This is a genomic window from Marinobacter sp. S6332 (assembly GCF_023016045.1).
Classification (GTDB): domain Bacteria; phylum Pseudomonadota; class Gammaproteobacteria; order Pseudomonadales; family Oleiphilaceae; genus Marinobacter.
This window is the reverse complement of the sequence record NZ_JALKAP010000008.1, coordinates 1-57,671: the sequence shown is the minus strand read 5'-3', so window position 1 is coordinate 57,671 and position 57,671 is coordinate 1. Positions and strand designations below refer to the sequence as shown.

The window sequence follows — 57,671 nt, the reverse complement described above, 5'->3', positions numbered from 1 at the left end:
GACTGGAGGAGGTAAATTGTTTTTTTTGACTTCATGGGCTTATTGCTCCCGGTAGAGTGTTCTGACCTTCAGTAGTAGTTTTCGTCCGTAAAAAACGAACCTTGAAAGTGTAGAATAACGCTACAGGTTTTTTATTGATGTTACGAATACTCTCTTTTCGTAACAGAGTGTATTCACAACACATTGCAACTGAAGCCATAAGCACCCCCGGCTGTGCGCTGGAGTTATGCAGAGCCCCTAAACCTCCCGGCCTGCCTCAGCCCAAACGGCCTTAACTTCATCCGCAATAATTCGCAAACCTTGCGCCACCCGCTCATCGTCTTGTGAGTAGGTTACGCGCAGGCACTCATCACGATGCTTCCAGCCATCCTCGGGTAGCCCAGGGAAGAAATAATGACCTGACACAACCAGCACGCCACGAGCTTTCAAGCGCTGATATAGTTCAAGGCTGGTAATGGGCAAATCCGGAAACCACAGCCACAGGAACATGGCGCCTTCTGGTTTGTGCACGTACCAGCGGCAACTGTCCTCGCCCATAGCTTCGCGAAACGCCGCTACAGCTCGCTGCATTTTCCGCTTATAAAATGGGCACACTACATCCCGGCTCAGGGACAAAATTTCGCCGGAGCGAACAAGCGGTTCAGCTAGCATGGCACCAAAGCTGCCCGTGGCCAGGTTCATGATAGCGTTTATTCCAGACAAGGCCTTTATTACCGGTGCCGCAGCAATCACGATGCCCGTGCGGGCGGCAGGTAAGCCAAGTTTAGATAAGCTGAGGCACAAAATAATCTGCTCATTCCAAGTGGGCGTTGCGTCTACAAACAACAAGCTAGGGAAAGGCGTTCCGTAGGCGCCGTCAACAATCAGCGGCACGTCATGCTGGCGCGCCATTTCCTCCAAGCGCGTCATCTCTTCGTCGGTAACCACGTTACCGGTCGGGTTGGTAGGCCGAGATACACAGATGGCACCGGTCTCGCCTGTTACCTCTACTGCATCAAAGTCCACCCGATATTTGAATTCGTGGGCATCGGTGAATGAGATATCTGGCTGCACTGCATGGAACAGGTCTGGTTCAATGCCCGCATCCGCATAGCCGATGTACTCCGGCGCCAGAGGCAAGAGTATGTGTTTGCGCTGGCCTTCGCCATAGTCGCCGCCAAACATATTAAACAGCATGAAGAAGGCCGCCTGACTGCCATTGGTAAGCGCAATATTCTCGGGTTTCAGGTCCCAACCGTATTCACGGCTTAGCAGGTCGGCAAGCGAGGCAATAAACTGTTTCTCACCCTGAGGCGGATCATAAACACCCACGAGCCGGCGAACATCACTTTCGCTGCGACTCATATCAGCCAAGATTTCTTGAACCCTAGCCTGAATCTCGGGGATATGTCCTGGGTTGCCGCCACCCATCATGATCATGTCGTCACCGGACGCCATAGCATTACCCAGATCATCCATCAGAGAGGTTATGCCAGCATCTGCGGTGAACTTTCGGCCAAACGTGGAGAGTTTCATGGGCTTACATCCATAAGGTCAAAGCTGAATAATAAATGGGGCTGCGAGGCTATAATACATGGCCGTGGGCGCGTTAATCCCCCAGCGAGATACCGAGGTTACTAACGCCTTCGTTTGCCGCGTTTACTCGGAGTTCTTCAATAAATTGCTCTACTGGTGTGCGCTGGCGCTTCAGTGCTAAGACAAGATCACGCTGGAAGGCTTTGTCTTCTTTCATCAAGGGGTGTGAGTCCAGCACGCGAACAAGCTCGTCTTCTTCAAACCCCTCGCCTTCTGACAGCTCAATAAAGCTCATAACGGTGCTTGTCGCCAACTGCGATGCTTCTGTGGCTCGATGCTTCGAGGGGTTCAAGCGGTTTAGGAGCGCCTGTTCCAAAAGCTGGCAAAAATCGAACGCTGGGTATACGCCGTAGGCATCATAGGCCTCTACATCGGGCGACAAGGCTTCGAGCTTTACCAACAGTTGTGGAATAGCAGTTTCTGCTACATCCTCTTGCAGCAAGCCCCAGGCAAGTTCCAGAATTTGGTGCATTTTGCCGCCGGTTTTCAGGCCTACGGCGTCTGCAAACAGTGCGTAATTCGGGAATGAGCGCTCGGCAAGTGCCAGCAGGAAAGCGCATTCGCGCCATCCCTGCAGTTGGGAAACCGCTTTGAGAAACTGGTTGGCGTTCATGTTTTTGGCAAGGTCACGCCGGTTTGGCCGAAGTATTTGCCACCCCGATCCTTGTAGCTGGTTTCGCAGATTTCGTCAGACTCAAAGAAGAGCATCTGAGCGATGCCTTCGTTTGCGTAAATTTTTGCTGGTAGGTTTGTGGTGTTAGAAAATTCGAGCGTTACGTGGCCTTCCCACTCGGGCTCCAGCGGGGTAACGTTTACGATAATGCCGCAGCGTGCGTAGGTGGATTTACCCAGGCAGACGGTAAGTACGCTACGGGGGATGCGAAAGTACTCGACTGTGCGCGCTAGGGCAAAGGAGTTCGGCGGTATTATGCAGACGTCGCCGGTGAAGTCTACGAAGCTTTTTTCGTCGAAGTTTTTGGGGTCGACGGTTACGGAGTGCACGTTGGTGAAGATTTTGAACTCGTTGCTGCAACGTACGTCGTAGCCGTAACTTGATGTGCCGTAGGAGATGATTCGGCCTTTTTCAGTTTCACGGACCTGACCGCTTTCGAAGGGTTCGATCATGCGGTGTTGTTCGGACATCCGGCGAATCCATTTATCGGCTTTGATGCTCATGGCGAAGTCTCGTATCCACTGGGAAAATTGGGGCGTAGTTTACCTGTTCGGTTTGGTTCTGTCGAAGCTTGGCGCCGTGACCTGGAGCCTTTTTGATTTGGTGGCTGCAGTCACGGGAAAGGCGGTTCAAAAACCGCTTCGAGCACATCCATGTGGGCTTGTCTCCGGCCATCCCTGGCCTACGACATTTTTGAACCGCCTTTCCCGCGCCTGCGATCAAATCAATGAGTTGCCTGCCGCGTCCATGAATTAGCCTATGTGCAGCACGCCGTCCAACCCACGTCTTAAGTTACCGCGTCTTTACAGACACACTTGAAATCGCGCCGCTAAGATTCCGCTCCCTTGTCGATAATTCAGCACCAACCCGGCGAGCAATATCCCGGTAGCGCAGTGCCACTTCGGAATCCGGCACGGCAACCACTGTAGGTTTACCTCCATCAGTCTGTTCGCGGATGGTCATGTGCAGGGGTAATTGGCCCAGCAGGGTTGTTTCGTATTCATCGGCAATCCGCTCACCACCGCCGTCGCCGAACAGGTGTTCTTCGTGGCCGCAGTTGCTGCAGATGTGTACGCTCATGTTTTCCACAACGCCCAGCACCGGAATTTCAACTTTGCGGAACATTTCTATGCCGCGTTTACCGTCAAGCAAGGCTATGTCCTGAGGGGTGGTGACGATGACTGCGCCGGTGACCGGCACTTTCTGGGCTAGGGTGAGTTGGATGTCGCCGGTGCCGGGGGGCATGTCGACGATTAAGTAGTCGAGTTCATCCCAGAGGGTTTGCTGCAAGAGTTGCATAACCGCGCCGCTAACCATGGGGCCGCGCCATACCATGGGGGTTTTGTCGGTGGTTACGAAGGCCATGGACATGGTTTGGAGGCCGTGGGCTTCCATGGGCAGGAAGTATTTTTCTTCACGCACGCCGGGGCGTTTGCCTTCGGGTACACCGAGCATCATGCCGATGCTCGGGCCGTAGATGTCGGCGTCGAGTACGCCTACGCGGGCGCCTTCTGCTTGAAGGGCGAGAGCAAGGTTGACGGCAGTGGTGGATTTTCCGACACCGCCTTTGCCAGAGGCAACGGCGATGATGTTTTTGACGCCGGGAACAGATGGCAGGTCTTTCTGGACTTTGTAGGAGTGTATTTTCTGGCCTACGTGAACTTCGGCGGATTCAACGCCGCCGACGTTTTCCAAAGCATTGGCGACCAGTTGTTTCAGGCCGCCTGCGATGCCTTTTGATGGGTATGGTAGTTCGACCATCAACGTTACTTTACCTGCCTCATCCGCAACCAGTGACTTTACGGCACCCAAGTCGTAAAGGTCTTTTTCTAGGTACGGGTCTCGGTATTCACGAACCGCCGCCTGCAGGGCCTGCTCTGAAATCTGTGTCATTTGGCTCTCCGGAATAAGCTCATGCTGCTTTTTTCAGCATGAAAACAGGTGTTTCGGGTGAAAAATATCTGCTTGAAAGGTATCATCTGAGCCCGTTTCTGACCATACAACCCTTATTCTGATGAAAGGTTCGGACACACCATGACGCAAGCGAGTTCACAGCAACAGCGCGATATTTTGGTTACCAGCGCCCTGCCCTACGCCAATGGCCCCATTCACCTAGGCCATCTGCTGGAATACATTCAGACGGATATCTGGGTGCGCTATCAGAATATGCGAGGCCATACTTGCTACTACGTTTGCGCGGATGACGCCCACGGCACAGCGATTATGCTCCGTGCCGAGCGCGAGGGTATTACGCCCGAGCGGCTGATCGACCGAATCCGTGAGGAGCACCAGCAGGACTTCAGCGGGTTCCATATCCGTTTTGACAACTACTACACCACCCATTCGGAGGAGAATCGCTATTTCTCCGAATACATATACCGCCAGTTGCAGAAGAACGGCAACATTGCGACGCGTAAAATTACTCAGTCTTTTGATCCCGAGAAGAACATGTTTCTCGCAGATCGGTTTATCAAAGGCACCTGCCCTAAGTGCAAAGCAGACGACCAGTATGGTGATAACTGTGAGGCCTGCGGTGCAACTTACACGCCTGCTGAGCTGATTAATCCCCGCTCTGCGGTATCCGGCGCTACGCCCATCGAAAAGGAGTCGGAGCACTATTTCTTCAAGTTGCCGGAGTTCACCGACTTCCTGACCCAATGGACCCGCAGCGGGGCCTTGCAACCACAAGTGGCCAATAAGCTTGCTGAATGGCTGGATGCAGGTTTGCAAGAGTGGGACATCAGCCGTGATGCGCCCTATTTTGGCTTTGAAATCCCGGATGCTCCCGGTAAGTTTTTCTATGTTTGGTTGGATGCACCTATTGGCTATCTCGCCAGCTTCAAAAACTTTTGTAATCGAGAAGATGTGGATTTCGAGCACTTTTGGAAGGTGGACTCCAAGGCTGAGGTTTATCACTTCATTGGTAAAGACATCATCAACTTCCACGCTTTGTTCTGGCCAGCGATGCTGCATGACGCTGGCTTCCGCACGCCAACGGCAGTTTGGGCACATGGATTTGTGACGGTTAATGGCAAAAAGATGTCCAAATCCCGTGGCACTTTCATTATGGCCCGCACCTATCTGGACCACCTAAACCCTGAGTATCTGCGCTATTACTTCGCTGCCAAGCTAACTGGCGGTGTGGACGATATGGACCTTAATCTGGAGGACTTTGCCGCCAGAGTGAATTCGGATCTCGTGGGTAAAGTAGTCAACATTGCCAGCCGCAGTGCAGGCTTCATCACCAAGCGTTTCGATGGAAAGCTTGGAACAGTGACCGAGCACGAAAAGCTGAAGGAGTTCATCGAAGCAGGTGAGGATCTAGAAGCCTTCTACGAGGCCCGGGAATTTGGCCGCGCCATGCGTCGCATTATGGAATTGGCCGATATTGCCAACCAATACGTAAATGATGAGCAGCCTTGGGTGGTAGCCAAGCAGGAGGGTCAAGATGAAAAGTTGCAGGCTATCTGTACCAATGCCCTCAACATGTTCCACTTATTAATGACCTATCTTGCGCCGGTACTGCCAGAGACAGCCAAAGCATCCGAGGAGTTCCTGAATGCAAAGCTGGACTGGAACAGTCGCAGCGAGCGGCTTGAAGACCACAACATCAGCAAGTTCAAGCCGCTGATGAGCCGGGTGGATATGGCGCAGATCGAAAAAATGCTGGATGCGTCGAAAGAAGAAATGCCTGCGGCGACCGGCAAACCGGCACAACCCGCTAAATCCGACAATAACGAAGCGATTTCAGACGAGATCGAATTCGATGATTTCGCAAAAGTGGATCTCAGGGTCGTCAAAATTGTCAAAGCCGAGCATGTTGAAGGTGCGGATAAGCTTCTTCGTCTGACGCTTGATCTAGGGCATGGCGAACGCAATGTGTTTGCTGGTATCAAGTCTGCTTATAAGCCAGAAGATCTTGAGGGTCGTCTGACTGTGATGGTCGCCAACCTGAAGCCCCGGAAAATGAAGTTCGGTATGTCTGAGGGCATGGTTCTGGCGGCTGGCCCCGGTGGCAAGGATATTTTCATCCTGTCTCCGGATTCGGGTGCGACACCCGGCATGCGGGTAATGTAAACAGAGGTCGCGGCAGTAGGCTCCGATAACGCAATGATGATGCAACAATGACAGAGTATTTACTGATATTGGTCAGCACCATTCTGGTGAACAACTTTGTGTTGGTTCAGTTTCTTGGTTTGTGCCCCTTTATGGGGGTTTCAGGCAAGCTGGAAACGGCCATGGGCATGTCTTTGGCCACCACGTTTGTGCTAACCCTGTCATCCGTTTGCAGTTATCTTGCTTACACCTACTTGCTAGCGCCTCTGGATTTGGTGTTTCTTAAAACCATCACCTTCATTCTGGTTATTGCGGTGGTGGTTCAGTTCACTGAAATGGTTGTTCGTAAGACCAGTCCTCTACTCTATCGCGTGCTGGGTATTTTCCTGCCGTTGATTACCACCAATTGCGCAGTACTCGGCGTAGCACTTCTTAACCTGAATAAAAACAACAACTTCGTTGAATCAGTACTCTACGGTTTTGGCGCCGCTGCCGGTTTTTCGCTGGTGCTGGTGCTGTTCGCCGCTATGCGCGAGCGCATTGCCGTGGCCGATGTCCCCATCGCTTTCCGGGGGGCGGCTATCGGCATGGTTACCGCAGGGTTGATGTCACTGGCGTTTCTGGGCTTCACCGGCCTAGTCAGCGTTTAACGGAGACTCGTTTTTATGTGGACAGGCATTGTTATCGCTGTTCTGGCCCTGCTTGGCCTCGCCTTGGTGTTTGGCGCCTTGCTGGGCTTTGCATCAGAGCGTTTCAAAGTCGAAGGCAACCCGCTGGTAGACCAGATTGATGCGTTGCTACCCCAAACCCAATGCGGCCAGTGCGGGTATCCCGGTTGTCGCCCCTATGCCGAGTCCATTGCCGACGGTGGCGCTATCAACAAATGCCCACCTGGCGGTGAGTCCACCATTAACGCTCTTGCCGATCTTTTAGATGTAGAGCCCCAGCCTCTGGATGCCGAACACGGGGTGGAACAAGCCCGAACAGTTGCCGTCATCCGGGAAGACGAATGCATAGGCTGCACGAAATGCATTCAGGCTTGTCCGGTGGATGCCATTCTCGGTGCCGCTAAACACATGCACACGGTTATCGAAAGCGAATGCACAGGCTGTGATTTGTGTGTGGAGCCGTGCCCCGTTGACTGTATTGATATGATCACCATTGAGCCGGATATTCGCGGCTGGACTTGGTCCCAGCCTCGAATTATCACCACAGACAAACAGGAGGCGAACTCCTGATGTCCTCCACCATCAAGCTTTGGGACTTTAGCGGCGGCATTCACCCCGCAGAAAACAAAGAGCGTTCGACCAGTCGGCCCATTCAATCCGCAGGCATTCCCGGACAACTCGTGCTGCCATTGCAGCAGCATATCGGTGCGCCTGCGGAACCAACAGTGGCAGTTGGCGATTTTGTACTGAAAGGCCAAAAAGTTGCCGACGTTAGCTACGGCATAGGCGTTCCGGTACATGCGCCAACGTCTGGCACAATTGAAAGCATAGGCGATTATCCGGTACCCCATCCCTCCGGCATGGCCGACAGGTGCATTGTTTTAAAGCCCGATGGCAAAGATGAATGGTGCGAACGTTATCCTATTAGTGACTATCGCAGCCTCGAGCGGGATGAAGCCCTTGCCATCATTCATTCAGCGGGTGTTTCAGGCATGGGCGGCGCTGGCTTCCCAACGGATATAAAGCTGAGACCACCCAGAGATCGCAAAGTAGACACGCTGATCCTCAATGGCGCCGAGTGCGAGCCCTATATTACCGCTGATGATATGACCATGCGTGAGCGCGCCAATGATGTTGTTGCCGGTTTAAAGGTGATGGCTTGGATCCTGCGCCCCGAGCGTTGTGTAATCGGCATTGAAGATAACAAACCAGAAGCTGCAGCGGCACTGCGTCAAGCAACCCAAGGTACACAAATTGAACTAGCCGTTATCCCGACAAAATACCCTTCCGGTGGCGAAAAACAGCTCATCCAGATTCTCACCGGTATGGAAGTACCCAGCGGGGGTATTCCGGCAGACATAGGTGTTATGTGCCAGAACGTGGGAACCGCCGTTGCTGTAGCCAAAGCTATTTTTGAAGGCTCACCGCTTATCAGTCGAGTTGTAACGGTAACGGGGGAAGCCGTCAAGAATCCGGGCAATTTTGAGGTTTTACTGGGTACGCCTTTGAATTACCTACTGGATCAGGCAGGCCTACAACAGGATCGCGTCAGCCGCCTGATTCTTGGCGGACCTATGATGGGCTATACCCTAACCACAACAGCAGTTCCGGTTATCAAAACCACGAACTGCATCATCGCAGCGGTTGCCGACGAGTTGCCCGCACCTCCGCCGGAGCAAGCCTGCATCCGTTGTGGTCAGTGTGCAGAAGTTTGCCCCATGGAACTGCTACCCCAGCAACTGTTCTGGCACGCCAAGGCAACCGAGTTTGAGAAAGCCGAACATTTAAACCTCTTCGACTGCATCGAATGTGGCGCCTGCTCTTATGTTTGCCCCAGTTCCATTCCGCTCGTGCAGTATTACCGTTACGCCAAAGGCGAGATTCGTGTGCAGCGGGCGGAGCAGCTCAAGGCAGACCGTGCACGCGAGCGTTTTGAGGCACGACAGCAAAGGCTTGAGCGCGAGCAGCAAGAGAAGGAGCTGCGTCGCAAGGAGCGCGCCAAGGCCGCTGCCGAAGCTCAGGCCAACAAAAAAGCGGAGGCTGAAAGGGCCGCCGCCAACGGAGAAGCAGTGGACGAACGAGCCGCAAAATCCGCTTTGGTGGAGCAGGCACTAGCACGGAAAAAAGCCAAAACTGAAGCCAGTGACTCGAAAGCAGCCGCACCCTCTGAGCCAGCTCAGGAAAAACCCGATATAGAGGCACTGGAAAAGCAGTTTGCTCAGGCACAGTCCAAACTGGAAACTATGCAGGCCATGCTTGAGGATGCGAAAGCACAACAAGCCGACAACGTGGACAAACTGGAACGTGCTGTCACCAAGAATCATGACCGGGTAAAGCGGGCAGAAGAGGCCTTAGCGGACGCGCGCAAAATACTGGCGAACCAGCCCGAATCCCAACCCACCGAATAACCCGAACCAGGCTCGATCTTCATGGCGTTTGTTCAACAGTCTTCACCCCATGCCCGCAGTGCGCGCCCAACTTCGAAGGTGATGCTTTGGGTCATACTTGCAGCCCTACCCGGCTTACTTGCGCAGACTCTATTTTTTGGTTGGGGCAATATCATAAACGTTGTATGGTGTATCGCCATTGCCTTGGCTTCAGAAGCCGCCATCCTCAAGCTACGCAACAAGCCAGTTGCGTTTATTCTCAAGGACAATACTGCCGCTGTTACCGGTCTTTTGTTGGGGCTTTCCCTACCCCAGTTTGCGCCATGGTGGGTATCTGGGGTGGCGGTTATTTCAGCCATTGTGATCGCTAAACAACTTTATGGCGGGCTCGGCTCAAATCCATTCAATCCTGCGATGGTCGGCTATGCACTGGTGCTTATTTCGTTCCCGGTTGCCATGACCACCAACTGGGCGGAGCCTGCACTACTTTGGGATAAGGCACCCAGTTTTGCAGACACGCTTTCGGTAATCGCCTCGGCAAAACAAACAGCAGTTGATGGCTGGACCATGGCCACACCGCTGGACGAATACAAACATAAGATTGCAACCCATACTGCAGATGAAGTTCTTGCCCACCCAACATTTGGGGAAGGCTTTGCCAAAGGCTGGGAGTGGGTCAACGCAGCTTTTCTAGTCGGCGGGCTTGTACTGATAGGCCTAAAAATCATCACTTGGCATATTCCAGTGGCTTTTCTGGGCGCACTGGTTGTTATGAGCCTGGCGTTTGGTAGTAATGAGGACCTATATGCGCCACTGTCACTGCACCTGCTGGCTGGTGGCACTATGCTTGGTGCATTTTTCATCGCAACCGACCCAGTCTCCGCGGCGACCAGCCATCAGGGAAAATTGATTTATGGAGCGGGTATCGGCGTGCTTATCTACCTGATCCGAAGCTGGGGCAACTATCCCGATGCTGTGGCGTTTAGTGTTTTGTTGATGAACTTTGCTGTGCCCTTTATCGATCACTACACGCCACCAAGAACCTATGGCCACCACAAAGCCCGTCGCGGGCTGCCCGGCGGAGGAAGGAACTGACCATGGCAACCATGACTCAATCCATTCGTCGCAGCGCTATCGGTCTTGGCATATTTGCAGTTGTTACCGGCGGCACCATTGCGTTTACTCAGGCGCTCACAAACGAACGCATCAAGGAGCAGGCTGCTAGAGCAGAAGCCAAAGCGTTATTTGAAATTATTCCTGAGAGCGATCACAACAACGATCTATTAAAAGACACCTTGTCTCTCCCAGCTAGTGACCGGCTAGCAACTGATGGGCCAGTAACCGTATGGGTTGCACGCCAGGACGGCGAGCCGGTTGGGATGATCATGCCTGCAACTGCACCGGACGGTTATTCAGGCACCATCAAACTACTTGTCGGCATTGATCTCGAAGGCACTGTTCTGGGCGTGCGAGTGATTCAGCACAAAGAAACCCCGGGGTTGGGCGATCGGATTGAAACCCGAAAATCCGATTGGGTTAAAGGATTCGAAGGGCGCTCTTTGGGAAATCCAGCACCCCGGGAATGGAATGTTAAAAAGAACGGTGGCGTTTTCGACCAGTTCACCGGTGCTACCATTACTCCCAGAGCTGTAGTGAAAGCGGTACAAAAATCACTGGTGTATTTCCGGCAGAACCAACAGGTTATTCGGGCACAACTGAATAGCACTCCGTCAGGGAAAGGCCCTGTGGTTACCCCCGGAGACCTTACCGATGAATCACTGAATGTGGAGCAACCCTAACAATGGCAACCAAGACCTCCAGTGAAATCGTTCGCGACGGGCTCTGGGACAACAACCCTGCTCTGGTGCAGGTATTGGGACTTTGCCCTCTTCTTGCGGTCACCAGCACTGTGGTTAACGCGATTGGCCTTGGGCTGGCAACCCTGATGGTGCTCATGGGTTCAAATCTCGCTGTTTCGCTGATTCGAAATTTTGTTAGCGAGTCCGTGCGCCTGCCTGCATTCGTGATGATCATCGCCTCCTTTGTAACCTGTGCAGAATTACTGATGCAGGCTTATACCTACGAGCTGTACCAGATTCTCGGCATATTTATCCCACTCATCGTCACCAACTGTGCCATTCTTGGCCGTGCCGATGCTTTTGCATCCCGCAATGCCCCAGGTCCTGCACTGCTTGACGGCGCCATGATGGGCGCAGGTTTTCTTGTGGTACTTATCATCCTGGGTGGCATGCGCGAGCTGATCGGCCAAGGCACACTGTTTGTTGATATGCACCTTCTGCTCGGCCCCATGGCTGCAGATTGGGTCATAACGCCATTTGCCAACTATCCAGATATGCTGTTCATGGTATTGCCACCCGGCGCTTTTGTGGGCCTGGGCTTACTAATAGCGTTAAAGAACGGCATTGACACCCATCTCAAAGAACGCAAAAAGACAGCCCAACCAGCAACAACACCCGGCAGCAAGCGTGTGCGCGTGACTGGAAACGTCTCATGATCTGTCGGCAGAGCGATAACGGAACACCATGAACAAAGCCAAACGTATTGAAATCTTCTCTCGATTACGGGAAGCCAATCCGCATCCGACAACAGAGCTGAACTACAGCAACCCGTTTGAACTGTTAATTGCCGTTATACTCTCTGCTCAAGCAACTGATGTTGGTGTTAACAAAGCAACAGACAAGCTTTACCCGGTAGCCAATACCCCGGAAGCCATACTGGCGCTAGGCGTAGATGGACTGAAGAGCTACATAAAGACCATCGGGCTGTTTAACAGCAAAGCCGAAAACGTTATCAAAACCTGCCGCATACTGATCGAAAAGCACGACAGCGTTGTGCCTGATAACCGTGAAGATCTAGAAGCTTTGCCAGGTGTTGGCCGAAAAACCGCAAATGTAGTGCTGAACACGGCTTTTGGGCAAGCCGCCATGGCAGTAGACACTCACATTTTCCGGGTATCCAATCGCACGGGTATCGCACCGGGTAAAAACGTATTGGAGGTAGAAAAACGCTTAATGCGGCTGGTACCAAAAGAATTTCTAATGGACGCTCATCATTGGCTGATACTGCATGGACGCTACACCTGCGTGGCACGAAAGCCGAGATGCGGCGCCTGCATTATTGAAGACCTATGCGAGTTCAAGGACAAAAACGACTACTTGTAAACGACCGCATTACCCATTAAAAAGCCGGCTTCTGCCGGCTTTTTAATGAAGTACTGACGCCGCTCTACTACTGACCCAGCATCTCTTCTTTCAGGCTCTTCTGCGCAGGATCGTCAGAAAGCCAAATGCCAAACAAGGCTTTTTTGAAGGCTAGGTCACCCACAGTGTCCTTTTGTTCACCGTTTTTCAGGACTTTTACGCCTTCGTTTGGCACGTATACTAGATCAAATACGTCGCCCTCTTTGATTTCTTCTTTAAACACTGACATAAACTGGTCGATTTCTGCTTTAACCGAAGACATATCACCATCAGTTGAAGCTTCAAACCCTTCCATAGTTGCTTCAGTCATACGATCACTGGTGATCATCCCTGATGTAATATGCAGTGTGATCGCCTGAGGCTCATCAGCTTCAACTACGGCGTTGCCATCTTTCTGCATCTGAGACACATAAAGGCTACCGACATACAGATCCATGAAAAACTTGGAGCGTGTGCCAGCGCCATTCAATTGAAGCTCGGTGCTGCCAGCAGTATAGGTATCCGGGACGTCGACACCGCCAACCGTTAGCGCCGAAGCAGGAGCTGAGAGTGTGGCTGCAAGCATCAGGGATGCAAAGCTCGTCAAAAACGCCTTCTTCATAGTCCTTTCCTTTTCAGTCATTATTATGAGAGTTCATTCGTCGCCGGGTACAGATCCTTAGCTCCCGACTTACCTATTGTAACAATGTCTTATTGGGACAAAGCGCCGTCTGGTTCTCATTTGCTGGGATACTTTTTTAGAGTTGTTTTTCCTAACGCCCAAAACAAAAAGCGCCAGCCATGAAACATGGCCAGCGCTTTGAGTGAAGGGAAGGAAAAACTATTTAAACAATAGATTACCAGTCAGGCCTTCTTTCTCCAGAATTTCGCGTAAGCGCCGCAGCGCTTCTACCTGAATTTGGCGAACGCGCTCACGGGTTAGGCCGATTTCCTGCCCAACTTCTTCCAAGGTGCTGACCGGGTATCCCCGAAGCCCGAACCGTCGGGATAAAACTTCCTGCTGCTTTTCACTCAGTTGGTCTATCCACTTCCCGATACAGGCGCTCATGTTGTTGTCCTGCAACACATCTGCAGGATCAGACGCACCTTCATCCGCGACAGTGTCTAGCAGAGATTTCTCACCACCAGCACCGATAGGCGTATCCATGGAAGCAACACGTTCATTTAAACCCAGCATTCGCTTTACGTCATTAACCGGCTTGTCCACCATCTTGGCGATTTCTTCCGCCGAAGGTTCATGGTCAAGCTTCTGCGTCAGCTCACGAGCCGCCCGCAGATAAAGATTAAGTTCCTTAACAACATGAATAGGCAACCGAATAGTGCGGGTCTGATTCATAATGGCCCGCTCTATTGTCTGGCGAATCCACCACGTTGCATAGGTTGAGAAACGGAAGCCTCGCTCCGGATCAAACTTTTCAACCGCACGAATCAGGCCCAGATTACCCTCTTCAATCAAATCCAACAGGGTAAGGCCACGGTTCACATAGCGACGAGCAATTTTTACCACTAACCGAAGGTTGCTCTCAATCATTCGCTTACGACCAGACTCCTCTCCTTTGCGCGCAAGGCGTGCAAAATAAACCTCTTCTTCCGGGGTTAGGAGTGGTGAAAAACCGATTTCATTAAGGTAAAGCTGAGTGGCGTCCAGCTGTTTTGAGTTTGAGCTGCTGTAATAACGCGTTCTGGCGGAAAGCTCTCCGTCGACTTCGGCAGCCTCTGGGGCAGCTTTGTCGGTTTTTTCTTCTGCGAGCAACTGATCCTCGGGCTCATCAACATCTGCTACACGATCGATAATGATATCTTCTTGTTCTGCTGACATATCTTTGCACCGCCTTTCAATAATCCTGGATTTTGCCCGATACTTTTTATTGTTGCGGACATTGGTTATTTCATTTCTTTCAGGACGTCTTCAATGGCTAGCTTAAACACCCTTGCCACCATTTTTTCTTATTTGTAGTGCCGTAGTTATAACTAGCGTGGCGGCAAATAATGGGTTGGATCGACCGGATTTCCATTTTTTCGAATTTCAAAATGTAGCATCGGCCTTTCTGCACCACTGCTGCCAAGCTCTGCTATAACCTGACCGGCTTTAACCCCCTCTCCTTCGCTTACCAAAATCTTCCGGTTGTGCGCGTAAGCGCTCAGGTATCGTTCGTTATGATTCACAATAATCAAATTACCATAACCAAGCAAACCGTTGCCCGCGTAGACCACACTCCCGTCTGCGGCAGCTCTTACAGCATCCCCGGCTTTCCCGGCAATATCAACGCCTTTGTTGACTTTTCCGGATGCTGAATAACTAGCAATTACGGTGCCAGAGTGCGGCCAACGCCATGGAATGTTGGCTACCGTTTGGGTTCTGGAGGCCAAGGGTGCAGAGGTGTCAGGCTTGCGGGTAACAGCAGGTTTTCGAGAGTTTTGCGGTGTTGGCACAGGTGGTTTTGCCCGTGGCGACCTTGCAGTAGTCGTCGCAGTCGGCCGAGAAGCCCGCGCCGTTGTACTTGATTTATTGCTTGGCTGTGCCTTTCCGCGCAGATCTAAACGCAGCACCTGACCAGGCCGAATAGTCCACGGCGGGCTGATCCCATTGGCGCTTCCCAGCTCTTTGTAATCGCGGCCGTAGGTCCAGGCAATACCGTACAGCGTCTCGCCCTGGCGCACCACGTGGCGTCCCCAGTAAACCGGCGGGTTGTATATATCATCCTGATGAATTGCTTGAGTGTTGCAGCCACTCATCGCACTGGATAGAAGCAAAAATGGGAGCAGAAAAACCCAGAACTTACCGTTTTTAGAAACCCACAAGGGACGCAGGGCACCAAAAAGGAACCGCGGAAAAGCCGACAACGCGGCTTGAGCTGGACCACGTAACAGTCTCACAGCAATACCACCGGCCCGTTTATAATTAATCTGTGCAGGCTCTGAATCTGATCAAAGAAGATCCTGAAGTTTCAAAAGTAACCCGCTAATTTATTGCACATTTTGGGAACAAAACCAAGTTACTCACTGGCCATCTCTGTTACCCGGCATAGCCTTTGTTACGGGTGGAAACAAAGGTATGCCTGAAAAGGTAACACCGTTTTAGCGAGGGTTATCGCTTACCGGCAGCTTTGCTTGCGAGTAGCGCTCACCTAGCCATTCAACAAGCAAAACAAGCCCAATACCCACGCCAGCCATAACAAGCGCCATGAAAATTTCCGGATCCTGGTGGGTGAGATCCGCAAATGCCCAAGGGCTGACGCTAATCTCACTTAAGGGTACCTGTTCGCCCGAACTGCTGGTTCGCCAACTTAAGGTTTCCTTCCATGGCCAGACTTTGTTCAAGGCACCAATCATAAAGCCCGTAAGCAGCGCCAGCACGTGGTCATGAAACTTATGAAAAGCCCAAGTTATGAGCCTTGCAACCGACAACAGTCCCACTAAACAGCCTGCCATAAACAGTAACAAATAAGCGATATCAAGGGATTTTATCGCTGCAAGAACCGGTGCATACATTCCAATAATAACCAGAATGAAGCTCCCTGAGATACCGGGCAAAATCATCGCGCATATTGCCACAGCGCCAGCTGCAAAAAACGTCATTGCTGACGGGTTAAGCTGCCCAACAGTCAAGGTCGTGATCCACCAGGCAACCACAACACCTAAAATGAGGGGAGCGAGCAGCGATGCTCGATAATGCCGAGCCTGGCGTCCGACATGCCAAACAGAGGCAAGAATCAACCCAAAGAAAAAACTCCAGATCAAAATGGGATACTCAGCCAGCATGTAGGTGATTCCAGAGGCCAGCGTGGCAATGCTCAAAAGAATACCCAGCAGGAGAGTGGCGAGAAAACCACCATCGCACGACTGCCAAAATGCTCTTAAATTGCCTTTAAATAAATCCCTGAACACTGCACCGGGAACCGCGTTAACAGCCTCCAGAAGCCGGAAGTAAATACCTGTAATGAACGCTATGGTGCCGCCGGATACGCCGGGGACAATATCCGCTGCTCCCATTGCCATCCCTCTCAAGAACACCGAGGCGGGATGCTGTTTGCGGCCGGCACCTTCAACTACCCCCCCCTGTTGCGGACTAATCAACGGACAACCCCGCCAAGCAAAGGAACGAAACGGACGGGCTCCAGCTCTCGTCGATCAAACTTATCGCCGTTTCGTATCACTTCAACAAGCACCTGATGCTCTTCCCCAACAGGCGCAACCAACACGCCGCCATCAGCAAGCTGGTCCAAAAGCTCCGCAGGAACCTCCATAGGTGCGGCAGTAACAATAATGCCGTCAAACGGGCCTCGTTCAGGCCACCCCATGCCACCATCAGCATGCTTGAGCATGACATTTCGGATGCTGAGCTGCCGCAAGCGATCCCGAGCACGATCCTGAAGTGGTTTGATCCGCTCTACACTATAAATTTGATCAAAAAGCTGGGATAGCACAGCTGTTTGATAGCCAGATCCGGTGCCCAACTCCAATACTTTATCTGGCTGGTGCCGAAGCAGTAGCTCAGTCATGCGTGCCACAATATATGGCTGCGATAGCGTCTGCCCATAGCCGATTGGCAGTGCCGTGTCTTCATAAGCCCGGTGCGACAATGCCTCATCAAGGAAAATATGACGTGGTACCTCCCCCATGACTTCCAGTACCCGATCTGATTCGATACCTGACTCTTTGAGACGCTGCACCAAACGCATACGCGTGCGCCGAGAGGTCATCCCTATGCCTTGAAGCTCACCACTCACGCACCATCCCCCATGGAGGCCTGAAGGGAGTCCACCCAGGAACGGAGAGACACCAAGGCTTCGTGGCGGGTCATATCGATGTGTACCGGGGTAAGCGACACATAGCCTTGTGCAACCGCATGAAAGTCAGTTCCGGGACCTGCATCGCCGCCTTTGCCTGCTGCCCCAATCCAATAGCGTTCTTTGCCTCTCGGACAGGTCATAGGAACCGCACCTTCAGCACGCTCACGATCCCCCAATCGGGTAACCCGAAAGCCCGCCAGTTCTTCCCAAGGCACATCCGGTACATTCACATTGAGGATGGAGCGCGGCCCCAACACAAGCGGACGCTCGCCTTCGAGAAGCATGCGCACAACTCTGGCAGCCGTATCATAATGGTTGCGGCCCTCACTCACTAAGGAAACGGCAATAGCTGGCAACCCGAGATGGCGGCCCTCTGTGGCTGCCGCAACGGTGCCGGAATAAATAATATCGTCACCCAAATTAGCGTGGGTATTGATACCAGAAACCACACGATCAAAAGGCTTTGAAAACAAACCATTAACTGCAAGATGCACACAATCTGTTGGCGTGCCGTCGATGGAACGGAAACCATTGGGATGTTGTTCAACCGTTAAGGGCCGATTAAGCGTTAAAGCGTTGCTCGCTCCGCTGTGATCCCTATCCGGTGCGACTACTTCAAGATCACCCAGACCTTTGAGGCCTTCATATAGGGCGATCAGCCCTGGTGAATGAACACCATCATCGTTTGACAACAGAATACGCACAGCGCTCTCCAATAAATCGCTAACCAAACCTTGCGGACCATTGTTTTCTCGGGGAACGCAGTCTAGCCGTGTTGTTTGTTATGTTGGCCGAGGCTCATGTCCTCAAGCTCAAAAATATCACTCAAAACCGTGGTCGCGTACTGCCCCGGTTCCAGAAAAAACTCCAGTTCCAAACCACCGTCGTCCAGCCAGAGCCAGCTAAAATTCTGTGGCATAGACACCAGAGAACGGCGCTCTGGCTTCATTCGGGTCGTTAGAAACAACGAAGCTAAATCGGGTGTCTGGGCTACAACTTGCCGCTCTCGCAGCTCAACCTCACCAACAGCATTAGTACCGCCATCACCCCATAACGGGCCAGTTGCAATGTCTAGTGGCTCTCCCGGCATTGGGCTGCGCCAACTGCCGTCAGCGACCCGAGAGGCAAGAACTTCGTTAAATAACCAAGAGCGGGCAGCCGAAAAGTACAATACGTTTTTCCGCCCGTCTCTGCCACCGCCAGACCTATTTGGCCCTCGCCCTCTACGCTTACCTTGCCCGCTACGGCGGTTCAATGTGGAAGGATCAATATGAACGGCCCGATCCAGATTGCCACCGGCAAAACCGAAACGCTGAGGGCCAAAATAGTTGGGAGCACCCTGTGCCTTAAGACGAGCAAGGGCGCTTTCAATCATGTCACGCTCGGCTCCTACCTGCCGTAGCATAATCACAAAGTGATTACCTTGGTGATCGCCACGACGCAACTTACGCACACTACGGTAGGCGGACCTTACAGGCCAGCGCTCAGATACGCGCTCAATCAGAGCAGCATCCTCGTCCATCATACCGGGGCGGTAAATGCTGAACCATTGTCTGGTAACCGCGTGTCTATCCTTAAGCCCACAGAACCCCACATCAAAAGACCGACAGCCAGCCAAATTTGCGAGCTCTCCAGCCACAAATTCCGTGTTATCTCCGGTTTTTTCGATATACAAACACAGGTGCTCCCCATCTCCAGCAACACCACTAGATCCGAACGGCTTCGCTTGCTCCGCGAATTCCTCCAACACCTCACTTACCCGAAAATCTTCCGGGGCAGTCTTCAACTGGGCACTGGCTACGCGCTTACCTCCGGATACTGGCCAGTCCAACCGCCAGCTTCTCACGCCACTATTTGTACCGCTCAAGAGGCCACCGGCTCAAGCAAACAAACGGCCTGACAAGCAATACCTTCTCCTCGGCCGGTAAAACCAAGACGTTCACTGGTGGTTGCTTTAACACTTACACGGCTGGCGGGAATGCCCAGATCCTCCGCAATATTTAACCGCATAGCCTCAACGTGTGGAGCCATCTTAGGCGCTTGCGCGATAATCGTTGTATCAACATTGAGCACCGAAAAACCCTCCTCGCTTACTCGGGCCATAACCCGACGCAACAAATCTCGGCTATCAGCTCCAGCCCATTCATTACTTGTGTCCGGGAACAAGTGACCAATGTCCCCCAGAGCAACCGCACCCAACAGAGCATCTGCTAAAGCATGCAGCAACACATCGCCATCAGAATGGGCTTTCAGGCCCTGCTTGTAAGGAATGGAAACACCACCAAGAATAACGGCATTGCCTTCGCCGAAGGCATGAACATCAAAGCCCTGACCAATTCGCATAAACAACTCCGGGAAAACCAGAAAACTCAGAACCGACTAAGAATAAAGCCGGCAAGATCCAGATCAGCAGGTACAGTAATCTTGATATTATCCGGCCGACCTTCCACCAGAACTGGCATATTACCGGAAAACTCCATCGCAGAGGACTCATCCGTAACTGGCTGCTTCTCTTGCAGAGCAGTCTCCAACGCCGAAACCAACATAGAATAACGGAACATCTGCGGCGTAAGCGCTCGCCAAAGCTGGCTACGATCCACCGTTTCAGAAACTTCAGGTAAACCACCGGAATCCGCCCTTTTAAGCGTATCCGCAACCGGAGCCGCCAACAGGCCACCTACAGGATGTTCCGCCAGTGTTGAAACAAGATTCGCAAGATCGGCCGGGTGAACACAAGGACGAGCCGCATCGTGAACCAGCACCCAGTCATCGGCAGCCACCTGTTCTTTGAGAGCGTGCAGTGCCGAGAGCACAGAATCCGCCCGCTCCGCGCCGCCGCTACAGGTCTGAATACGATTATCATTACTCGCATCTGATTCTGGCCACCAATGATCTGACGCATTCAACGGAACCATGCAGCCGGTAAAACGACCGGTATCCAACAATCGCGACAGTGTGATATCCAGAATAAAACGATTGTTAATACGGAGGTACTGCTTGGGGCATTCAGCCTGCATGCGCTGACCAATGCCTGCGGCGGGAACAATCAACCAGAGTTTAGAGTCACTCATGAGAGTTACGCACGTTGTTGAGAGAGTGGCAGGGAAGTTCTTTCCAAGACTGTCGGTGGCCAAGGATGGCCACCGTCAAGCGCACAGGGAAGTGTTCATAGCGTGTCTTGGAAAGAACTTCCCTGCCGCTCTGTGCTCAAATTAAAAAGTCACTGCTCAACGACAAGAAAGAAAGTCTCATCATTGCGAATCAACCCCAGATTCATCCGAGCTCGCTCTTCCACCGCACCTTGCTCATTACGAAGGTTACGCACCTCCGCATACAAACGCGCATTGCGTGTGGACAGCTCAGCATTCTCCCCTCGCTGCTCGGCAATTGACTGCTCCAACGTCCAGACCTGCGCAAAGCTGCCCTCCCCAACCCACAGGCGCACCTGCAGAAGGAGAATGAGAACAACCATGAAAGCCCAGAGCAACTTCATTAATACCGATTCCGTTCAGGGGTTAAAACGATCAAAAATCATACACCGAGTGGTAAGTATAGACCTTAGAGTAGATTCGCAACAAATTCTTCTAACTAATTGGACAAAAAGGCCGTCGTGATTGAATTTTCATTCAAAAAACGACGGCCTTAACATTCTGTTACCTAAAATCTAAAGGATTAAAGGCCAAAACGGAAGCTGTTATTCTCAGCCCTGCCCCTTGATCTCACTTAGACCACGATAAGGAGCCTTGCCATCGAGCGCCTCTTCAATACGCAGCAACTGATTGTACTTAGCAACCCGATCCGAACGACACAAAGAACCGGTTTTGATCTGACCGGCACAGGTAGCAACCGCAAGATCCGCAATCGTCGTATCTTCGGTTTCACCGGAGCGGTGAGAAATAACCGCCGTAAACCCGGCATCCTGTGCCATCTTAATGGCATCCAGAGTCTCACTCAGGCTGCCAATCTGATTGAACTTGATCAGAATGGAATTGCCCACACCTGTGTCGATGCCACGCTTGAGTATCTTGGTGTTGGTAACAAACAAATCATCGCCCACCAACTGTACTTTGTCGCCAATCTTGTCGGTTAGCACTTTCCAGCCGTCCCAATCACTCTCGTCCATACCATCTTCGATAGACACAATCGGGTAACGCTCGGCCAAGCCCGCGAGGTAATCGGCAAAGCCGGCGGAATCGAAGCTCTTACCTTCTCCGGCCAGAACATACTGACCATCCTTGTAGAACTCGGAAGCCGCGCAGTCCAAAGCCAGAGTAATATCTGTACCCAGCTTGTAACCGGCTTTCTCAACGGCTTCCTTGATAACGGCCAAAGCCGCTTCGTTGGACGGCAGGTTAGGCGCAAAGCCGCCTTCATCGCCTACTGCCGTATTCAGGCCCTGTGCCTGCAATACTTTTTTCAGGCTGTGAAAAATCTCGGCACCGATACGCAAAGCTTCAGAAAAACTCTTGGCAGCAACCGGCTGCACCATAAACTCTTGAATATCTACGTTATTATCCGCATGCTCACCGCCATTCAAAATGTTCATCATCGGCACTGGCATGCTGAACCTGCCAGAGGTACCGTTGATGTCAGCAATGTGCTCGTAAAGCGGCTTACCCAGAGACTCTGCTGCTGCTTTTGCCGCTGCCAGCGACACGGCTAGAATGGCGTTAGCGCCCAGATTTGCTTTGTTTTCCGTGCCGTCCAACTCCAGCATAATGTTGTCCAGACCACGCTGATCAGCAGAATCTTTGCCCTGCAGCGCAGTGCGGATCTTGCTGTTAATGGCCTCAACTGCCTTCAGTACGCCCTTACCCAGATAACGTGACGCATCGCCATCGCGCAGCTCCAGCGCTTCGCGAGAACCGGTGGAGGCACCAGAGGGTGCACAAGCGCGGCCAAGCGTACCGTCTTCGAGAATCACGTCTGCTTCGACAGTAGGGTTACCACGGGAGTCCATAACCTCACGGGCTTTAATGTTGGCAATCTTGGTCATTCTCGGAAGTCTCCAGATTTACAATTTCAAGGTCATTTATAAAGGTTTGATCAAGAGCGAGCTGGTAGGGCCTTACGAAACTGTGCGAAGCCATGGATGGCGTAGCCAAGCGTACATGGACGTATTCACAGCGTGTTTCGTAAGGCCCTACCAGCTTGCTCGTGCCACCAGGGCTAAAACACGAACACCGCCATTCAAGCGGTGTCGATAGGTTTAAAGCTCTTCACAAGGTCGTCTACAGCCTTAACTCGCTGCAGGAACAGTTCAAGTTGGCTCAAGCGCAGAGCACACGGCCCATCGCACTTGGCTTCATCCGGATTCGGGTGAGCTTCCAGAAACAGGCCAGCCAAGCCCTGAGACATGCCAGCCAACGCCAGATCAGTCACTTGAGCGCGTCGACCACCGGCAGAATCGGAACGGCCACCCGGCATCTGCAGAGAATGGGTTACATCGAACATTACCGGCACATTCATGGCCTTCATGATGCCAAAGCCAAGCATATCGACCACAAGGTTGTTATAACCGAAGCTACTGCCCCGCTCACACAAAATAACCCGGTCGTTTCCCGCCTCGGCGCACTTGGTGATGATGTGCTTCATTTCCTGTGGCGCCAGAAACTGAGCCTTCTTGACGTTAATTGCTGCGCCGGTCTTTGCCATAGCAACAACCAGATCGGTCTGGCGGCTCAGAAAAGCAGGCAACTGAATGATGTCACATACTTCAGCGGCAGGCGCCGCCTGTCCTGGCTCATGAACATCAGAAATAATCGGAACACCATATTTGCTTTTGATATCTGCCAGAATCTGTAGGCCTTTCTCAAGACCCGGCCCCCGGAAGGAATTGACCGAAGAACGATTGGCTTTATCAAAGGAGGCCTTGAATACATAAGGAATGCTTAGCTCAGTGCACACCTCAACATATTTTTCAGCAACCTCAAACGCCAGATCCCGGGATTCCAACACGTTCATGCCGCCAAACAAAACAAACGGTTTGTCGTTGGCGATGTCGATATCAGCTACAGTAACGGTGCTCTGAGCCATGATCAGGATTCCTTACGCTTCGCCAGCGCGGCTTCCACAAACCCCTTGAACAGTGGATGGCCGTCCCGTGGCGTGGAGGTAAATTCGGGGTGGAACTGACAGGCAACAAACCAAGGGTGCTGAGGATCTTCAACCACCTCAACCAGCTTGCCATCTGTAGAGCGCCCGGAAACCAACAACCCTGCATCTTCCAATTGCGGCAGAAAGTGGTTATTAACCTCATAGCGATGTCGATGACGCTCGCGAATGGTTTTCCTGCCGTAACAGTTGGCAATTGTTGAGCCTTCAGTCAGCACGCAGTCTTGAGCACCCAGACGCATAGTGCCACCAAGATCTGAATCATCTGAACGCTCTTCGCGCTCGCCGGTCGCATCGAGCCACTCGGTAATCAAGCCAATGACCGGCTCCGGGGTGTGCTCACGGAACTCGGTGCTGTGTGCATCTGTGAGCCCGGCCTTGTTGCGTGCATACTCGATCACTGCAACCTGCATACCCAGACAAATTCCCAGATAAGGAACTTTATTTTCACGGGCGTACTGAACGGTAAGAATCTTACCCTCTACACCACGCTCACCAAAGCCACCGGGAACCAGAATAGCATCGGCGCTCTCAAGTACCTGAGTACCATCGCGCTCGATGTCTTCGGAATCTATGTAGTTGATCTTCACTTTGGTGCGGGTCTTGATGCCAGCATGCAGCAAAGATTCGATCAATGACTTGTAGGCCTCAAGCAATTCCATGTACTTGCCAACCATGGCAATGGTCACTTCCTGCTCGGGATTCATCAGAGATTCGACTACATCGTCCCACTCGCTCAGATCCGCGTCTCGCGCATCCAGATTGAAGCGCTCGATAACGAGTTGATCCAGCCCGTGTTCATGCAGCATCCGGGGGATGGCATAAATGGATTTGGCATCACGCATCGGGATGACCGCGCGCTCTTCCACGTTCGTGAACAGGGCAATTTTCCGGCGTGAACTTGCGTCCACTTCGTGTTCTGAGCGACACAGCAAGATATCCGGCTGCAAACCGATAGAACGCATTTCCTTTACGGAGTGCTGCGTTGGCTTGGTTTTGATTTCGCCAGCAGTGGCAATGTACGGAACCAGAGTAAGGTGCATGAACAAGGCGCGAGACGAGCCTACTTCAACTTTCAACTGGCGGCAGGCTTCGAGAAACGGCAGGGATTCAATATCACCCACAGTGCCGCCCACTTCAACCAGAGCTACATCGGCACCGGCTGCGCCTTCGATGACGCGACGCTTGATCTCATCAGTAATGTGGGGAATAACCTGAACCGTACCGCCAAGGTAATCGCCGCGACGCTCTTTGCGTATAACCTCTTCATAAACACGTCCAGCCGTGAAGTTATTACGGCGGCTCATGGGTGTACGAATAAAACGCTCGTAGTGGCCAAGGTCGAGGTCGGTTTCAGCGCCGTCTTCGGTGACATACACTTCACCGTGCTGGAACGGGCTCATGGTGCCTGGATCCACGTTAATGTAAGGGTCCAGCTTGAGGATAGTGACCTTCAGGCCGCGTGCCTCAAGGATCGCAGCCAAAGAGGCTGATGCGATACCTTTCCCCAGTGAAGACACAACACCGCCGGTGACGAAAATATAACGCGTCATGCAGATTCCATGATTATCAGGTTCTGTGAAGGAGGGAGATTGTCATCTCAAGATGGGACGCCAGACTACCAGAAAGCCCCTAGCGACTCAATCACAATCCCGCTCTACAATCAGCCGCAAGCCTACGGCAGGGGCGCTTCCGCAGTATTGCCCAGAACACCATAAATCGCCAATCGCAATGAGTTCCTCTTGCCCCGTTACACCCGCGAAAATCAAGGGCAGGCGCCCCCTTTCCCAAGGGGGAAGCGCTTGCTCCTGAAACCACTTTTTAAGTGATTTAGACCGGCCATCAACGTGAAAACGAACGCGCTCACCCCCCTGCCTCGTACATATCCGTATAGGCGGAAAGTCCGCTTTCGCAGTAGATACCCGATTCAACCGAATCGTCCACTCTGCCCAGTGCACCGTTTGGTCAGGCTGGAGCTTTAGGGGCGTCTTGGGTAAAGATTGAAATTCCGGAACCAAGCACAGCTCACCCAGAAAACGTCGAAGGCTATAATTGTTCGTTCTCAGCTCCGGCGACCGGTCGTCTGCTGCCAGCAATAGATCCTTCAGCACCTGCGGCCAGTTGTTAACCGAAGGAGGGTAATATCCAGCCCGACGGATCCACCAGCGGAGAAGATTTGTCTGCTCCGGGAGCGAAAGAGCACTCAGCCCGACAACCGGCAGGCGCCGCTCTCCTCCTCCGATCGTTTGCCACTGCAACTCCGCCAGCCGTTGGTTCAGAAAATCGCTCTCGAAACAGGCTTCAGCGCTGTGTCGCAAACGTTGGTTCAAACTGGGCCAGCGCTTTTTAAGTGCCGGTAGAATGCTTAAACGTAAAAAATTGCGGTCGAACTTTGTATCAGTGTTGCTGGGATCATCAACCCATGAAAGTCCAGCATTTTGGGCTTGGCGTTCAAGCTCTGATCGCTCAACACCCAGCAACGGCCGGGCCAAACGACCCTTACCCAACGGGCGACTCTCAGGCATACCCGCAAGGCCCGCCACACCGCTGCCACGGAACATTCTAAACAGAACTGTTTCAGCCTGATCATCACCATGGTGAGCCATCAACAACACATCGCCAGATTCAAGAAGCGCTTCAAACACACTATAGCGAGCTTTGCGCGCAGCTTCCTCAAGCCCTTCACCTGGGCCTGCGCCCAACTCAACTGACACCGGCCGTATTGTGAGAGGCACATTAAGTTCAGCGCACAGGTTCTCGCAGAAAGCTTCCGTTTCGCCCGCGTTGGACTGAAGCTGATGATTGATGTGCACTGCCCGCACTCCGGAGTGGCAGCGCGCAGCAAGGTGCAAAAGAAGAGTAGAGTCAAGGCCGCCACTGAGGGCGACCCAAAGCTGCCGGTAGCCAGAAATGGCTTTCACCGGTGAGAGCAAGGGCTCCGGAAACGAATACCCGTGGACGGGCTCAGCGCCCTGTATCATAGCGGGTTAACCGCTCATACCGCCGGGAGACCAACTCATCCAGAGGCAGGCGACTTAGCTCTGCCAGCCCGCCTGCAAGTGTTTCGCGCAAGGATTCAGCCATTTGTTCCGGATTACGGTGGGCGCCACCCAAGGGCTCGTTGATAACGTTATCTGCAAGCCCCAGATCCTTCAACCTATCTGCCGTTACGCCCATGGCTTCAGCCGCCAAAGAGGCATACTCAGCACTTTTCCAAAGGATTGAAGCACAGCCTTCCGGCGATATCACCGCATAAGTGGAATATTGCAGCATATTCAACTGATCACATACACCAATGGCAAGAGCTCCGCCTGAACCACCCTCGCCGATCACCGTTGAAATCACCGGCGTTTTGAGGCGCGACATAACAGCCAAGTTAAAGGCAATGGCCTCACTTTGGCCACGCTCTTCCGCACCTATGCCCGGATAAGCACCCGGTGTATCTATAAACGTAAGGATGGGCATTCTAAAGCGCTCTGCCATTTCCATCAGGCGCAGGGCTTTGCGGTACCCCTCGGGGCGCGGCATACCAAAGTTGCGCTTCACCTTGTCCCGTACTTCGCGGCCTTTTTGATGGCCAATTACCATCACAGGCGTGTCGTTCAAGCGGGCCGTGCCGCCCACAATGGCCTGATCGTCCGCATAACGGCGATCGCCGTGGAGTTCATCGAAATCTTCGAAGATCATCTCGATATAATCAAGGGTATAAGGCCTGCGCGGGTGCCGTGCTAGGCGAGCGACATCCCATGGGTGTAGATCAGAGAATATGTTCTCGGTGAGGCTGACACTTTTCTTTTTCAGCCGTGTGATCTCATCAGAGATGTTGATGTCAGTGTCGTTACCAACCATTCGAAGCTCTTCTATTTTGGCTTCAAGATCGGCAATCGGCTGTTCGAAATCCAAATAATTAGGGTTCATGATGTTCCATCATTTTATCGCCAGGCGGGCCAGCGCTCCGCCAATAAAGAATTTGGGACAAAGATAGCAGCGCCAGAGTCTCGGCTAAAGCGGACATTGGTATGAGCCCGCAACCTGACAAATATTTAATTTTGCGAACTGCTATTTGTCTTAGTCACTCAATCATAGACCAGTTCTACGCACTGGTCGCCCACCAGATACTTCAGTTCCAGCAACAAGTTGTCATCTGGCTGTACGCGCCAAGCTTCTCCCAACTCAATTCTAGTAATAGCTTCCAGACTACTGTATTCAATCCATACGGGGCTGCCGTCGCAACGAAACGGCCTTAAGGTGCTGTCGATTTTGTCCAAGAGCCCATTCTGAAGCTGGTCAGCACGCAGGTTCAGCTTCAGACCTTTGCTGAACTGCTTGCGCGCGCTAGGCACGTCCATTACCGAGCTAACCCGCATTTTCATTTGGCCAGAGTAATCATCGTGGCTGACCTGACCTTCAACCACAATCACCTGATCTGATTGCAACAACTCGCGGTTTTCAAAGAACGCCTCAGAAAACAGAGTTGCCTCAATTCGTGCGCTACGGTCATCCAGCGTAATAAAGCACATGGTGGAGCCAGTGCGCGTTTTCATGGTTCGCTGAGCAATCACAAGCCCGGCGACCCGTTGTGGTGATTTATTGGGTTTTAGATCCGAAATGGACGAGCGCACAAAGCGCCGGACTTCGCGTTCATATTCATCAAACGGATGCCCCGTAAGATACAACCCCAGAGTGTCTTTTTCGCCTTTAAGGCGCTGCTTTTCGGGCCATTCGCGCACGTCCGCCACATCGGCGTAGGGATCGCCGCCATCAGCGGCTTCCAGCATATCGCCGAACATATCCACCATGCCGACGGACTCATTACGCGATTGTTGATCCGCCTGCTGAACGGCTTTGGGGATACTGGCCATCAGTTGGGCCCGGCTGGCACCGAGCTTGTCCATGGCACCGGAGCGAATTAAGGCTTCCATCGCCCGCTTGTTGATTTTTTTCAGATCTACCTTTCGGCAGAAGTCGAAAAGATCCTGATAAGGTTCGCCGCTGGCTCGACCTTCCACAATGGCTTGAATCGGGCCTTCGCCCAACCCTTTGATAGCGCCTAAGCCGTATACAATCTGGCCTTCATCATTAACTGTAAAGGTATACTCCGAGCGGCTTACATCCGGCAGTACCAAGTCCAGCTTTAGGTTCCGGCACTCTTCAACCAGCGTGACAACTTTGTCCGTATTCTGCATATCTGCGGTCAAAACCGCAGCCATGAATTCGGCGGTGTAGTGCGCCTTCAGCCACAGCGTCTGGTAGGACACCAGCGCATAGGCAGCAGAGTGGGATTTGTTAAAGCCGTAACCAGCAAACTTTTCAACCAAGTCAAAGATATTTTCAGCAAGGGTTTTATTGATACCATTGCCTTCACACCCATCGAGAAAAAACTGCTTTTGCTTGGCCATTTCCTCGGGCTTTTTCTTACCCATGGCACGGCGCAACATATCCGCGTTACCCAGACTATAGCCACCCATCACCTGAGCAATCTGCATGACCTGCTCTTGGTACAGGATAACCCCATAGGTGGGCTCCAGCACGGGCTTCAAGCCTTCGTATTGATAGTCCGGGTGCGGGAACGACATAGGCTGCTTGCCATGCTTCCGGTCGATAAAGTCGTCAACCATGCCCGATTGCAATGGCCCGGGGCGGAACAGCGCCACCAGAGCGATCATATCTTCCAGAGAGTCTGGCTGTAGGCGGCGGATCAGATCCTTCATGCCTCGGGATTCCAGCTGGAATACGGCTGTAGTATCCGCTTTTTTCAACATTACGAAGGAAGCCGGGTCATCCAGCGGAATTTCATTGATGTCCAGCGGCGGCAATCCCCGGCTCTCCCGCCGTGGATTAATCATTTTCAAGGCCCAGTCGATGATGGTCAGCGTACGCAGGCCCAAAAAGTCAAACTTCACCAGACCAGCGTCTTCCACATCGTTTTTATCGAACTGGGTCACCAAACTACCGCCATCATCATCGCAGTAGAGCGGCGAAAAGTCGGTAATTTTGGTGGGTGCGATTACCACGCCACCAGCGTGCTTGCCGGCGTTCCGGCACACACCCTCAAGCTTTAGGGCCATTTCCCAAATTTCCTGAGCTTCTTCATCTTGCTCTAGGAATTCCTGAAGACTTGGCTCCTGCTCAACCGCCTTACCCAAAGTCATTCCCACTTCGAAGGGAATCATTTTGGACAGCTTATCTGCGAGCCCATAGGATTTGCCCTGCACACGGGCCACGTCTCGCACTACCGCTTTCGCCGCCATGGTGCCGAATGTAATGATCTGGGAAACCGCTTCCCGGCCGTACTTTTCAGCTACATAGGCAATAACCCGATCCCGTCCTTCCATACAGAAGTCGACGTCAAAGTCGGGCATGGATACCCGTTCCGGGTTAAGAAAGCGCTCGAACAGCAGGTCGTATTCTAGGGGATCCAAGTCGGTGATGAGCTGAGCGTAAGCAACCAGCGAACCCGCACCGGAACCACGCCCCGGACCAACGGGTACGCCGTTGTTCTTAGCCCACTTGATAAAGTCCATCACGATCAGAAAGTAGCCCGGGAATCCCATCTGGATGATGATATCCAGCTCGAAATTCAGCCGCTTGTAGTAGGCTTCGCGCTTGCTGTCATAGTCGGGATCGTCCTTAGGCAGGGTTTTGGCCAAACGGTCTTCCAAACCATCCTCAGACACCTTGCGGAAGTATTCATCCATGGTCATGCCTTCCGGCACCGGATAATTGGGCAAGAAGTACTCGCCCAATCGCACTGTAACCGAGCAGCGCCGTGCTATCTCGACGGTGTTCTGGATGGCTTCTGGCACATCGCTGAACAACTCAATCATTTCTTCAGCGCTGCGCAGGTATTGTTGGTCGCTGAAGCGGCGATCACGTCGGGGGTCATCGAGTGCCCGGCTCTCACCGATACAGACCCGTGCCTCATGGGCTTCAAAGTCATCAGCTTCCAAAAAGTGCACGTCGTTTGTCGCTACAACGGGAAGCCCTAACTCGTGAGCAAGCTCGACACTCATGTGCAGGCAGTCTTCGTCACCGGGCCGACCAGTTCTCTGTAACTCCAGATAATAAGAGCCCGGGTATAGGTTCATCCAATACTCGGCCCGCGTTTTCGCCAGTTCGGGTTTGCCGGCCAGCAACGCCTTGCACACATCACCCATTTTGGCTCCCGACATGGCAATCAAGCCCTCGGCTCTGGTCTCTAGCCATTTGCGTTGAACAATCGGCTTGCCGTAACGCTGACCTTCCGTGTACCCAAGGGAAATGATTTCTGTGAGATTGAGGTAGCCTTGATTGTCCCGGGCAAGCAAGGTTAAACGGAACGGGGCTTCTGGTTCGTCTGGATTTTCTAACCAAAGGTCCGCGCCAATAACCGGTTTGACGCCTGCCCCGGTTGTCGTTTTGTAGAACCGCACCAGCGAGCACATGTTGGACTGTTCCGTGAGGCCCACGGCTGGCATGCCCAGCTCCACAACTCGTTCGACCAGCGGTTTTACGCGAACAAGGCCGTCCACCATGGAATGTTCGGAGTGCACGCGAAGGTGTACAAAAGTCTGCGACATAGAGTCAGGTTATTCCTGCATGTGTATTCATTAAAAGATTTGAGTGGTCGTAAAAAATGCCCGAGAAGCGATCACCCGCCAATTAATGCGCGTATATCGGATTCCGTCTGAGGGCCGAAACGAGCCTCCACGAGATCCCCTTCGGGATTAACTATAAAGGTTGCGGGTAAGGCAACCGGGAGTTTCCAGTCGAATTCGGGCCCCGGATCCTGACCAAGCATGGTGTATTCAATGCCCATTCGTTTACCGAGATTTACCAGAGCTTCTCCTTTCACATCGTCAAAGTTGACGCCAAGCACCGTAATATCCGGCGCTTTGTCCAGCTCGTTAAATTCCGGGATTTCTTCCAGGCAAGGCTTACACCACTCAGCCCAGTAATTAACCAACACCCACTGACCCCGCAGGTCATCCCAGGCGAGTTTTGGGCCCTCTGCTCTTTCCAGCTCAACTTTTTGGCAACCGGCTAATGCAACCGCTAAAAATACCGCTGCCGTAACGACGACTCTCCGGGTCAACCGGCGGATGACAGGGTTCTGCAAGGGAAAACCTCCTGTTAGACTGCTTGCTACAAATAATTGCAGCTCCATTTCAACAAACAGGCACGAACATGACAGAACCCATCCGGATTTTCCACAACCCCCGCTGTTCAAAATCTCGCCAAACGCTCGAACTACTCACGGAGCGGGGTATTGAGCCGGAGATTATACGCTACCTGGAAACACCGCCAACAGGGCAGGAACTTTCCGATATTCTTGAGGCACTCGGCCGCCAGCCGCGCGAACTAATGCGAACCGGCGAAAGTGAATTCAAGGAACAAGGACTGGACAACCCGAACCTTAACCGCGACCAACTGATTGCTGCTATGGTGGCCACTCCAAAATTGATTGAAAGGCCCATCGTTCTTGCCAACGGTAAAGCTGCCGTGGGGCGCCCACCGGAAAACATTCTAACCATTCTTTGATTGTACGACCGCCGACTAAAGGAAGCCAAAGTGTCTGAGCAACTGCCTTATGTTCTAATTCTCTATTACAGCCGCAACGGGCAGACAGCGGAGCTGGCACGCCAAATAGGCCGCGGAGTCGCAAAGGTGAAGGGTATCGAGGCAAAACTGCGCTCCGTTCCCACGGTTTCGCCTGATACAGACGCATCATTGCCTCCGGTTCCAGACACAGGTGCGCCTTATGCCAGCAAATCCGACCTCGCTAATTGCGCTGGCCTGGCTATTGGCAGCCCTACCCGGTTTGGCAATATGGCAGCACCGCTCAAATACTTTCTAGACAGCACTGGCGACCTATGGCTGGGCGGCGCTCTAGAAGGTAAGCCAGCGGGGGCGTTTACCTCAACCGGAAGCTTGCACGGTGGCCAGGAGGCTACATTGCTGACCATGATGATACCTTTGCTGCACCACGGCATGGTGTTATGTGGGCTTCCTTATACCGATGAAAACCTCAGTGAAACCACAACCGGCGGCACACCCTATGGCCCCACACACTGGGCCGGAACTGCGGAGCAACAACCGTTGAGCAAACATGAAAAGGCCCTCTGCCAGCTATTTGGTGAACGCCTTGCAAATCTGGCACTCAAGTTAGCTGATTGACACAAACACAGCCGCGCCACGTAAAGCACTTTATACTTTTCGGGAATTCAACAATGCTCCACAACCCCAAAGCCCGGCACACCGCCCACGCAACCCAGTTTCTTTATCTGGCGGTACTGGCAACCCTTTTGATCACCACCTTTTACCCGGCGCCGATTGCAGGCGTTTCCATAGCCCTTATGCTATCCGTTAAGTTGATACCGCTGCTGGCACTGGTGGTGCCCGTGTTCCGTGGCAATAATCGAGGCTATATTTGGTTAGCTTTTGCAGTGATTTTTTACTTTACTCAAGCAGTGGTTACCTCGTGGCTTAGTCAGGGTGCGCCTGGCCCTGTCGCGCTTATGATCCTGACCTTTCTCTTGTTCACTGTGGCTATGATTCATTTGAAAGTGAACCGGCCAGTTGCCGATTGATTCGCCCCAACTCCGAAAAGTGATACTCCATGGTTGATTTCACTAAAGCAGAGCACACACCGTCACGTTCTTCTAAGCCGCCTGCGCCCCCACGAAGCACCCTAACATTGCGGGATATTTGTACAGCACTGGTCAGCGACGGCGAAATCAATCAGGAAAGCGCTGAGCGGGTGCTCTCTGCCAATCTCGGCGCTGCCAGCAGTCAGACAGCAAAACGTCACCCGCTGGAGCTTGTTGCTATTGCGGCGCTCACCAGCGAAAAGAGCGGCAAGACTCTCGATCTCGACCGGCTTACACAATGGCTAGCTGGCTGGGCTGGCCAACCCTATTATCACATTGATCCATTAAAAATAGACACGCCCGCGATTGCCCGGGTTATGTCCTATGCGTTCGCCCAACGCCATGGCATTCTCGCCGTTGAGATTGGACCGGACGAAATAGTAGTAGCCAGTGCGGAACCCTTCAAAACCGACTGGGAGGGCAATCTACACCAAGCGGTGCGCAAAGACATTCGTCGCGTAGTGGCAAACCCCGAAGATATTCGACGTTACTCCGTCGAATTCTATCAGCTCGCGAACTCTGTGAATAAAGCCAGTGGTGGCCAAGGTCCGGGCAACAGCGCAGGTCATCAGAATCTGGAGCAGCTACTGGACTTGGGCGCCAGCGACAGCGCCGATGCCAACGACCAGCACGTTGTGCGTATTGTCGACTGGCTACTGCAATATGCCTTTGATCAGCGCGCCTCTGACATTCACATTGAGCCAAGACGCACGCTAACCCACATACGCTTTCGGATAGACGGCGTTTTGCACAGCGTTTACGAGTTTCCAGAACATGTGGGTATGGCCATTACCAGTAGGCTAAAAATTCTGGGGCGACTGAACGTTGCAGAAAAACGCAGACCTCAAGATGGCCGTCTAAAAACTCGCAAGCCCGACAACAGCGAAGTAGAACTTCGTTTGGCTACCATGCCAACGGCTTTCGGCGAAAAAATGGTCATGCGAATATTCGATCCTGATGTGTTGCTAAAATCCTACGAACAACTGGGATTCAGCCGCGAAGATCGGGAGCGCTGGCAGGAAGCAACCTCAAAACCCCACGGGATTATGTTGGTTACCGGCCCTACAGGGTCCGGTAAAACCACAACACTGTATTCCACTCTCAAGCAGATCGCTTCTGCCGAGCTGAATGTTTGTACCATTGAAGACCCCATCGAAATGGTGGAACCAGCATTCAACCAGATGCAGGTTCAAACCAACATTGATCTGACCTTTGCTTCTGGCGTTCGGGCCCTACTGAGGCAAGACCCAGATATTATTATGATTGGAGAGATCCGCGATCTTGAAACTGCTGAAATGGCGGTTCAAGCAGCCCTGACGGGGCATTTAGTACTCTCAACCCTGCACACCAACGACGCACCAAGCGCGCTGACTCGAATGATGGAACTCGGCATTCCTCCCTATCTCATCCGTGCAACGGTATTGGGCGTTATGGCACAACGCTTGGTTCGCACACTTTGCCCGCACTGCAAAGTCTCAGCGCCCGTTGACACGCAAGCCTGGCAGACGCTGACCAAACCCTGGAAAGCTCCGCCACCCAAACACTTCCATAAACCCGTAGGCTGTCTGGAATGCCGCAACACCGGCTACCTTGGCCGTGCGGGCGTGTACGAAATCATGACGCTGTCGGGCGCACTCACGAGTCAGATTACTGATCACTGCGAACTTGAGCAGCTAAGGCTGGACGCCTATCGAGAAGGCATGAAATCACTGAGGTTGAGCGGCGCACAAAAAGTGGCCAGCGGCCAGACCACCGTTGAGGAAATTCTCCGGGTTACACCGGCAAGCCAACGCTGACTTCAAGGCGGGTGCTTGCTAAACAAAAACAAGTAGCCGTTATGCTCCCGGCCTCAACCCACACTGTTCAAGCAGCGCTTGCCACGCTTTAGTGTGGGTAGTCACAGCATTATCCAGATTGGCCCACGCACTATCGTGGCCCTGTAAAACCAGCGTCGAACGGCTCCATTCTTGAAACGCTTTCGGCATTACCTCTGCCTGCCTGATAGCAAGTTCATGTAAGGGCTCTATCAAATCTGTGCGGGCGCGACGTATGTCGGCGAGGTAGGGTTGGATTTTTCCAATATAGATACTGAAAAACATACTTTGAACGATATCAGACTGGCTATTTGGCTTGCCGTTGAAGCACAGCGGGCGACTATTCAACCGCAGACGTAAGAGGCGTGTGCCGTCTTCGAGACGCGTTGCAACCAGTCGAGCGCTATTTAGTAACTGGCCTGCCCGGTATTCCGCTTGCCAGCGCTGGTGCACCTTGCCCCAGAAGCTCAAATCTACTTCAAGGTCCTGTACAAGAAGGGCTGCCACCGATTTATTTAACTGGCGGACATCGCGGGCAAGGTCCGAGAGCGCGTCTTTAGCTTCTACGGGGTACTCATCTTTGGCGAGCGTAAATAGTGTTTCAACTTCCTCCACACCCCAGGTTGCGTTCCAAACCGCGATTGGGAGTGATTCACGCTTACTGGCAATGGCTTGCTTCAACACGCTTTCAAGCTCTTCACCTTCCACCGTTTCCAAACACTCAGTGGCGGCCCGGATAAAACGCACCTCATAACGTAACCGGTTAAGGGGTTGCATCACCTTGCCCATAACAGAGTTTTTCTCTCCCACTACATACTGCAGCTCACAGCCGTACAAGGATAAAAAATCCAGCATACCCAATTCCAACTCGGGCATTGGCAGCACACGGTTACGGCGTCTGGGAATGGGCTTTGCTGCAGGCACCTCCGACAATACTGGTTCTGCATCCAGAACCCGCCCAACCCGCTCGACATATTCCTCCATCATTGGGCGAGCATCCGAGAAGGGATTGCAACCTGTCAGCAGCAGCGCGGCCAAGGTGGAAGTGAACAATCTGACAGCAGTGGATGCTGGCATATTTACCTCCTAGAACAGCCCGGATGGGCGCTGGATACCGGTTACCGCTTTTGCAGCAGGGCAGCGTCCACCTCGGCAAAATTCCGGGCAACAACCCGCTCTGTTTCTGGCAAATCACCATCACGGATCAACCACGCCGTTTTCATACCCGCAGCCTCGGCCGCCTCAAGCTCGGCTTCAACATCAGAGAGGAACAAAACCGTTTCGGCTTCAACACCCAGTTCATTGAGAATATTACGGTAGGCTTCTGGTTCCTTCTTACCACCAACTCTGGTGTCGAAATAGCCTGAAAAGAACGGTGTAAAGTCACCAGCCGTCGTAAAGCCAAAGATCAGTTTCTGGGCTTTCACCGAGCCTGACGAATAAACGTATAAACGCAAGCCACGGTCATGCCAGTATTGCAGATGTTGTGCTGCGTCTTCGTAGATGTGACCCTGCAACTCCCCTTTCTGATACCCCTGTTCCCAAACCATGCCCTGAAGTGCCTTGAGCGATGTGACCTTACGGTCCTCGCGAATCCATGTTTGGAGGATTTCAATCAGCGCTTCGGTATCGTCTCTGTCCACGCCTGCATCCTTGGCTACCGAATCCAGTTGTCCGGACACCTCAGGTTTGTCGCAATGCTCGCGGACAAAACCCGGCAAGTGCTCTGCCGCATAGGGAAACAGGACATCGTGAACGAAAGAGATTGAACTGGTCGTACCTTCAATATCCGTAAGAATGACCCGGATCATGCTAACACCCCCTCTAATTCCTCAAAGCGCGGCAGGCGCGAGGCAATATCTTCCTCGGTAAAGTCTGCAACCCAGCCTTCAGGGTTGGTAAACAAGCGAATGCACGTAAACTCCGGCTCCGGCCCCATATCGAACCAGTGCCGAGTGCCCTGAGGCACGCTGATCAGGTCGTTTTTCTGGCACTGAACCGCGAACACCTGATCGCCAAGGTGTAGATAGAAAATGCCCTGCCCGCGCACAAAAAAGCGCACTTCGTCTTCACTGTGAATGTGCTCATCAAGAAACTTGCTTCGGAAAGCCTCTTTCTGTGGATTATCCGGATTCAGGCTTACCACATCGGCGGTTTGAAACCCGCTCTCAGACTTCAGCTTCGCAATCTCAGAGCGATAGGCTTCCAGAATCTGTTCTGGCGCTGCATCTGCTGGTAGGTTCTGGGTTGGCCAACGCTCAAAACGGACGCCCTTGCTGTTCAATAACTCGCCGATTTCGCCTGAGTCATGGGTTACTGTTGGTGCAGATTTCGGGTTGTGTGCGTCAAAAATACTCAAAGTTGTCACGGGCGAACCCTCTTGGTTGCAAGTTCACATTCAAACAAAAATTCAAAGGCTTCCACATGCCGCAGGCAGTCCGCCATGGTTTTGCCCCAGGTATACAGACCATGCCCGCGAATCAGGTAGCCGGGTTGCTCGGGGTGTTCCAGAAACCACTCTCGGGTTTCCATGGCCAGAGCTTCAATATCCTGAGTGTTTTCAAAAACTGGAATCGTGACCGTCGACTCATGGGTTTCCACGCCATCGAAGGCTTTTTGCAACTCATAGCCCTCAAACGTTAAAAGCTCCCCAGCTGGAACGAGCCGACTTAGCACGGTTGCGTTAACAGAATGGGTATGCAGAACGGCCCCAACATCCGGGAACACCGAATACAGCACCGTATGCAGCAGCGTCTCTGCAGAGGCACGGCAGTCGCTTTGCACAGGCTTGCCCTGAAGATCGACAACCATGACATCGCCCGCGCCCAATTGACCTTTGTGGCGGCCGGATACCGTAATGGCAATATGTTCTGGGTCTATACGGGCAGAATAGTTGCTGCTTGTAGCCGGAGACCAGCCACGCCCGTACAGGAAGCGCCCGGCATCCACTATGGCTTCGGCAACAACAGCGTATCGGCTTACATCAAACACGGTTTTACTTTCCAAAAGATGAAGAGCATGGCTCGTGGGTTGTTCGCAAATGATGCCGCGCGGCAATCAAATCAGCAACAACGGAAATGGCAATTTCTGCAGGGGTTTTACTGGGTATATCGATGCCGACAGGTGCACGCAAGCGCTGCAGTTCAGCATCACCAAGGCCAAGCGATGCCAAACGTTCACGCCGAGCCTCGGATGTTCGTTTTGAGCCCATGGCACCCACATAAAACGCTGGCGACTGCAGCGCCGCCAGCAAGCCCATATCGTCTATTCGCGGGTCATGTGCCAGCGCCAACACGCCGCACCAACTATCGCTAAAAGACTCGACTATCACATCATCCGGCAATCTCCGGTCTAGTGGCAGTTTCGGGTGCCCCCAGCCAGAAGCAAAGGTTTCGCGAGGCTCACAAAGCGTGACAGTAAAATCAGCCGCACCTGCAAACTCTGCCACATAACGTGCGACTTCTCCGGCACCAATGAGCAGCAGCCGACATTCCGGCCGTAACGTATGACGCAACTCTTGCCCGTCAAACACAATGCTGGGCTCATCAGAGGCAGGCTCAGGCAACTGCAGCGTCATACTGCTTTGATCCGTGCTGCGATAAGCGCTTTTGGAGGTATTTTGAAGGTTGTTTTGGAGAATGACGCGCCGGGCTACTGGGTTGCGATGGCTCAAAGCGCCTGCCAGCTGCCGCACATGCGCTATCGCGCTGCTATTGTCTGAAGCGGCACCCAAGGGCTCCACTAGCAACCGGATGCGACCACCACAGGGCAGCCGAAAGTCATCACGGTCGTTGTCGGTAATACCGTAGTCGACAACCACAGGGTAGTCAGAGCCCTCGTGGGCGGTGCGGCGCAGAAGATCTTCTTCCAGACAGCCGCCTGACACGGAACCACTCCATTGCCCCGTGTCACTCACCGCCAACCAAGAACCGGCAGGCCGGGGCGATGAGCCCCAGGTCTCCACAATCGTGCACAACCACACCCGCCTGCCTTGCTCAAGCCATGACAGGACATCTTTAATCACCGATTCGTGGCTACCAGTTACCGGAGCGGTAGGGGTTTCAGGCATCGGCTTTCAAAGGCAGACTGCGCTGGCGCTTGCCCGTCAACGCAAAAAGCGCATTGCCCAGGGCCGGAATAACCGGAGGCACACCGGGCTCGCCAACGCCTGTTGGGGCTTCCGTGCTCTTAATAATGTCCACAGCTACCTCGGGCAGCTCATATTGCCGCAGCAGCTGATAATCGTGGAAATTGCTCTGTTGCACTTGGCCATCTTCGTAGGTTATCTCGCCGTAAAGCGCCGCGGTCAACCCGAAGATAATCCCCCCTTCAATCTGGTCTTCTACAATGCGCGGGTTAACCACTTGGCCGCAGTCCACAGCACAGGCCACTTTGTAGACCTTAATGGCGCCATTCTCCACCCCGGCTTCTACCACCTGAGCCACAAAGGTTCCAAAGCTTTTGAACAGCGCTATGCCTCGGCCACGACCTTGTGCAACGGGCGTATCCCAGTTGGCTAATCGCGCAGCTCTGTCGAGCACTTCCAGATGTCTGGGCTGACCCATCAGCAGTTTTCGACGAAACTGGTAGGGGTCTTCTCCGGCTTCGTGAGCCAGTTCGTCCATGAAGGTTTCGACGGCAAAACCATTATGGGAATACCCTACTGATCGCCAGAATGTGACCGGCACACCGGGGTCGGTGTGAGTATGGCGAACATCTATGTTATCTACGTTGTAGGGGTACTCGATGGCCCCTTCTATGGCCGACATATCCTTTGGGGTTGCAATACCTTCGGCAAGCAAGCCGACTTTACCCAATGTGTCGTACATGAACTTTGGCGCCCAAGGGTGCTGGGCTGGCGCAGCATTTCGCACATACCAGTCCAGCAACTGGGGCCCAACGATTTGGTGGTGCCAACCGATTAGCTTGCTGCCTTCAAAGCCAGCTTGCATCCGGTGCAGCATGGCCGGGCGATATAAGTCGTGCTGGGTATCTTCTTCCCGCGACCAAATCAGTTTCACTGGCTTTTTAATCCGGTATGCAACCGCCGCAGCTTCTTCGACATAATCTTGAGTCAAGCGGCGGCCAAACCCACCACCAAGAAATGTAGTGTTGATTGTAACATCGCTCGGAGAAAGGTCAGTTACCCTAGCCGCAGCAATACGACCGAGATCGGGAGCCTGTGTAGGCGCCCACACTTCGATGCTGTTGTCGCGGTACCAGGCAGTCGCATTCATCGGCTCCAGAGTTGAGTGGGCCAAATACGGCTGGCTGTATTCTGCGTCAAATACCTTCTCTGCCTTTTCAAGAGAGTCTTCATAATCGCCTTCGCTACGCTCCGACTCGCCGCGATCCTCATCCGCCGCATTTCGATAGGAGGCAAACATCTCATGGGTTGAAAGCGACAAAGCTTCCTCGTTATCCCATTCTACTTTCAAGGCATCCTGAGCTTTTCGGGCACGCCAATATTTGTCGGCAACAATTGCCACGCCGCGTTCGATTTCGAATACATCCAAAACTCCCGGCATAGCACGCACATCGCTTTCATTGAACGCTTTAACCCGCGCACCGTAACGGGGTGGCCGGGTTACAACGCTGTAAACCATCCCGGGCAGCTCTACATCAATGCCATAAACCGCAGTGCCGGTGGATTTGGCACGGGCATCAAGTCGGCCGCGGTGTTTGCCAATGTACTTCCACTCGCTCGCCGGCTTGAGTGCTATATCATAGCTTACGGATTCTTTAGCCGCGAGTTCCACCAACTGCCCGTAGCGCATGGAATCCCGACCGTTGGGGTGAAGCACCCGTCCCTGAGCCGCAGAGCAATCCGCGGAGTTCACTTGCCATACTCTAGCCGCTGCCATGATCAGCATCTGCCGCGCCGAAGCCCCTGCTGTGCGCAAGGGTTCCCAACTGGTAGAAATACTGGTGCTGCCGCCCGTCAGCTGTAGCTTATATAGCGGGTTGCGGTATTCAGGCGCCACCGGTGCAAATCTGGGCGTAATCGCTTCTGGATCAACCTCCAGCTCTTCCGCAATCAATGTAGTAAGACCGGTGTAGGTACCCTGCCCCATCTCAACCCGGGCCAAAGTAAAGTGAATCTCGTCAGTATTGGTTATCTCAAGCCAAGCGTCCGGTTTCCATTCGCCGGTTTCCTGCGTGTAACCGGTGGGCATGCCAGAACAACCGGGGAGCGACAGGGACAGCATTAGGGAGCCAGACGTACCAGCACTAACTTTCAGAAAGTCGCGTCGATTCATAGCCATATCACCTCTCCTGCCCGGCTGCTGACGCATCGTATGCGAGAGAGCTTGCGGCCACCGACTCTACAGCTGCAATGATGCGCGAGTAGGTGCCGCAACGGCAGAGATTGCCAGTCATCGCTGCGACAATATCATTTCGGGCTGGAGCCGGATTGGTTGCCAAAAGATGGGCTGCACTCATGATTTGGCCAGATTGACAGTAACCGCACTGTGGCACACCCTCGGCAATCCACGCTTTTTGTAGGGCATGGAGTTGCCCGTCTTCAGCCAAGCCTTCTATGGTGGTTACTTCACCACCAGCCGCGAACTCAACCGGGGTCGAACAGGACCGCACCGGCTGCCCATTCAGATGTACCGTGCAAGCGCCGCACAGCCCCGCACCACAGCCGAATTTGGTGCCCTTCAGCCCCAGCTCGTCACGCAATACCCATAACAAAGGGGTATCACCCTCAATATCCAACGAGCGCTGTTCGCCGTTAACTGTAAGGCTAAGTGCCATGCCTACTCTCTCCCTAATCTCAACACCGCGTGTTGGGTTCTTGATTTTGTGTGGCCGAAGGCTGCTTGGTGCAGATTTTACCAATGCATTACTTCACAACTTTTTCGCCGTCTTTATTTACCCAGACTTCGCGCTCATCGGCTTTCATTTTCCCGTTGGAGTCCCACACCTCACGATTCTGGGTCTTTTCATCAATCTTGCCTTTGTCGTCCCAAATCACGCGGTCTTTGCAGCCCGCGAGGGCCAAACCAACAAACAATATCAGAGCCATTTTTTTCATGAAAAGTCCTTACTTCAGATCGGTTAGAGGTCGATTAACGCTTCAGATGCATAAACCACTCGGAAACACTAGCGTGTGCCGTGCAGTTCGCGGTTGCGCTGTTTGTCCCGGTCACTCTTGCGCACCATGACATAGACTGCCCCAGTTCCACCATGTCGCTTCTGGGCGGAGTGGAACGCCATTACGTCTGCGAGTTCCGGCAACCATTTAGCCAAATAGCTTTTGAGCTGGGCTATGCCATCAGGATTACGCTCACCCTTCCCATGAAGAATTATCACGGACCGTAGGCCGTAATTAACGCAGTCTCCGATGAACTGGAACACCTCTTTGCGCGCTTGCTCCACCGTCATTCGGTGCAGATCCAGTCTCGCCTCAATAGGATATTGACCCAGCCTAAGCTTGCGGAAGACACCGTTCTGTATACCGGGTCGCTGCCAACTGAGAATGTCGTGCGCGGTTAAGGGTTCAACTATGTCCGAGGTCAGTGGATTAGCATCTCGAAGCGGTTTTTCCACGGCAGCACGCTGACGCTCCAAGTGGCCGGGCGTCAGTTCGCGGGGGGTGGTTATCTCGGCGCGATTGGGTTTTCGGATACGCCGGACATCCTTCATTTCCTCAAGAAAACTGAGGCGATCATTTTTGGTAATCATGGCCGTGCATTCAATAAGCTGCTGAATGAAGGAACTCTACCACTCGGCACGCTTTCCATAAAGAAAGCCGAGGTTTGATCAAGCTTGCATCTGGGCCCCATCAAACCGCTGAAGATGCGACCAATATCGTAGAGTGAACATTGGCTTCAGTGTTCTACACTGTAAATTGACAATAATAACGAAATGACGGGACCAGCTATGGCAGCAGCAAATCAGGACACAACTCGCCCGCAGAATACTCGCGCCATCATGGTCTTCCTACAGTCACATGCGCCCTTTTCAAACATGGATGACGATCATCTCGCTCACTTTGCGGAGCATGCAACGCTGCGGTTCTACGCCGATGGTGATGTTGTTTTATCGGCAGAAGACGGCGTCGTTAACAGGTTTTACGTTGTTAAACAGGGACGGATTCGTGGCGAACGACATAATGAGAAAGTCGACAAAACCGAAACCACATTTGAGATAAGCCAGGGCGAGTGTTTTCCCCTAGCGGCAATCATAGGGGAACGCCCCACACGAACTATACACCGCGCAGCTGGCGATACTTTCTGTTTAAGTATTGAGCAAGACGCGTTTATAACCCTGATATCCGAGAGCGAATCATTCCGAGATTTTTGCTTACGCGGTGTCAGCAGCTTGCTGGATCAGGTTAACCAACGCATACAAACCGGCGCCATGGCATCTATGGGGTCTAGCATCTCTCTAAGCACCCCTCTTGAGCGCTACGCCTTGCGCAACCCCATTGTGTGCAACCCGGATTTGCCAGTGCGCAAAGCCGTTGCCCGCATGCATGAAAACAGTGTTGGCAGCATCGTTATCACCGACGACGGCCGGCACCCCATAGGTATTTTTACACTTCGTGACCTGCGCACAATGATTGCAGAGGAAACGTGCAGCTTAGACGAGCCTGTGGGTCAAATCATGACCAAAAATCCCTGCTGCCTGCCTGTACACGCAGATGCATTTGACGCGGCCATGCTAATGGCAGAACACCACTTCGCACATCTCTGCGTGGTGGATGAACACAAGCGTTTGATAGGAATGGTATCGGAGCGGGATCTCTTTTCCCTGCAAAGGGTTGATCTGGTAAACCTCGCCCGCACAATTGGCACCGCCACACATTTACGCACATTGGTTAGCCTTCGCACCGATGTATCCCGCTTAGTGGACGCTATGCTGGCCCACGGCGCTGACTCTGGCCAGGTCGTAAAAATCATTACGACGCTTAACGACGTCACTGTGAGGCGTGTACTCGAGCTAAATATAAAGAAAAATGACCCAGGCATAGCCTTCACCTGGCTAACGTTTGGTAGCGAAGGCCGACAGGAGCAAACCCTTCTGACAGACCAAGACAATGGTATTTTATTCCAAACGCCGGAAGGCATGACGGAAGATCAAGTCCGTGAAAAGCTGTTGCCCTTCGCCCGAGCAGTAAATGACGAGCTTGCCCAGTGTGGCTTTACACTATGCAAAGGCAACATCATGGCCAGCAACCCTAAGCTGTGCCTGAGTGATCACGAGTGGGATGACTGGTTCATCCGCTTCATTGATGCATCCACTCCGCAAAATCTGGTGTACTCGTCCATATTTCTCGACATGAGAGCGGTTTATGGCCCCACCGACTCGTTAAACGAGCTTCTTGACAAAGTGCTCGCAAGAATCCAGAAGAATGCGCTTTTCCAAAAGATGCTTGCAGGAAACGCACTCCAGAGAAAGCCACCGCTGACTATGTTTCGCAATTTTCGTTACGTTACTGACGGCAAAAAGAACAGTCTGGACCTCAAGCGTCAAGGTCTCGCGCCTTTCGTTGAGGCCGTGCGCGTATTTGCGCTGGCCAACGGTGTGAAAAATGCAAATACGCTTGAGAGGATGGACGAACTGGTTGGAAAGGGTATTTTTGACGACAAAGACGCCAATGCCTGGAAAGACGCCTACAGCCTCATACAAGCTATTCGCATGCGGTCCCATCAGGAAATGCTGGAACGTGGCGAGGAGCTCACAAATTTTATTGATCCGAATGACCTAAATCCGCTAGACAGAAGGATTTTGCGAGAATCGTTCAGGCAGGCCCAGCGCCTGCAACAAAAACTTGAACTTGCCTACCAACTCTGAAGTCAGGCCGCCGACCATGCTGCAACAGATCAAACAGTGGATTGCACGTCGCCGCACTGGCATATCCGGCAATATAGCGCCAGAGAATACGCCCAAGCCTAAAACACCGGGGGATCAGCTACTTTCTCAGTGCCGACTGATAGTGCTGGATTTGGAGACAACCGGCCTACATCCCGGAAAAGATGAAGTAATCGCTATTGGCGCAGTCGCTATTAGCGGCGGTGCTATCGACCTCAGTGATCAGTTTGACCTCGTTCTAAGGCGCCCGGAACTGGACATCACCCAAACTGTTCTAATTCACGGTATTGGCCCGGAAGCCCTCACCCAAGGTCATGAGACTGAGGATGCTCTGCTGTTTTTACTGGAGTGGATGAATGGTGATCCGGTACTCGCATACCATTCTGCCTTTGATCAGAAGTTTCTTGAAAAAACATTAAAAGCAGAGTTGGGCTACACCCAGAACCATACATGGATGGACGTCGCTGATGTGCTACCTGCGTTTTTTCCGGATGCCAAAACGGGAGGCAAAGGCTTGGATCACTGGGCGGACTATTTTGGCCTTGAAGTCAGTGCCCGGCACCACGCCGCTTCAGATGCGCTGGCAACGGCTGAACTCACATTAATTGCACTGAACAAAGCACATAAAGAAGGCCTAAAAACCCTTCGAGAGCTGCAGGACAAACTACGCTACCACCGGCGCCTTAGAAACATACACCACAGCTGATTCAGGTGTCTGAAGGCCTTGGCAACAGGCCTATTGCAGGAGAAACTCAAGATTTAGACCTTTTGCCAATATCTATAAATCGCCGGCAATGTAGAGTCATATATGAGGACAAGTAGGGGAAATACTAATATGAATAATAAACTCTCTGGTTTGCTCAGCTCATCGAAAAAACACCACGGATAAACAACAACAAGACAGGAGTAATCCTATGCCAGGTCATAGCTACGATGCTGAAAAGTACTGGAAGGCGAACCTTCGCCTTATATTTGGGAGCCTGATTGTCTGGGCTCTGGTCTCATACGGTTTTGGAATTGTTTTACGCCCGATGCTTTCAGGTATCCCAATCGGCGGTACCGACCTGGGATTCTGGTTTGCTCAACAGGGCTCTATTCTCACGTTCATTGGACTTATCTTCCACTACGCGTGGCGCATGAACAGACTCGATAAACAATTCGGCGTAGACGAGGAGTAAGCGTATGAGCCAATTTGCAATCAACATCATGTTTGTAGGTGGTTCCTTCCTCATCTACATCCTTATTGCTGTCTGGGCTAAGGCTGGCAGCACAAAAGACTTCTACGTAGCCGGTGGCGGTGTTCACCCAATCACCAACGGCATGGCGATTGGTGCCGACTGGATGTCTGCGGCGTCCTTTATATCCATGGCAGGCATCATTGCCGCCAGTGGTTATGCAAGCTCCGCTTACCTAATGGGTTGGACCGGCGGCTACGTTCTGCTGGCAATGCTATTGGCACCCTACCTGCGCAAGTTCGGCAAGTTTACGGTTCCAGAGTTTATCGGTGATCGCTTCTACAGCAAGCAAGCCCGGCTGGTTGCGGTAATCTGCCTGATCGTAGCATCACTTACTTATGTTATCGGACAAATGGCGGGAGCCGGTGTTGCTTTCTCTCGCTTCTTGGAGGTTGACTCTACAACAGGCCTGATGATCGCTGCTGTTGTAATCTTTATTTATTCCGTACTTGGCGGCATGAAAGGTATCACCTACACACAGGTTGCCCAATATATTGTTCTGATCATTGCCTATACCATTCCAGCGGTTTTCATCTCTTTCCAGCTAACCGGCAACCCTGTTCCGGCGCTTGGCCTGTTCTCAACACATATTGATTCTGGCATGCCGATTCTCGACAAGTTGAATCAGGTCATTACTGATGTTGGTTTCAGTGAGTATTCTGCGGATGTTGATAGCCACCTGAACATGGTTCTATTCACCCTGACCCTGATGATCGGTACAGCTGGCCTGCCCCACGTTATCATCCGCTTCTTCACAGTTCCGAAGGTTGCTGATGCTCGCTGGTCCGCAGGTTGGGCTTTGGTATTCATTGCCCTACTTTACCTGACAGCTCCTGCTGTTGCGTCCATGGCTCGATTGAACCTGATGACAACTGTTTACCCCGATGGCACAGCTGCTGAGCCGATTCGCTACGAGGATCGCCCACAATGGGTGAAAGAATGGGAAGTCACCGGCCTGATCAAGTACGTTGATAAAAACGAAGATGGCCGCATCCAGATGTATAATGACGGATCCGACCCAGCCGCCCAAGCGTTTAAGCCGCAGGCTGAAGCTCGTGGCTGGGAAGGCAACGAGCTGGATGTGAACCGTGACATTATCGTACTCGCCAACCCCGAAATAGCGAATCTTCCTGGCTGGGTTATTGGTTTGATTGCTGCAGGCGGCCTTGCTGCCGCACTATCGACAGCGGCAGGTCTCCTGTTAGCCATATCTTCGGCAGTCAGCCATGACTTAATTAAAGGCTCAATCAATCCGGGCATCACAGATAAGGGTGAACTATTGGCAGCCCGTATCTCCATGGCCGTTGCGATCGTTGTGGCAACTTATTTGGGTGCCAACCCGCCCGGGTTTGCTGCTCAAGTTGTGGCCTTGGCCTTTGGTATTGCCGCGGCCTCGCTGTTCCCCGCGCTGATGATGGGTATTTTCTCCAAGCGCATCAACAATACCGGGGCCATTGCGGGTATGCTGAGCGGCTTGGTATTCACGCTGTCGTACATCTTTGTGTACAAGGGATGGTTCTTCATTCCCGGCACAGCCAACCTCGCGGACGTTCCGGCAAACTGGGTATTTGGCATCTCACCTCTGTCGATTGGCGCGATTGGTGCACTGGTCAACTTTGCGGTAGCCTTCGCAGTAGCAAATGCAACTGAAGAGCCGCCCGTTGAGATTCAGGAGCTGGTTGAAAGCGTTCGCTACCCTCGCGGTGCCGGGCAAGCTCAAGACCACTAAGCAATAAGCTGACCTGACTAACTCATCGAGTTGGCAGGTTGTTCTGAACGGGCTTCCTCTGTGAGGAAGCCCGTTCTTTTTTTAAGGGATAATTTTTATGTTCTGGACTCTTGTCGCCACTGTATTCTGCGGGCTTGGCGCTGCTGGCGTCGCTTTGGGTATCCGGGCGGTTACTCGCAACATGGCGCCTAAGTGGATTATTCCCGTATTTGCCGGCGCTGGCATGTTGGGGTACTTGATTTACGGAGAGTATACGTGGTTTGACCACAAGCAATCGCGTCTGCCTGATGAGGCAGTCGTAGTAAGCACAGAACGTAAAGGAATTTTTTGGCGCCCGTGGTCTTTGGTCTATCCGTATGTGACGGCGTTCTCCACTGTAGACACAGATAGCATCGGGCGGGATACCAATAACCCGGACATAGTCCGGTTCACGCTTTACCACTTTGAGCAAAAAGTGACGGACACTGTTTCGCACCGCATACACATTATTAACTGCGCAACCCGCGAGCTCATTCCTATCGGTTCTGATGGAACACCGCGGGTAGACAACCTAAAGGTTTTGGAGTCGGTCGACGCGCTTTATTCCACGGTATGTCCCGGCTAACATTCTAGCAACTTGTTCAGGCAACCCGCCCTACCTGAGGAAAATGCATAAATATGATTAGTGTTTGGCTGCTGGTCTTAATCTCCATCACCTACATTTCAATCCTGTTTATCATCGCCTGGGCGGGTGATAAACACCCTGGATTGTATCGCAGGCGTTTTGCTAGAACTCACGTTTATTCTTTATCTTTAGCGGTCTACTTTACATCCTGGACCTTCTATGGCGCTGTTGGCCGCGCGACCCAAGAAGGGCTGGGGTTCCTGCCAATTTACCTTGGCCCGCTACTGGTGTTTGTTTTCGGCGCACCCCTGTTACGCCGCATTATCTATATAAGTAAACGCAACAACAGCACATCTATCGCAGACTTCATTGCCTCCCGCTACGGTAAATCTCAGTTACTTGCGGCTATGATTGCAACCTTTGCGCTCATTGGCAGCGTGCCCTACATCGCACTTCAACTGAAGGCCATCGCCATGGGCTTCAGCGTACTCTCAGACACAGGTGCTGGCGCTCAGGAACTTAGCACCGCCGCGTGGAACGATGCGGCCTGGTATATCACCCTAGCCCTAACTGCCTTTACTGTGCTTTTCGGTACCCGCCACTTGGAATCCACTGAACATCATCGAGGCATGATTCAGGCTGTGGCTTTCGAATCACTAATCAAACTTGTAGCCTTTGTCGCCGTTGGGCTTTTTGTTGGATACGGGCTCTACAATGGCTTTGGGGATCTTATTGAGAATGTAAAACAGGCTGATTTGACCGGCATTCTGACAACCGATGCCATCGAAGCACCTGCATTCATAACACAAACGCTCGTTGCAATGCTTGCCATCATCTGCCTGCCTAGACAGTTCCACGTTATGGTAGTGGAGAATGCAGACCACCGGGACTTTGAAGTTGCACGTTGGGCAATGCCCGTTTATCTCATTGTAGCCAGCGCATTCGTACTACCCATTGCGGCCGCTGGCTTGCTAGCGCCGGAAACCATGGCCAGCAATCCCGACATTCTAATCCTGCAACTGCCCATTATGGCCGGTAAAGAATGGCTAGCCATTCTTGCGTTTCTTGGGGGTGGATCAGCGGCAGCTGCCATGGTCATCGTATGCTCGGTCGCCATTGCCACCATGGTTAGCAATGAAATTATAATGCCAGCCCTGCTCAAGTTTTTCCGGCCGCGGATGAACCGTCAGACAGACCTGAGCTCCCTCCTGCTTGGCATTCGTAGAGTGGCTATTTTTATCGTCTTGCTTACGGCCTATGGCTTTTACCGGATGGCGGGAGAAGACTATAGCCTGACTTCATTCGGGCTACTCTCTTTCGCAGCCGCCGCACAATTTGGACCAGCGCTTGTGGGAGGCATCCTTTGGCGCCGCGGGAATGCAACAGGCGCAGCTTGGGGGTTAGCGCTCGGCTTTCTTATGTGGTGCTACACTTTGCTCCTCCCCGCTTTAACGTCAACAGGCTGGTTCACTGACTCTCTGATCAACGAGGGTATATTGGGCCTTGGCTGGACCAGACCGACAGCACTTTTCGGTTTAGAGCTCGACCAAACCAGCCACGGTATTATCTGGAGCCTTGGCATTAACACCTTGGTTTACATTTTACTTTCGTTAGTAACTCGCCAAAGGGTGCGCGAAAAAATCCAAATCGCCTCTTTCTTCCACGATCCTCACCCAAAAGGCGATACGGTTCACCATCAAGGCTGGCAGGGGGAAATACTCACAGCTGACTTGCAAGCACTTAGCGATAGATTCATGGGGGAGGAACGCTCAGAGACAGTGTTCCGTAACTATGAGCGCCGCAATGCAGTAAGGCTGCATCCGCACCGCCCAGCCTCGTCTCACTTGATGAAATATATAGAACGCCAACTCGCATCGGTGATTGGTGCGTCGACTGCCCGAGTGGTTTTGGAGTCGACCCTAACCGGCCGCGACATGCAGATTGAAGATGTGGTCAGCATTGTTGATGAGGCGTCACAAGCCATGACGTTTAGCAGAGAACTACTGCAGTCGGCTATCGAGAATATTAGCCTTGGCGTCTCAGTGGTCAACCAGCAGCAGCAACTGGTTGTTTGGAACCACCGCTATCTGGAACTTTTCGCCTACCCAAAAGGTTTCGTAAGAGTCGGACGCCCGGCAGAAGACCTAATGCGCTACAACCTAACCAACGCCAACCTGTCCGCCCGACGTATTGATGAAATCATATCCGACCATTACGCCAGCATGCGTGAAGGCCAGCTTATTTCCTACGAGCGCCAGAGGCCAGACGGCACCATCGTTCGCGTTGATGGCAGTCCAATTCCCGGTGGTGGCTACGTCACCACATTTCAGGACATCACACCAATGCGCCGCACGGAGCAGGCGCTGAAAGAAACCAACACGTACCTTGAACAACGGGTGAAAGAACGCACGCAAGAGCTGCAGGTTATTAACGAGCAGATGCTCAAAGCCAAGTCTGTTGCCGAGCAAGCCAATCAGAGCAAAACTCGCTTTCTTGCCTCCGCCAGTCATGATCTGTTACAGCCCCTGAATGCTGCACGTCTATTTACGTCAGCACTTGCAGGTAAAGCCAACAATACCGAAACCAAAGATCTTGTTGACCATATCGACAGCTCACTGGGCGCAGCGGAAGAGATCATCAGCACCCTTCTCGATATTTCCAAGCTCGACGCTGGCGCTTTGGAATCAGACCTTGGAGTGTTTCCGGTAAACGACATCATGCGTCATCTGGCCACAGATTTTACTGCTATCGCAGAAGACCAAGGCTTGAAACTTCATGTAGTACCAAGTAGCGCTTGGGTTTACTCAGACTCCAAACTGCTTAGGCGTGTGGTGCAGAACTTTCTCTCCAACGCAATACGCTACACTCCCGAAGGAAAAATTCTGTTGGGCTGCCGACGCCTGAAAGGCTACCTTCGCATTGAGGTTTGGGATACTGGCCCAGGCATTCCAGATGATCAGCTCAACTTCATTTTCGAAGAATTCCGACGCTTCCAGCATGGGCGAGACAAAAAAGGCCTAGGTCTTGGACTTGCAATTGTCGACCGAATCAGTGGCATGCTCAATCACCCAGTGAGTGTTCAGTCAATTCAGGGCAAAGGTAGCGTCTTTGGCATTACGGTTCCGCTCGCTGCTGCGGATCAGGCCTATAGAGCCGCTGAAACATTAGCAACCACAAGCGCCCGCCGCGTTTCCAGCCTTGGGGGGCTGAGCGTACTCTGTATCGACAACGACCCAGCAATACTCCAAGGAATGGTCGCACTTCTTGGAAACTGGAAGTGCGACATTACCGCTGCGGAGAGCCTTGAGCATGCCTTGGAACAACTGGAAGCCAAACAACCGGACATTATATTGGCGGACTACCAGCTTGATGATGATAAGAACGGTCTCGATGCAATGGATGCAATTCGTAAATCAGTCGGATACGATATTCCGGGTATTTTAATAACTGGTTATATGGCAACTGAAGTTCGCGATGACGCTATCGGGCGCGGATATCAAATTCTATATAAGCCGGTTAAACCGGCGGCCCTACGAGCTATGGTGAACAAGCTTCTGAAGCAAAAACGCTCATGAATACGCCCGATAGCACTCCTGCTCCAGACCCTAGTGCCTTTGGGAAGCTCACTTATTTGGTGGTTGACGACTTTGAGAACTTCAGAATCTCAATGCGGCATATGCTTCGCAGTTGCGGCGCCAATAATATAGAACTAGTTGCACATGCCAGAGCGGCTATACAGTATTGCACCTATAATCACGTTGATGTCGTACTGTGTGACTACAACTTGGGTGACGGTAGAAACGGACAGCACATTCTTGAAGAACTGCGCCACAAGAAACTTCTCAAAAGATCATCGCTGTTTTTAATGGTCACCTCCGAGACATCCAGAGAAATGGTCATGGGTGCTCGCGAATACCAGCCAGACGCCTATCTCGCAAAGCCAATCAACCGGGCAATGCTGGAAAAGCGCCTCGGTAGCCTGATTAATCAACGCAATGCCTTACTCGCAATCAATCGCGAAATCGATCGTCAAAACTACCCAGAAGCGATTTCACTCTGCACCGCCGCGATTACACGGCTACCCCGTTACAGAACTTGGCTAATGAAAACCCTTGGGGAGTTATACCTGCAATTGGGCGATCTAACCCACGCCATCAGAGTTTATGACGAGGCTCTAGCCCAGCGTGAGCTGTCTTGGGCAAGACTTGGGCGCAATAAAGCTTTACTTGCCAATCACCGGTACGCAGAAGCCGTTGAAAGCTTGCAGCGTATGATCGACAGTCACCCCGATTATATGGAGGCTTACGACCTTCTTGCGGAAGGTCTTGAACGCCAGCATCACGCCAGCAAAGCCCAGACGATTCTGGAGCAGGCGATAAACCAGTCGCCCAACGCTCTCCACCGGCAAAAACACTTAGCGGAACTTGCTGAATCCAATCAGGACATGGAGACGGCTGCGGAGGCATGGCGCCAAACTGTTCGCCTTGGAGCTCACTCCATTCATAACAGTGCCAGCCACTACCTTTCACTGAGCAGGGCCCTTTACGATCTGAGCGATGACAACACAAGCACCGAGGGAGAGAAGCTCGCGAATGAGGCTTTGTCAGTTCTTGAAAGCATGGTGAAGCGATACCCGGACAACGAAATACTTGAACTTCATAGCAAGGCCATTCAGTGCAGGATTCATGCGGGTCAGGGGCACTTTGACAAAGCCCACTCTATTCTAGAGAGTGTGCAAGCGATGCTTAATAATGTGGATGTGTTGGAGTTAGAGGCTGGGCTGGACTACGCCCGAACTCTATACCGGCTTGATCTAGCAAAAGAAGCGAGAGTAACACTCGGCAAGCTGACAGAACATTACGGAGAGGACCCTGCTTCAGCCAGAAAAATCGAGAGCTTACTGGATGAGCCTGTTAGCTTTCGCATTAAAATTAAAGCCCGCCGTTTCAACCGCGAAGGCATTGCAGCTTTTGAGTCCGGCAATCTGACAGAGGCGGAGGCCATCTTTTCCAAAGCACTTGAAATAATACCTACCCACCCTGCACTAAACCTTAATCAGATTCAGGTGCTGCTAAAACAGTACAACAACAGCACGAATGGGAAGGGCTTGCTGGAGCGCTGCCAACAACACCTGAAGCGTTTAGATGACCTTCCCGAACATCATGCTCAGTACAGGCGCTACCTAGCACTAAAACGCAAACTAGAGGCTCTTAAACTATGAGTAATCGAAACATCGACTTTTCCATGGTTTTAGCTCTGGCAGTGCACGATATGAAGAACTCGCTAGGAATGCTGCTTAATTCTCTGGATGAACTGAGAACACAAAATGCAACCGATCTAAAGGACTCCCATAGTTTTAATACCCTTCAATACGAAGCTGAGCGTATACACAATGATCTGGTCCAGCTTTTGGGGATCTATAGACTTGGCGAAAACAACCTTTCTGCGCATATCGAAGAGCTGTATGTTCCAGACTTTTTGTCAGAGCACCTTGCCAGACACTCGCCGCTTCTTGAAGGACTTGGAATTGAGTATTCCATTGATGCTGAACCGATAAACGGCTTTTTCGATGCAAGCCTTCTAACAGGTGCACTGAACAATATCATTAACAATGCTATTCGCTATACGAACAGCCAAATCAGGGTAAACGCTAGAGAAAACGAGGGTTATCTTGTAATCAGAGTAGAGGATAACGGAAAGGGTTATCCAAAGAGCATGCAACACACGGGAACGCTGAGCTTCAAGTCTCTGGACTTCAAAACTGGTAGTACCAGCCTTGGGCTTTTCTTTGTTTCAGCTGTGGCCAGTCTGCATAGCGAAGGAGATCGAAACGGCTGTATTAAGCTTCACAATGGTGGTGAACTCGGCGGTGGTGTTTTTGAAATCTGGCTTCCTTGACGAAGCAAATTCTAGGCATAAAAAAACCCCCACCGAGTTATCGGAGGGGGTTTTCGGTATTAAGAGTCTGACGATGACCTACTCTCACATGGGCAAGTGCCACACTACCATCGGCGCAGGCTTGTTTCACTTCTGAGTTCGAGATGGGATCAGGTGGTTCCAAGCCGCTATGGTCGTCAGACAAAACGGTTGATCACTGGGGGACGAGATAGAGGTTGTTCAATGTGTTTTGATTTTTTCGTTTGTTCTAGCGTTATCCAAGCAATTGTCTTGGGTGTTATATAGTCAAGCCGCACGAGCAATTAGTATCGGTTAGCTCAACGCCTCGCAGCGCTTACACACCCGACCTATCAACGTCCTGGTCTTGAACGGCTCTTTAGGGGCCTCGAGGGCCCGGGGAGATCTCATCTTGGAAGGGGCTTCCCGCTTAGATGCTTTCAGCGGTTATCCTGTCCGAACATAGCTACCCAGCAGTGCCTCTGGCGAGACAACTGGAACACCAGCGGTTCGTCCACTCCGGTCCTCTCGTACTAGGAGCAGCTTTCCTCAAATCTCCAACGTCCACGGCAGATAGGGACCGAACTGTCTCACGACGTTCTAAACCCAGCTCGCGTACCACTTTAAATGGCGAACAGCCATACCCTTGGGACCGGCTTCAGCCCCAGGATGTGATGAGCCGACATCGAGGTGCCAAACACCGCCGTCGATGTGAACTCTTGGGCGGTATCAGCCTGTTATCCCCGGAGTACCTTTTATCCGTTGAGCGATGGCCCTTCCATACAGAACCACCGGATCACTATGACCTACTTTCGTACCTGCTCGACGTGTCAGTCTCGCAGTTAAGCGGGCTTGTGCCATTACACTAACCGTACGATGTCCGACCGTACTTAGCCCACCTTTGTGCTCCTCCGTTACGCTTTAGGAGGAGACCGCCCCAGTCAAACTACCCACCACACAGTGTCCTCGATCCCGATAAGGGACCAGAGTTAGAACCTCAAACATGCCAGGCTGGTATTTCAAGGTTGGCTCCACGCAAACTGGCGTTCACGCTTCAAAGCCTCCCAGCTATCCTACACAAACATGTTCAAAGTTCACTGTGAAGCTATAGTAAAGGTTCACGGGGTCTTTCCGTCTAGCCGCGGATACACCGCATCTTCACGGCGATTTCAATTTCACTGAGTCTCGGGTAGAGACAGCGCCCCCATCGTTACGCCATTCGTGCAGGTCGGAACTTACCCGACAAGGAATTTCGCTACCTTAGGACCGTTATAGTTACGGCCGCCGTTTACCGGGGCTTCGATCAAGAGCTTCGCACGAATGCTAACCCCATCAATTAACCTTCCGGCACCGGGCAGGCGTCACACCGTATACGTCCACTTTCGTGTTTGCACAGTGCTGTGTTTTTAATAAACAGTCGCAGGGGCCTGGTATCTTCGACTGGCTTCTGCTCAACCCGCGAAGGGCGTCACATACCACCAGCGTGCCTTCTCCCGAAGTTACGGCACCATTTTGCCTAGTTCCTTTACCCGAGTTCTCTCAAGCGCCTTGGTATTCTCTACCTGACCACCTGTGTCGGTTTGGGGTACGGTCTCGAATAGCCTGAAGCTTAGAAGATTTTCCTGGAAGCAGGGCATCAATGACTTCGCTCCCGTAAAAGGGTGCTCGTCGTCACGTCTCAGGATTGTGGATCCGGATTTGCCTAAACCCACTCCCTACACGCTTAAACCGGGACAACCGTCGCCCGGCTCACCTAGCCTTCTCCGTCTCTCCATCGCAGCTATCCAAGGTACGGAAATATTAATCCGTTTCCCATCGACTACACCTTTCGGTCTCGCCTTAGGGGCCGACTCACCCTGCGCCGATTAGCGTTGCGCAGGAACCCTTGGTCTTCCGGCGTGCGGGTTTTTCACCCGCATTGTCGTTACTCATGTCAGCATTCGCACTTCTGATACCTCCAGCATGCTTCTCAACACACCTTCGCAGGCTTACAGAACGCTCCCCTACCCCGCATACAAAGTATGCAGCCGCAGCTTCGGTGACCAGTTTGAGCCCCGTTACATCTTCCGCGCAGGCCGACTCGACTAGTGAGCTATTACGCTTTCTTTAAAGGATGGCTGCTTCTAAGCCAACCTCCTAGCTGTCTGAGCCTTCCCACATCGTTTCCCACTTAACTGGTACTTTGGGACCTTAGCTGGCGGTCTGGGTTGTTTCCCTCTTCACGATGGACGTTAGCACCCACCGTGTGTCTCCCGGATAGTACTCACAGGTATTCGGAGTTTGCATCGGGTTGGTAAGTCGGGATGACCCCCTAGCCGAAACAGTGCTCTACCCCCTGTGGTATTCGTCCGAGGCGCTACCTAAATAGCTTTCGGGGAGAACCAGCTATCTCCGGGCTTGATTAGCCTTTCACTCCGATCCACAAGTCATCCCCTGGCTTTTCAACGACAGTGGGTTCGGTCCTCCAGTTGATGTTACTCAACCTTCAACCTGCTCATGGATAGATCGCCCGGTTTCGGGTCTATGCCCAGCGACTAAATCGCCCTATTCAGACTCGGTTTCCCTACGGCTCCCCTAAACGGTTAACCTCGCCACTGAACATAAGTCGCTGACCCATTATACAAAAGGTACGCCGTCACAGAACAAGTCTGCTCCGACTGCTTGTACGCATACGGTTTCAGGATCTATTTCACTCCCCTCACAGGGGTTCTTTTCGCCTTTCCCTCACGGTACTGGTTCACTATCGGTCAGTCAGGAGTATTTAGCCTTGGAGGATGGTCCCCCCATATTCAGACAGGATACCACGTGTCCCGTCCTACTCGATTTCACTAGACTCAGGTTTCGGATACGGGGCTATCACCCACTATGGCGGCACTTTCCAGAGCCTTCTCCTACCAGTTGTCTAGCTTAAGGGCTAGTCCCCGTTCGCTCGCCGCTACTTAGGGAATCTCGGTTGATTTCTTTTCCTCGGGGTACTTAGATGTTTCAGTTCCCCCGGTTCGCCTCTTACACCTATGTATTCAGTGCAAGATACCCGACCGAAATCGGGTGGGTTTCCCCATTCAGAAATGTCCGGATCACAGCTTGTTTGCCAGCTCCCCGAACCTTATCGCAGGCTTCCACGTCTTTCATCGCCTCTGACTGCCAAGGCATCCACCGTATGCGCTTAGTTGCTTGACTATATAACCCCAAGACAACTGATCGCTGGCACACCCACATTTGCTTTCAACGTTTCCCGAAGGAAACACCAAAAGACCCTGTTTTTGTACTCAGAGATAAGCCACTTGAAGCTATAAACAACCACTTCAACGACAACACCGGATAACGCTTGAAAAAATCGCTATCACATTGAACACATTTTCTCGGAGATAATGAGAAAATGTCTTCGTGTTCTATCTCGTCCAATTTGTTAAAGAGCAAATCTGACCCAGTGATCAGAAAGAAGAACTTCGA

The 57,671-nt window shown here is 52.4% G+C and carries 51 protein-coding genes and 2 rRNA genes (1 of these 53 running past the window's edge); 20 read left to right on the top strand and 33 right to left on the bottom strand.

What is annotated here, in order from left to right:
- From MWU62_RS12725 to apbC, 5 genes are all read right to left on the bottom strand, one after another.
- Positions 1 to 35: the start of a hypothetical protein gene (locus tag MWU62_RS12725; RefSeq protein WP_247115272.1), read on the bottom strand. Its footprint begins 1,003 nt before the window's first position; 35 of the gene's 1,038 nt are visible here — the first part of the coding sequence; it begins with the start codon at positions 33 to 35; its stop codon lies beyond the left edge, outside the window.
- A 202-nt stretch (positions 36 to 237) separates the two neighbouring features.
- Positions 238 to 1,515: a valine--pyruvate transaminase gene (locus MWU62_RS12720; RefSeq protein WP_247115271.1), complete on the bottom strand. Its 1,278-nt coding sequence runs from the start codon at positions 1,513 to 1,515 to the stop codon at positions 238 to 240.
- A 73-nt stretch (positions 1,516 to 1,588) separates the two neighbouring features.
- Positions 1,589 to 2,188, bottom strand: a complete 600-nt coding sequence (locus MWU62_RS12715) for a YjaG family protein (RefSeq protein WP_247115270.1) — start codon at positions 2,186 to 2,188, stop codon at positions 1,589 to 1,591.
- Complete coding sequence (dcd, locus tag MWU62_RS12710) at positions 2,185 to 2,751, bottom strand: dCTP deaminase (RefSeq protein WP_200366294.1); 567 nt, start codon at positions 2,749 to 2,751, stop codon at positions 2,185 to 2,187. Before dcd ends, MWU62_RS12715 begins: the two co-directional genes overlap by 4 nt.
- Positions 2,752 to 3,040: 289 nt before the next feature.
- Complete coding sequence (gene apbC, locus MWU62_RS12705; RefSeq protein ID WP_247115269.1) at positions 3,041 to 4,141, bottom strand: iron-sulfur cluster carrier protein ApbC; 1,101 nt, start codon at positions 4,139 to 4,141, stop codon at positions 3,041 to 3,043.
- 141 nt (positions 4,142 to 4,282) lie between these two features.
- Between apbC and metG the strand changes: the two genes are divergently transcribed.
- Genes metG through nth form a run of 8 tightly spaced genes read left to right on the top strand, consistent with a single transcriptional unit; the run spans position 4,283 to position 12,541 of the window.
- Positions 4,283 to 6,325 carry a methionine--tRNA ligase gene (gene metG / locus MWU62_RS12700; protein WP_247115268.1) on the top strand — a complete coding sequence of 681 codons (2,043 nt, stop codon included), beginning with the start codon at positions 4,283 to 4,285 and terminating at the stop codon, positions 6,323 to 6,325.
- A gap of 47 nt (positions 6,326 to 6,372) precedes the next feature.
- A complete protein-coding gene (gene rsxA, locus MWU62_RS12695) occupies positions 6,373 to 6,954 on the top strand; it encodes an electron transport complex subunit RsxA (RefSeq protein WP_247115267.1) in 582 nt (193 codons plus the stop codon).
- Between the two features lie 15 nt (positions 6,955 to 6,969).
- A complete protein-coding gene (rsxB, locus tag MWU62_RS12690; protein ID WP_200366309.1) occupies positions 6,970 to 7,542 on the top strand; it encodes an electron transport complex subunit RsxB in 573 nt (190 codons plus the stop codon).
- A complete protein-coding gene (gene rsxC, locus MWU62_RS12685; protein ID WP_247115266.1) occupies positions 7,542 to 9,380 on the top strand; it encodes an electron transport complex subunit RsxC in 1,839 nt (612 codons plus the stop codon). Before rsxB ends, rsxC begins: the two co-directional genes overlap by 1 nt.
- Before the next feature lie 21 nt (positions 9,381 to 9,401).
- Positions 9,402 to 10,454 carry an electron transport complex subunit RsxD gene (gene rsxD / locus MWU62_RS12680; protein ID WP_247115265.1) on the top strand — a complete coding sequence of 351 codons (1,053 nt, stop codon included), beginning with the start codon at positions 9,402 to 9,404 and terminating at the stop codon, positions 10,452 to 10,454.
- A gap of 2 nt (positions 10,455 to 10,456) precedes the next feature.
- The gene (gene rsxG / locus MWU62_RS12675; RefSeq protein ID WP_247115264.1) at positions 10,457 to 11,158 is read left to right on the top strand and encodes an electron transport complex subunit RsxG; all 702 of its coding nucleotides are present in this window, start codon (positions 10,457 to 10,459) and stop codon (positions 11,156 to 11,158) included.
- A 2-nt stretch (positions 11,159 to 11,160) separates the two neighbouring features.
- Positions 11,161 to 11,874 (top strand): electron transport complex subunit E, encoded by a 714-nt coding sequence (locus MWU62_RS12670; protein ID WP_247115263.1) that lies wholly within the window; start codon positions 11,161 to 11,163, stop codon positions 11,872 to 11,874.
- Between the two features lie 28 nt (positions 11,875 to 11,902).
- On the top strand, positions 11,903 to 12,541 hold the full coding sequence (nth, locus tag MWU62_RS12665) for an endonuclease III (protein ID WP_247115262.1): 639 nt from the start codon (positions 11,903 to 11,905) through the stop codon (positions 12,539 to 12,541).
- A 67-nt stretch (positions 12,542 to 12,608) separates the two neighbouring features.
- Here nth and MWU62_RS12660 read toward each other — a convergent pair whose 3' ends face one another.
- The 17 genes from MWU62_RS12660 to MWU62_RS12580 form a co-directional block, all read right to left on the bottom strand.
- The gene (locus MWU62_RS12660; RefSeq protein WP_247115261.1) at positions 12,609 to 13,181 is read right to left on the bottom strand and encodes a chalcone isomerase family protein; all 573 of its coding nucleotides are present in this window, start codon (positions 13,179 to 13,181) and stop codon (positions 12,609 to 12,611) included.
- Between the two features lie 219 nt (positions 13,182 to 13,400).
- Positions 13,401 to 14,399, bottom strand: coding sequence for an RNA polymerase sigma factor RpoS (rpoS, locus tag MWU62_RS12655; protein ID WP_247115260.1), 999 nt, complete (start codon positions 14,397 to 14,399; stop codon positions 13,401 to 13,403).
- 152 nt (positions 14,400 to 14,551) lie between these two features.
- Positions 14,552 to 15,316: a peptidoglycan DD-metalloendopeptidase family protein gene (locus MWU62_RS12650; RefSeq protein WP_247115372.1), complete on the bottom strand. Its 765-nt coding sequence runs from the start codon at positions 15,314 to 15,316 to the stop codon at positions 14,552 to 14,554.
- 342 nt (positions 15,317 to 15,658) lie between these two features.
- Positions 15,659 to 16,579, bottom strand: coding sequence for a DUF368 domain-containing protein (locus tag MWU62_RS12645; protein WP_348645649.1), 921 nt, complete (start codon positions 16,577 to 16,579; stop codon positions 15,659 to 15,661).
- Between the two features lie 74 nt (positions 16,580 to 16,653).
- Entirely contained in the window at positions 16,654 to 17,310 is a 657-nt protein-coding gene (locus MWU62_RS12640) for a protein-L-isoaspartate(D-aspartate) O-methyltransferase (RefSeq protein ID WP_247115259.1), read from the bottom strand.
- The gene (surE, locus tag MWU62_RS12635; protein ID WP_247115258.1) at positions 17,307 to 18,077 is read right to left on the bottom strand and encodes a 5'/3'-nucleotidase SurE; all 771 of its coding nucleotides are present in this window, start codon (positions 18,075 to 18,077) and stop codon (positions 17,307 to 17,309) included. Before surE ends, MWU62_RS12640 begins: the two co-directional genes overlap by 4 nt.
- 62 nt (positions 18,078 to 18,139) lie before the next feature.
- Entirely contained in the window at positions 18,140 to 19,240 is a 1,101-nt protein-coding gene (locus MWU62_RS12630; protein WP_247115257.1) for a tRNA pseudouridine(13) synthase TruD, read from the bottom strand.
- Positions 19,237 to 19,716 (bottom strand): 2-C-methyl-D-erythritol 2,4-cyclodiphosphate synthase, encoded by a 480-nt coding sequence (gene ispF / locus MWU62_RS12625; RefSeq protein WP_247115256.1) that lies wholly within the window; start codon positions 19,714 to 19,716, stop codon positions 19,237 to 19,239. The genes MWU62_RS12630 and ispF overlap by 4 nt, the downstream gene beginning before the upstream one ends.
- A gap of 26 nt (positions 19,717 to 19,742) precedes the next feature.
- Positions 19,743 to 20,444, bottom strand: a complete 702-nt coding sequence (ispD, locus tag MWU62_RS12620; RefSeq protein ID WP_247115255.1) for a 2-C-methyl-D-erythritol 4-phosphate cytidylyltransferase — start codon at positions 20,442 to 20,444, stop codon at positions 19,743 to 19,745.
- Positions 20,445 to 20,593: 149 nt separating this feature from the next.
- Positions 20,594 to 20,866 (bottom strand): septum formation initiator family protein, encoded by a 273-nt coding sequence (locus MWU62_RS12615; protein WP_247115254.1) that lies wholly within the window; start codon positions 20,864 to 20,866, stop codon positions 20,594 to 20,596.
- A 207-nt stretch (positions 20,867 to 21,073) separates the two neighbouring features.
- A complete protein-coding gene (gene eno, locus MWU62_RS12610; RefSeq protein WP_247115253.1) occupies positions 21,074 to 22,369 on the bottom strand; it encodes a phosphopyruvate hydratase in 1,296 nt (431 codons plus the stop codon).
- 194 nt (positions 22,370 to 22,563) lie between these two features.
- Positions 22,564 to 23,409, bottom strand: a complete 846-nt coding sequence (kdsA, locus tag MWU62_RS12605; protein WP_247115252.1) for a 3-deoxy-8-phosphooctulonate synthase — start codon at positions 23,407 to 23,409, stop codon at positions 22,564 to 22,566.
- A 2-nt stretch (positions 23,410 to 23,411) separates the two neighbouring features.
- Positions 23,412 to 25,040, bottom strand: a complete 1,629-nt coding sequence (locus MWU62_RS12600; RefSeq protein ID WP_247115251.1) for a CTP synthase — start codon at positions 25,038 to 25,040, stop codon at positions 23,412 to 23,414.
- Between the two features lie 87 nt (positions 25,041 to 25,127).
- Complete coding sequence (tilS, locus tag MWU62_RS12595) at positions 25,128 to 26,468, bottom strand: tRNA lysidine(34) synthetase TilS (RefSeq protein ID WP_247115250.1); 1,341 nt, start codon at positions 26,466 to 26,468, stop codon at positions 25,128 to 25,130.
- Positions 26,452 to 27,405 carry an acetyl-CoA carboxylase carboxyl transferase subunit alpha gene (accA, locus tag MWU62_RS12590; protein WP_247115249.1) on the bottom strand — a complete coding sequence of 318 codons (954 nt, stop codon included), beginning with the start codon at positions 27,403 to 27,405 and terminating at the stop codon, positions 26,452 to 26,454. The genes tilS and accA overlap by 17 nt, the downstream gene beginning before the upstream one ends.
- A 158-nt stretch (positions 27,406 to 27,563) precedes the next feature.
- On the bottom strand, positions 27,564 to 31,046 hold the full coding sequence (gene dnaE, locus MWU62_RS12585; protein WP_247115248.1) for a DNA polymerase III subunit alpha: 3,483 nt from the start codon (positions 31,044 to 31,046) through the stop codon (positions 27,564 to 27,566).
- Positions 31,047 to 31,117: 71 nt separating this feature from the next.
- Complete coding sequence (locus MWU62_RS12580; protein WP_247115370.1) at positions 31,118 to 31,570, bottom strand: TlpA disulfide reductase family protein; 453 nt, start codon at positions 31,568 to 31,570, stop codon at positions 31,118 to 31,120.
- 83 nt (positions 31,571 to 31,653) lie between these two features.
- On the opposite strand from MWU62_RS12580, the gene arsC reads away from it, so the two are divergent.
- Genes arsC through MWU62_RS12560 form a run of 4 tightly spaced genes read left to right on the top strand, consistent with a single transcriptional unit; the run spans position 31,654 to position 34,912 of the window.
- Complete coding sequence (gene arsC, locus MWU62_RS12575; protein ID WP_247115247.1) at positions 31,654 to 32,007, top strand: arsenate reductase (glutaredoxin); 354 nt, start codon at positions 31,654 to 31,656, stop codon at positions 32,005 to 32,007.
- A 30-nt stretch (positions 32,008 to 32,037) separates the two neighbouring features.
- Complete coding sequence (wrbA, locus tag MWU62_RS12570; RefSeq protein ID WP_247115246.1) at positions 32,038 to 32,643, top strand: NAD(P)H:quinone oxidoreductase; 606 nt, start codon at positions 32,038 to 32,040, stop codon at positions 32,641 to 32,643.
- 53 nt (positions 32,644 to 32,696) lie between these two features.
- On the top strand, positions 32,697 to 33,056 hold the full coding sequence (locus tag MWU62_RS12565; protein WP_247115245.1) for a DUF2069 domain-containing protein: 360 nt from the start codon (positions 32,697 to 32,699) through the stop codon (positions 33,054 to 33,056).
- Between the two features lie 29 nt (positions 33,057 to 33,085).
- Positions 33,086 to 34,912 carry a type II/IV secretion system protein gene (locus MWU62_RS12560; RefSeq protein ID WP_247115244.1) on the top strand — a complete coding sequence of 609 codons (1,827 nt, stop codon included), beginning with the start codon at positions 33,086 to 33,088 and terminating at the stop codon, positions 34,910 to 34,912.
- A 39-nt stretch (positions 34,913 to 34,951) separates the two neighbouring features.
- On the opposite strand, the gene MWU62_RS12555 is transcribed toward MWU62_RS12560, so the two are convergent.
- From MWU62_RS12555 to smrA, 9 genes are all read right to left on the bottom strand, one after another.
- A complete protein-coding gene (locus tag MWU62_RS12555) occupies positions 34,952 to 36,007 on the bottom strand; it encodes a DUF3080 domain-containing protein (protein WP_247115243.1) in 1,056 nt (351 codons plus the stop codon).
- Between the two features lie 41 nt (positions 36,008 to 36,048).
- Complete coding sequence (mtnC, locus tag MWU62_RS12550; RefSeq protein WP_247115242.1) at positions 36,049 to 36,741, bottom strand: acireductone synthase; 693 nt, start codon at positions 36,739 to 36,741, stop codon at positions 36,049 to 36,051.
- Positions 36,738 to 37,298, bottom strand: a complete 561-nt coding sequence (locus MWU62_RS12545) for a cupin (protein ID WP_247115241.1) — start codon at positions 37,296 to 37,298, stop codon at positions 36,738 to 36,740. Before MWU62_RS12545 ends, mtnC begins: the two co-directional genes overlap by 4 nt.
- Entirely contained in the window at positions 37,295 to 37,921 is a 627-nt protein-coding gene (locus tag MWU62_RS12540) for a methylthioribulose 1-phosphate dehydratase (RefSeq protein ID WP_247115240.1), read from the bottom strand. The genes MWU62_RS12545 and MWU62_RS12540 overlap by 4 nt, the downstream gene beginning before the upstream one ends.
- Before the next feature lie 4 nt (positions 37,922 to 37,925).
- Complete coding sequence (locus tag MWU62_RS12535) at positions 37,926 to 38,999, bottom strand: XdhC family protein (RefSeq protein ID WP_247115239.1); 1,074 nt, start codon at positions 38,997 to 38,999, stop codon at positions 37,926 to 37,928.
- Positions 38,992 to 41,196 carry a xanthine dehydrogenase family protein molybdopterin-binding subunit gene (locus MWU62_RS12530; RefSeq protein ID WP_247115238.1) on the bottom strand — a complete coding sequence of 735 codons (2,205 nt, stop codon included), beginning with the start codon at positions 41,194 to 41,196 and terminating at the stop codon, positions 38,992 to 38,994. The genes MWU62_RS12535 and MWU62_RS12530 overlap by 8 nt, the downstream gene beginning before the upstream one ends.
- Before the next feature lies 1 nt (position 41,197).
- Positions 41,198 to 41,692, bottom strand: coding sequence for a (2Fe-2S)-binding protein (locus MWU62_RS12525; protein WP_247115237.1), 495 nt, complete (start codon positions 41,690 to 41,692; stop codon positions 41,198 to 41,200).
- An 88-nt stretch (positions 41,693 to 41,780) separates the two neighbouring features.
- Positions 41,781 to 41,972: a hypothetical protein gene (locus MWU62_RS12520; RefSeq protein WP_247115236.1), complete on the bottom strand. Its 192-nt coding sequence runs from the start codon at positions 41,970 to 41,972 to the stop codon at positions 41,781 to 41,783.
- A gap of 68 nt (positions 41,973 to 42,040) precedes the next feature.
- A complete protein-coding gene (gene smrA / locus MWU62_RS12515; RefSeq protein ID WP_247115235.1) occupies positions 42,041 to 42,622 on the bottom strand; it encodes a DNA endonuclease SmrA in 582 nt (193 codons plus the stop codon).
- A gap of 198 nt (positions 42,623 to 42,820) precedes the next feature.
- On the opposite strand from smrA, the gene MWU62_RS12510 reads away from it, so the two are divergent.
- The 8 genes from MWU62_RS12510 to MWU62_RS12475 all read left to right on the top strand — a co-directional run bounded on the left by MWU62_RS12510 (position 42,821) and on the right by MWU62_RS12475 (position 54,221).
- Complete coding sequence (locus MWU62_RS12510; protein ID WP_247115234.1) at positions 42,821 to 44,737, top strand: putative nucleotidyltransferase substrate binding domain-containing protein; 1,917 nt, start codon at positions 42,821 to 42,823, stop codon at positions 44,735 to 44,737.
- A gap of 16 nt (positions 44,738 to 44,753) precedes the next feature.
- Positions 44,754 to 45,461 carry a 3'-5' exonuclease gene (locus MWU62_RS12505; protein WP_247115233.1) on the top strand — a complete coding sequence of 236 codons (708 nt, stop codon included), beginning with the start codon at positions 44,754 to 44,756 and terminating at the stop codon, positions 45,459 to 45,461.
- Positions 45,462 to 45,669: 208 nt separating this feature from the next.
- Positions 45,670 to 45,933, top strand: coding sequence for a DUF4212 domain-containing protein (locus tag MWU62_RS12500; RefSeq protein WP_200366440.1), 264 nt, complete (start codon positions 45,670 to 45,672; stop codon positions 45,931 to 45,933).
- A 4-nt stretch (positions 45,934 to 45,937) separates the two neighbouring features.
- A complete protein-coding gene (locus MWU62_RS12495) occupies positions 45,938 to 47,719 on the top strand; it encodes a sodium:solute symporter family protein (protein ID WP_247115232.1) in 1,782 nt (593 codons plus the stop codon).
- A gap of 97 nt (positions 47,720 to 47,816) precedes the next feature.
- A complete protein-coding gene (locus MWU62_RS12490) occupies positions 47,817 to 48,323 on the top strand; it encodes a hypothetical protein (protein ID WP_247115231.1) in 507 nt (168 codons plus the stop codon).
- Between the two features lie 53 nt (positions 48,324 to 48,376).
- A complete protein-coding gene (locus tag MWU62_RS12485; protein ID WP_247115230.1) occupies positions 48,377 to 51,898 on the top strand; it encodes a PAS domain-containing hybrid sensor histidine kinase/response regulator in 3,522 nt (1,173 codons plus the stop codon).
- Entirely contained in the window at positions 51,895 to 53,544 is a 1,650-nt protein-coding gene (locus tag MWU62_RS12480) for a tetratricopeptide repeat-containing response regulator (protein ID WP_247115229.1), read from the top strand. The genes MWU62_RS12485 and MWU62_RS12480 overlap by 4 nt, the downstream gene beginning before the upstream one ends.
- Entirely contained in the window at positions 53,541 to 54,221 is a 681-nt protein-coding gene (locus MWU62_RS12475) for a HAMP domain-containing sensor histidine kinase (RefSeq protein ID WP_247115228.1), read from the top strand. Before MWU62_RS12480 ends, MWU62_RS12475 begins: the two co-directional genes overlap by 4 nt.
- A 65-nt stretch (positions 54,222 to 54,286) precedes the next feature.
- Here the strand turns inward: MWU62_RS12475 and rrf are convergent.
- Both rrf and MWU62_RS12465 read right to left on the bottom strand, forming a co-directional pair.
- Positions 54,287 to 54,402, bottom strand: a 5S ribosomal RNA gene (gene rrf, locus MWU62_RS12470).
- Between the two features lie 100 nt (positions 54,403 to 54,502).
- Positions 54,503 to 57,398, bottom strand: a 23S ribosomal RNA gene (locus MWU62_RS12465).
- Positions 57,399 to 57,671 lie beyond the last annotated feature (273 nt).

Coding starts and splice junctions, on each gene's coding strand:
- accA (WP_247115249.1), bottom strand. CDS start 27,405: ATGAACCCTAATTATTTGGATTTCGAACAGCCGATTGCCGATCTTGAA.
- MWU62_RS12660 (WP_247115261.1), bottom strand. CDS start 13,181: ATGAAGAAGGCGTTTTTGACGAGCTTTGCATCCCTGATGCTTGCAGCC.
- nth (WP_247115262.1), top strand. CDS start 11,903: ATGAACAAAGCCAAACGTATTGAAATCTTCTCTCGATTACGGGAAGCC.
- eno (WP_247115253.1), bottom strand. CDS start 22,369: ATGACCAAGATTGCCAACATTAAAGCCCGTGAGGTTATGGACTCCCGT.
- MWU62_RS12560 (WP_247115244.1), top strand. CDS start 33,086: ATGGTTGATTTCACTAAAGCAGAGCACACACCGTCACGTTCTTCTAAG.
- MWU62_RS12505 (WP_247115233.1), top strand. CDS start 44,754: ATGCTGCAACAGATCAAACAGTGGATTGCACGTCGCCGCACTGGCATA.
- MWU62_RS12475 (WP_247115228.1), top strand. CDS start 53,541: ATGAGTAATCGAAACATCGACTTTTCCATGGTTTTAGCTCTGGCAGTG.
- MWU62_RS12670 (WP_247115263.1), top strand. CDS start 11,161: ATGGCAACCAAGACCTCCAGTGAAATCGTTCGCGACGGGCTCTGGGAC.
- rsxG (WP_247115264.1), top strand. CDS start 10,457: ATGGCAACCATGACTCAATCCATTCGTCGCAGCGCTATCGGTCTTGGC.
- kdsA (WP_247115252.1), bottom strand. CDS start 23,409: ATGGCTCAGAGCACCGTTACTGTAGCTGATATCGACATCGCCAACGAC.
- MWU62_RS12520 (WP_247115236.1), bottom strand. CDS start 41,972: ATGAAAAAAATGGCTCTGATATTGTTTGTTGGTTTGGCCCTCGCGGGC.
- rsxC (WP_247115266.1), top strand. CDS start 7,542: ATGTCCTCCACCATCAAGCTTTGGGACTTTAGCGGCGGCATTCACCCC.
- MWU62_RS12565 (WP_247115245.1), top strand. CDS start 32,697: ATGCTCCACAACCCCAAAGCCCGGCACACCGCCCACGCAACCCAGTTT.
- MWU62_RS12500 (WP_200366440.1), top strand. CDS start 45,670: ATGCCAGGTCATAGCTACGATGCTGAAAAGTACTGGAAGGCGAACCTT.
- rsxB (WP_200366309.1), top strand. CDS start 6,970: ATGTGGACAGGCATTGTTATCGCTGTTCTGGCCCTGCTTGGCCTCGCC.
- MWU62_RS12485 (WP_247115230.1), top strand. CDS start 48,377: ATGATTAGTGTTTGGCTGCTGGTCTTAATCTCCATCACCTACATTTCA.
- MWU62_RS12510 (WP_247115234.1), top strand. CDS start 42,821: ATGGCAGCAGCAAATCAGGACACAACTCGCCCGCAGAATACTCGCGCC.
- dcd (WP_200366294.1), bottom strand. CDS start 2,751: ATGAGCATCAAAGCCGATAAATGGATTCGCCGGATGTCCGAACAACAC.
- arsC (WP_247115247.1), top strand. CDS start 31,654: ATGACAGAACCCATCCGGATTTTCCACAACCCCCGCTGTTCAAAATCT.
- MWU62_RS12490 (WP_247115231.1), top strand. CDS start 47,817: ATGTTCTGGACTCTTGTCGCCACTGTATTCTGCGGGCTTGGCGCTGCT.
- apbC (WP_247115269.1), bottom strand. CDS start 4,141: ATGACACAGATTTCAGAGCAGGCCCTGCAGGCGGCGGTTCGTGAATAC.
- smrA (WP_247115235.1), bottom strand. CDS start 42,622: ATGATTACCAAAAATGATCGCCTCAGTTTTCTTGAGGAAATGAAGGAT.
- mtnC (WP_247115242.1), bottom strand. CDS start 36,741: ATGATCCGGGTCATTCTTACGGATATTGAAGGTACGACCAGTTCAATC.
- dnaE (WP_247115248.1), bottom strand. CDS start 31,046: ATGTCGCAGACTTTTGTACACCTTCGCGTGCACTCCGAACATTCCATG.
- ispD (WP_247115255.1), bottom strand. CDS start 20,444: ATGAGTGACTCTAAACTCTGGTTGATTGTTCCCGCCGCAGGCATTGGT.
- MWU62_RS12530 (WP_247115238.1), bottom strand. CDS start 41,196: ATGGCTATGAATCGACGCGACTTTCTGAAAGTTAGTGCTGGTACGTCT.
- MWU62_RS12720 (WP_247115271.1), bottom strand. CDS start 1,515: ATGAAACTCTCCACGTTTGGCCGAAAGTTCACCGCAGATGCTGGCATA.
- MWU62_RS12555 (WP_247115243.1), bottom strand. CDS start 36,007: ATGCCAGCATCCACTGCTGTCAGATTGTTCACTTCCACCTTGGCCGCG.
- MWU62_RS12525 (WP_247115237.1), bottom strand. CDS start 41,692: ATGGCACTTAGCCTTACAGTTAACGGCGAACAGCGCTCGTTGGATATT.
- MWU62_RS12600 (WP_247115251.1), bottom strand. CDS start 25,040: ATGACGCGTTATATTTTCGTCACCGGCGGTGTTGTGTCTTCACTGGGG.
- MWU62_RS12715 (WP_247115270.1), bottom strand. CDS start 2,188: ATGAACGCCAACCAGTTTCTCAAAGCGGTTTCCCAACTGCAGGGATGG.
- MWU62_RS12650 (WP_247115372.1), bottom strand. CDS start 15,316: ATGAGTGGCTGCAACACTCAAGCAATTCATCAGGATGATATATACAAC.
- tilS (WP_247115250.1), bottom strand. CDS start 26,468: ATGATACAGGGCGCTGAGCCCGTCCACGGGTATTCGTTTCCGGAGCCC.
- MWU62_RS12480 (WP_247115229.1), top strand. CDS start 51,895: ATGAATACGCCCGATAGCACTCCTGCTCCAGACCCTAGTGCCTTTGGG.
- ispF (WP_247115256.1), bottom strand. CDS start 19,716: ATGCGAATTGGTCAGGGCTTTGATGTTCATGCCTTCGGCGAAGGCAAT.
- MWU62_RS12535 (WP_247115239.1), bottom strand. CDS start 38,999: ATGCCTGAAACCCCTACCGCTCCGGTAACTGGTAGCCACGAATCGGTG.
- MWU62_RS12495 (WP_247115232.1), top strand. CDS start 45,938: ATGAGCCAATTTGCAATCAACATCATGTTTGTAGGTGGTTCCTTCCTC.
- rsxA (WP_247115267.1), top strand. CDS start 6,373: ATGACAGAGTATTTACTGATATTGGTCAGCACCATTCTGGTGAACAAC.
- MWU62_RS12615 (WP_247115254.1), bottom strand. CDS start 20,866: ATGAAGTTGCTCTGGGCTTTCATGGTTGTTCTCATTCTCCTTCTGCAG.
- rsxD (WP_247115265.1), top strand. CDS start 9,402: ATGGCGTTTGTTCAACAGTCTTCACCCCATGCCCGCAGTGCGCGCCCA.
- rpoS (WP_247115260.1), bottom strand. CDS start 14,399: ATGTCAGCAGAACAAGAAGATATCATTATCGATCGTGTAGCAGATGTT.
- MWU62_RS12645 (WP_348645649.1), bottom strand. CDS start 16,579: ATGGCAATGGGAGCAGCGGATATTGTCCCCGGCGTATCCGGCGGCACC.
- metG (WP_247115268.1), top strand. CDS start 4,283: ATGACGCAAGCGAGTTCACAGCAACAGCGCGATATTTTGGTTACCAGC.